Origin of the sequence: Shinella yambaruensis (assembly GCF_022899355.1) — a bacterium.
In the GTDB taxonomy this organism is placed as follows: Bacteria; Pseudomonadota; Alphaproteobacteria; order Rhizobiales; family Rhizobiaceae; genus Shinella; species Shinella yambaruensis.
The window spans coordinates 220,468-275,195 of the sequence record NZ_JALJCK010000005.1 but is presented as its reverse complement, the minus strand read 5'-3'; the positions used below and the strand labels follow the sequence as shown (position 1 = coordinate 275,195).

Annotated in this window: 58 protein-coding genes and 1 riboswitch (2 of these 59 only partly in view); of the genes, 34 read left to right on the top strand and 24 right to left on the bottom strand. The window is 66.6% G+C overall.

Going from position 1 to position 54,728, the window contains the following annotated elements:
- Together MUU56_RS13965 and MUU56_RS13960 are read left to right on the top strand one after the other, a co-directional pair.
- Positions 1-736 carry the 3' portion of a putative bifunctional diguanylate cyclase/phosphodiesterase gene (locus tag MUU56_RS13965; protein WP_244767889.1) on the top strand. It extends 620 nt beyond the left edge of the window, so the window shows 736 of its 1,356 coding nt (coding positions 621-1,356); its start codon lies beyond the left edge, outside the window; the stop codon is at positions 734-736.
- Between the two features lie 114 nt (positions 737-850).
- The gene (locus tag MUU56_RS13960; RefSeq protein WP_244767888.1) at positions 851-1,186 is read left to right on the top strand and encodes a PilZ domain-containing protein; all 336 of its coding nucleotides are present in this window, start codon (positions 851-853) and stop codon (positions 1,184-1,186) included.
- Between the two features lie 3 nt (positions 1,187-1,189).
- On the opposite strand, the gene MUU56_RS13955 is transcribed toward MUU56_RS13960, so the two are convergent.
- Positions 1,190-2,116, bottom strand: a complete 927-nt coding sequence (locus MUU56_RS13955) for a LysR substrate-binding domain-containing protein (protein WP_244767887.1) — start codon at positions 2,114-2,116, stop codon at positions 1,190-1,192.
- A gap of 88 nt (positions 2,117-2,204) precedes the next feature.
- On the opposite strand from MUU56_RS13955, the gene MUU56_RS13950 reads away from it, so the two are divergent.
- Positions 2,205-3,752, top strand: coding sequence for a trimethylamine methyltransferase family protein (locus MUU56_RS13950; RefSeq protein WP_244767886.1), 1,548 nt, complete (start codon positions 2,205-2,207; stop codon positions 3,750-3,752).
- Positions 3,753-3,902: 150 nt separating this feature from the next.
- Here MUU56_RS13950 and MUU56_RS13945 read toward each other — a convergent pair whose 3' ends face one another.
- The 5 genes from MUU56_RS13945 to MUU56_RS13925 all read right to left on the bottom strand — a co-directional run bounded on the left by MUU56_RS13945 (position 3,903) and on the right by MUU56_RS13925 (position 8,074).
- Entirely contained in the window at positions 3,903-4,616 is a 714-nt protein-coding gene (locus MUU56_RS13945) for a PRC-barrel domain-containing protein (protein ID WP_244767885.1), read from the bottom strand.
- A 196-nt stretch (positions 4,617-4,812) separates the two neighbouring features.
- A complete protein-coding gene (locus MUU56_RS13940; protein ID WP_244767884.1) occupies positions 4,813-5,697 on the bottom strand; it encodes an SMP-30/gluconolactonase/LRE family protein in 885 nt (294 codons plus the stop codon).
- Positions 5,694-6,332: a 2-dehydro-3-deoxy-6-phosphogalactonate aldolase gene (locus MUU56_RS13935; RefSeq protein WP_244767883.1), complete on the bottom strand. Its 639-nt coding sequence runs from the start codon at positions 6,330-6,332 to the stop codon at positions 5,694-5,696. Before MUU56_RS13935 ends, MUU56_RS13940 begins: the two co-directional genes overlap by 4 nt.
- 57 nt (positions 6,333-6,389) lie before the next feature.
- Positions 6,390-7,313 (bottom strand): 2-dehydro-3-deoxygalactonokinase, encoded by a 924-nt coding sequence (locus MUU56_RS13930; protein WP_244767882.1) that lies wholly within the window; start codon positions 7,311-7,313, stop codon positions 6,390-6,392.
- Positions 7,313-8,074, bottom strand: coding sequence for an SDR family NAD(P)-dependent oxidoreductase (locus MUU56_RS13925; protein WP_244767881.1), 762 nt, complete (start codon positions 8,072-8,074; stop codon positions 7,313-7,315). The genes MUU56_RS13930 and MUU56_RS13925 overlap by 1 nt, the downstream gene beginning before the upstream one ends.
- Before the next feature lie 99 nt (positions 8,075-8,173).
- Here MUU56_RS13925 and MUU56_RS13920 point away from each other — a divergent pair, with 99 nt between their 5' ends.
- From MUU56_RS13920 to MUU56_RS13865, 12 genes are all read left to right on the top strand, one after another.
- On the top strand, positions 8,174-8,962 hold the full coding sequence (locus MUU56_RS13920; protein WP_244768113.1) for an IclR family transcriptional regulator: 789 nt from the start codon (positions 8,174-8,176) through the stop codon (positions 8,960-8,962).
- 262 nt (positions 8,963-9,224) lie between these two features.
- Positions 9,225-9,962 carry a helix-turn-helix transcriptional regulator gene (locus tag MUU56_RS13915; protein WP_244767880.1) on the top strand — a complete coding sequence of 246 codons (738 nt, stop codon included), beginning with the start codon at positions 9,225-9,227 and terminating at the stop codon, positions 9,960-9,962.
- An 84-nt stretch (positions 9,963-10,046) separates the two neighbouring features.
- Positions 10,047-10,790 carry a helix-turn-helix transcriptional regulator gene (locus MUU56_RS13910; RefSeq protein ID WP_244767879.1) on the top strand — a complete coding sequence of 248 codons (744 nt, stop codon included), beginning with the start codon at positions 10,047-10,049 and terminating at the stop codon, positions 10,788-10,790.
- 115 nt (positions 10,791-10,905) lie between these two features.
- A complete protein-coding gene (locus MUU56_RS13905) occupies positions 10,906-12,087 on the top strand; it encodes an Mrp/NBP35 family ATP-binding protein (protein ID WP_244767878.1) in 1,182 nt (393 codons plus the stop codon).
- Between the two features lie 139 nt (positions 12,088-12,226).
- The gene (locus MUU56_RS13900; protein WP_284220291.1) at positions 12,227-13,210 is read left to right on the top strand and encodes a magnesium transporter CorA family protein; all 984 of its coding nucleotides are present in this window, start codon (positions 12,227-12,229) and stop codon (positions 13,208-13,210) included.
- 13 nt (positions 13,211-13,223) lie between these two features.
- The gene (locus MUU56_RS13895; protein WP_244767877.1) at positions 13,224-15,125 is read left to right on the top strand and encodes a potassium transporter Kup; all 1,902 of its coding nucleotides are present in this window, start codon (positions 13,224-13,226) and stop codon (positions 15,123-15,125) included.
- A gap of 223 nt (positions 15,126-15,348) precedes the next feature.
- Positions 15,349-16,524 carry a cell wall hydrolase gene (locus MUU56_RS13890; protein WP_244768111.1) on the top strand — a complete coding sequence of 392 codons (1,176 nt, stop codon included), beginning with the start codon at positions 15,349-15,351 and terminating at the stop codon, positions 16,522-16,524.
- 270 nt (positions 16,525-16,794) lie between these two features.
- Positions 16,795-17,190 (top strand): AtpZ/AtpI family protein, encoded by a 396-nt coding sequence (locus MUU56_RS13885; protein ID WP_244767876.1) that lies wholly within the window; start codon positions 16,795-16,797, stop codon positions 17,188-17,190.
- 61 nt (positions 17,191-17,251) lie between these two features.
- Positions 17,252-18,004 carry a F0F1 ATP synthase subunit A gene (locus MUU56_RS13880; RefSeq protein WP_244767875.1) on the top strand — a complete coding sequence of 251 codons (753 nt, stop codon included), beginning with the start codon at positions 17,252-17,254 and terminating at the stop codon, positions 18,002-18,004.
- 66 nt (positions 18,005-18,070) lie between these two features.
- Complete coding sequence (locus MUU56_RS13875; RefSeq protein WP_024270186.1) at positions 18,071-18,298, top strand: F0F1 ATP synthase subunit C; 228 nt, start codon at positions 18,071-18,073, stop codon at positions 18,296-18,298.
- Between the two features lie 87 nt (positions 18,299-18,385).
- A complete protein-coding gene (locus tag MUU56_RS13870) occupies positions 18,386-19,033 on the top strand; it encodes a F0F1 ATP synthase subunit B (protein ID WP_244767874.1) in 648 nt (215 codons plus the stop codon).
- A gap of 10 nt (positions 19,034-19,043) precedes the next feature.
- Positions 19,044-19,529 (top strand): F0F1 ATP synthase subunit B, encoded by a 486-nt coding sequence (locus MUU56_RS13865; protein WP_244767873.1) that lies wholly within the window; start codon positions 19,044-19,046, stop codon positions 19,527-19,529.
- A gap of 79 nt (positions 19,530-19,608) precedes the next feature.
- Here MUU56_RS13865 and MUU56_RS13860 read toward each other — a convergent pair whose 3' ends face one another.
- The 5 genes from MUU56_RS13860 to MUU56_RS13840 all read right to left on the bottom strand — a co-directional run bounded on the left by MUU56_RS13860 (position 19,609) and on the right by MUU56_RS13840 (position 23,101).
- Entirely contained in the window at positions 19,609-20,232 is a 624-nt protein-coding gene (locus MUU56_RS13860) for an ATP-dependent Clp protease proteolytic subunit (protein ID WP_244767872.1), read from the bottom strand.
- Between the two features lie 47 nt (positions 20,233-20,279).
- Positions 20,280-20,639, bottom strand: coding sequence for an SRPBCC family protein (locus MUU56_RS13855; RefSeq protein WP_244767871.1), 360 nt, complete (start codon positions 20,637-20,639; stop codon positions 20,280-20,282).
- On the bottom strand, positions 20,636-20,950 hold the full coding sequence (locus tag MUU56_RS13850) for an ArsR/SmtB family transcription factor (protein ID WP_244768110.1): 315 nt from the start codon (positions 20,948-20,950) through the stop codon (positions 20,636-20,638). Before MUU56_RS13850 ends, MUU56_RS13855 begins: the two co-directional genes overlap by 4 nt.
- A gap of 77 nt (positions 20,951-21,027) precedes the next feature.
- Entirely contained in the window at positions 21,028-21,696 is a 669-nt protein-coding gene (locus MUU56_RS13845; RefSeq protein ID WP_244767870.1) for a ribonuclease HII, read from the bottom strand.
- Positions 21,697-21,943: 247 nt separating this feature from the next.
- A complete protein-coding gene (locus tag MUU56_RS13840; RefSeq protein ID WP_064329237.1) occupies positions 21,944-23,101 on the bottom strand; it encodes a PA0069 family radical SAM protein in 1,158 nt (385 codons plus the stop codon).
- Between the two features lie 171 nt (positions 23,102-23,272).
- Between MUU56_RS13840 and MUU56_RS13835 the strand changes: the two genes are divergently transcribed.
- Positions 23,273-23,803 (top strand): glycosyltransferase family protein, encoded by a 531-nt coding sequence (locus MUU56_RS13835; RefSeq protein ID WP_244767869.1) that lies wholly within the window; start codon positions 23,273-23,275, stop codon positions 23,801-23,803.
- Between the two features lie 105 nt (positions 23,804-23,908).
- Here the strand turns inward: MUU56_RS13835 and moaB are convergent, their stop codons facing one another.
- From moaB to MUU56_RS13815, 4 genes are all read right to left on the bottom strand, one after another.
- On the bottom strand, positions 23,909-24,457 hold the full coding sequence (gene moaB, locus MUU56_RS13830; protein WP_244767868.1) for a molybdenum cofactor biosynthesis protein B: 549 nt from the start codon (positions 24,455-24,457) through the stop codon (positions 23,909-23,911).
- Positions 24,444-25,355: a 4-(cytidine 5'-diphospho)-2-C-methyl-D-erythritol kinase gene (locus MUU56_RS13825; protein ID WP_244767867.1), complete on the bottom strand. Its 912-nt coding sequence runs from the start codon at positions 25,353-25,355 to the stop codon at positions 24,444-24,446. The genes moaB and MUU56_RS13825 overlap by 14 nt, the downstream gene beginning before the upstream one ends.
- Positions 25,356-25,361: 6 nt before the next feature.
- Complete coding sequence (locus MUU56_RS13820; RefSeq protein ID WP_244767866.1) at positions 25,362-27,215, bottom strand: tetratricopeptide repeat protein; 1,854 nt, start codon at positions 27,213-27,215, stop codon at positions 25,362-25,364.
- Positions 27,216-27,376: 161 nt separating this feature from the next.
- Positions 27,377-28,393 (bottom strand): polyprenyl synthetase family protein, encoded by a 1,017-nt coding sequence (locus tag MUU56_RS13815; RefSeq protein ID WP_244767865.1) that lies wholly within the window; start codon positions 28,391-28,393, stop codon positions 27,377-27,379.
- A gap of 108 nt (positions 28,394-28,501) precedes the next feature.
- On the opposite strand from MUU56_RS13815, the gene MUU56_RS13810 reads away from it, so the two are divergent.
- From MUU56_RS13810 to MUU56_RS13780, 7 genes are all read left to right on the top strand, one after another.
- Positions 28,502-28,723 carry a putative signal transducing protein gene (locus tag MUU56_RS13810; RefSeq protein ID WP_064329242.1) on the top strand — a complete coding sequence of 74 codons (222 nt, stop codon included), beginning with the start codon at positions 28,502-28,504 and terminating at the stop codon, positions 28,721-28,723.
- Between the two features lie 196 nt (positions 28,724-28,919).
- Positions 28,920-29,699 (top strand): tRNA1(Val) (adenine(37)-N6)-methyltransferase, encoded by a 780-nt coding sequence (locus tag MUU56_RS13805; protein WP_244767864.1) that lies wholly within the window; start codon positions 28,920-28,922, stop codon positions 29,697-29,699.
- Positions 29,700-29,777: 78 nt separating this feature from the next.
- Positions 29,778-30,653 carry a S49 family peptidase gene (locus MUU56_RS13800; RefSeq protein WP_244767863.1) on the top strand — a complete coding sequence of 292 codons (876 nt, stop codon included), beginning with the start codon at positions 29,778-29,780 and terminating at the stop codon, positions 30,651-30,653.
- A gap of 27 nt (positions 30,654-30,680) precedes the next feature.
- Positions 30,681-30,872, top strand: coding sequence for a hypothetical protein (locus MUU56_RS13795; RefSeq protein ID WP_064329246.1), 192 nt, complete (start codon positions 30,681-30,683; stop codon positions 30,870-30,872).
- Positions 30,873-31,170: 298 nt separating this feature from the next.
- A complete protein-coding gene (locus MUU56_RS13790) occupies positions 31,171-32,241 on the top strand; it encodes a dTDP-glucose 4,6-dehydratase (RefSeq protein ID WP_244767862.1) in 1,071 nt (356 codons plus the stop codon).
- Between the two features lie 91 nt (positions 32,242-32,332).
- The gene (locus MUU56_RS13785) at positions 32,333-33,295 is read left to right on the top strand and encodes a glycine--tRNA ligase subunit alpha (RefSeq protein WP_244767861.1); all 963 of its coding nucleotides are present in this window, start codon (positions 32,333-32,335) and stop codon (positions 33,293-33,295) included.
- A 28-nt stretch (positions 33,296-33,323) separates the two neighbouring features.
- Complete coding sequence (locus tag MUU56_RS13780) at positions 33,324-34,028, top strand: SDR family oxidoreductase (protein ID WP_244767860.1); 705 nt, start codon at positions 33,324-33,326, stop codon at positions 34,026-34,028.
- Positions 34,029-34,413: 385 nt separating this feature from the next.
- Here MUU56_RS13780 and MUU56_RS13775 read toward each other — a convergent pair whose 3' ends face one another.
- On the bottom strand, positions 34,414-34,611 hold the full coding sequence (locus MUU56_RS13775; protein ID WP_023515130.1) for a hypothetical protein: 198 nt from the start codon (positions 34,609-34,611) through the stop codon (positions 34,414-34,416).
- Positions 34,612-34,811: 200 nt separating this feature from the next.
- Between MUU56_RS13775 and MUU56_RS13770 the strand changes: the two genes are divergently transcribed.
- From MUU56_RS13770 to MUU56_RS13745, 6 genes are all read left to right on the top strand, one after another.
- Positions 34,812-35,360, top strand: a complete 549-nt coding sequence (locus MUU56_RS13770; RefSeq protein ID WP_244767859.1) for a LemA family protein — start codon at positions 34,812-34,814, stop codon at positions 35,358-35,360.
- A 79-nt stretch (positions 35,361-35,439) separates the two neighbouring features.
- Positions 35,440-37,383, top strand: a complete 1,944-nt coding sequence (locus MUU56_RS13765) for a DUF2207 domain-containing protein (protein ID WP_244767858.1) — start codon at positions 35,440-35,442, stop codon at positions 37,381-37,383.
- 145 nt (positions 37,384-37,528) lie between these two features.
- Positions 37,529-37,864: an ArsR/SmtB family transcription factor gene (locus MUU56_RS13760; RefSeq protein ID WP_244767857.1), complete on the top strand. Its 336-nt coding sequence runs from the start codon at positions 37,529-37,531 to the stop codon at positions 37,862-37,864.
- On the top strand, positions 37,861-38,340 hold the full coding sequence (locus MUU56_RS13755) for an SRPBCC domain-containing protein (protein ID WP_244767856.1): 480 nt from the start codon (positions 37,861-37,863) through the stop codon (positions 38,338-38,340). Before MUU56_RS13760 ends, MUU56_RS13755 begins: the two co-directional genes overlap by 4 nt.
- Before the next feature lie 182 nt (positions 38,341-38,522).
- A complete protein-coding gene (glyS, locus tag MUU56_RS13750) occupies positions 38,523-40,637 on the top strand; it encodes a glycine--tRNA ligase subunit beta (protein WP_244767855.1) in 2,115 nt (704 codons plus the stop codon).
- Between the two features lie 13 nt (positions 40,638-40,650).
- Complete coding sequence (locus tag MUU56_RS13745; RefSeq protein WP_244767854.1) at positions 40,651-41,145, top strand: 2-thiouracil desulfurase family protein; 495 nt, start codon at positions 40,651-40,653, stop codon at positions 41,143-41,145.
- Positions 41,146-41,247: 102 nt separating this feature from the next.
- Here the strand turns inward: MUU56_RS13745 and MUU56_RS13740 are convergent, their stop codons facing one another.
- The 3 genes from MUU56_RS13740 to MUU56_RS13730 form a co-directional block, all read right to left on the bottom strand.
- Positions 41,248-41,724, bottom strand: a complete 477-nt coding sequence (locus MUU56_RS13740; RefSeq protein WP_244767853.1) for a plant virulence effector HPE1-like domain-containing protein — start codon at positions 41,722-41,724, stop codon at positions 41,248-41,250.
- A gap of 105 nt (positions 41,725-41,829) precedes the next feature.
- A complete protein-coding gene (gene purD / locus MUU56_RS13735) occupies positions 41,830-43,101 on the bottom strand; it encodes a phosphoribosylamine--glycine ligase (protein WP_244767852.1) in 1,272 nt (423 codons plus the stop codon).
- Positions 43,102-43,412: 311 nt separating this feature from the next.
- Positions 43,413-43,652 carry a hypothetical protein gene (locus MUU56_RS13730; protein ID WP_064329254.1) on the bottom strand — a complete coding sequence of 80 codons (240 nt, stop codon included), beginning with the start codon at positions 43,650-43,652 and terminating at the stop codon, positions 43,413-43,415.
- A gap of 167 nt (positions 43,653-43,819) precedes the next feature.
- Between MUU56_RS13730 and MUU56_RS13725 the strand changes: the two genes are divergently transcribed.
- On the top strand, positions 43,820-44,629 hold the full coding sequence (locus MUU56_RS13725) for a MipA/OmpV family protein (RefSeq protein WP_244767851.1): 810 nt from the start codon (positions 43,820-43,822) through the stop codon (positions 44,627-44,629).
- A 77-nt stretch (positions 44,630-44,706) separates the two neighbouring features.
- Positions 44,707-45,660: a 4-hydroxybenzoate octaprenyltransferase gene (ubiA, locus tag MUU56_RS13720; protein WP_244767850.1), complete on the top strand. Its 954-nt coding sequence runs from the start codon at positions 44,707-44,709 to the stop codon at positions 45,658-45,660.
- Here ubiA and MUU56_RS13715 read toward each other — a convergent pair whose 3' ends face one another.
- Positions 45,661-45,831 (bottom strand): hypothetical protein, encoded by a 171-nt coding sequence (locus MUU56_RS13715; RefSeq protein WP_244767849.1) that lies wholly within the window; start codon positions 45,829-45,831, stop codon positions 45,661-45,663.
- Positions 45,832-45,996: 165 nt separating this feature from the next.
- Positions 45,997-46,560, bottom strand: coding sequence for a DUF6101 family protein (locus tag MUU56_RS13710; protein WP_244767848.1), 564 nt, complete (start codon positions 46,558-46,560; stop codon positions 45,997-45,999).
- Positions 46,561-46,822: 262 nt separating this feature from the next.
- Between MUU56_RS13710 and MUU56_RS13705 the strand changes: the two genes are divergently transcribed.
- The gene (locus MUU56_RS13705) at positions 46,823-49,144 is read left to right on the top strand and encodes a DUF1217 domain-containing protein (RefSeq protein WP_244767847.1); all 2,322 of its coding nucleotides are present in this window, start codon (positions 46,823-46,825) and stop codon (positions 49,142-49,144) included.
- Between the two features lie 105 nt (positions 49,145-49,249).
- On the opposite strand, the gene MUU56_RS13700 is transcribed toward MUU56_RS13705, so the two are convergent.
- The 3 genes from MUU56_RS13700 to MUU56_RS13690 form a co-directional block, all read right to left on the bottom strand.
- Positions 49,250-50,680 (bottom strand): FAD-binding oxidoreductase, encoded by a 1,431-nt coding sequence (locus tag MUU56_RS13700; protein WP_244767846.1) that lies wholly within the window; start codon positions 50,678-50,680, stop codon positions 49,250-49,252.
- Positions 50,681-50,889: 209 nt separating this feature from the next.
- Positions 50,890-51,864 (bottom strand): L-threonylcarbamoyladenylate synthase, encoded by a 975-nt coding sequence (locus tag MUU56_RS13695; protein ID WP_244767845.1) that lies wholly within the window; start codon positions 51,862-51,864, stop codon positions 50,890-50,892.
- 155 nt (positions 51,865-52,019) lie between these two features.
- Complete coding sequence (locus tag MUU56_RS13690; protein WP_244767844.1) at positions 52,020-52,625, bottom strand: DUF6656 family protein; 606 nt, start codon at positions 52,623-52,625, stop codon at positions 52,020-52,022.
- 292 nt (positions 52,626-52,917) lie between these two features.
- Positions 52,918-53,110: riboswitch (cobalamin riboswitch) on the top strand.
- Between the two features lie 105 nt (positions 53,111-53,215).
- Between MUU56_RS13690 and MUU56_RS13685 the strand changes: the two genes are divergently transcribed.
- Both MUU56_RS13685 and MUU56_RS13680 read left to right on the top strand, forming a co-directional pair.
- Positions 53,216-54,460: an aromatic ring-hydroxylating oxygenase subunit alpha gene (locus MUU56_RS13685; RefSeq protein WP_244767843.1), complete on the top strand. Its 1,245-nt coding sequence runs from the start codon at positions 53,216-53,218 to the stop codon at positions 54,458-54,460.
- Position 54,461: 1 nt separating this feature from the next.
- Positions 54,462-54,728 carry the 5' end (the start) of an FAD-binding oxidoreductase gene (locus MUU56_RS13680; protein WP_244767842.1) on the top strand. 837 nt of this gene lie beyond the right edge of the window, so the window shows 267 of its 1,104 coding nt (coding positions 1-267); its start codon is at positions 54,462-54,464; the stop codon falls past the right edge of the window.

Sequence of the window (54,728 nt, the reverse complement as noted above, 5' to 3'; positions counted from 1 at the left end):
GGTGGACGTGCATTTCCAGCCGATCGTCAGCCTGCGCGACGACACGGTCGTCGGTTTCGAGGCCCTGGCGCGCTGGTGCGATGCCGATCTCGGCTATGTCTCGCCCGCCACCTTCGTGCCGCTTGCCGAGGAGCGCGGCTTCATCGATGCGCTGTCCGACACGCTGCTGCGCAAGGCGGCCGAGACGGCACTGTCCTGGCCGAAGGAGCTCTTCCTCTCCTTCAACCTCTCCTCCGCCCAGCTGATGGATCCGAAGACGGCCTTCAACACGCTGGCGATCCTCAACCGCGCCGGGCTCGATCCGCGCCGGCTGGAGCTGGAGATCACCGAGACCGCCGTAATGACGGATGCCGACACGGCGCAGAAGATCGTCGGGGAGCTGCGCGCGGCGGGCGTGCGCATCTCGCTCGACGATTTCGGTACCGGCCAGTCGAGCCTCGGGCGCCTACGCGACTTCACCTTCGACAAGGTGAAGATCGACCGCGCCTTCGTCTCGCGCATTTCCAACGACAAGGCCTCCGAGCACATCATCAAGGCGATCGTCGCCATGTGCGAGGGCCTCGATCTTGCCGTCGTCGCCGAAGGCATCGAGGATTTCTCCGAGGCGCTGAAGCTAAAGGCGCTCGGCTGCGGCATGGGGCAGGGCTATTTCTACGGCAAGCCGCAGGATGCCGTCGCCACCATGCGCTTCCTCTCCGATCGTTATGTCAGCGTCGAGGGCCGGGCGGTCTGCTGAGGCGCCGTCCCCGAATAGACCACTTCCGTAAAATTGCAGGCATTTGTTTAGCCGGGCGGCAAGCAGCCTCTATTATGGTGGCTCCACTGTGAATGTTCGTGAGGGGAGCCACGGATGACGACCATCAAGGATATGCCCGTCAGGGCGAGCGACCGTTCCAAGGTGCGTATTTTCGCGACGGTGCGGGTGATGCATCAAACGACGCGGGCGCGCGTCATCGACCTCTCTCCGACGGGCATGGCCTTCGACGTGGAGAAGCCCATCCAGGCCATGGCCGGCCAGCTGGTGACGGTCGAGAGCGAGGAACTGGGCCGCCTCAGCGGCACGGTGTGCTGGTATTCCAACGGCCGCCTCGGCATCCAGTACAAGCTGTCGACCAACGCGCTCGCGCAGATCACCTCCTATTTCCGCTTCTTCCACGAAGAGGTGCGGCCGGTCCTGCGCCGCTGACGCTCAGGCCTCGCCGCTCCGGGCCAGCCGGCCTTCCTCCAGCAGCCAGTCCCGCACCCGCCGGGCCGGGCCGTTGAGTTCGCGCGAGCGCGGCCAGACGACATGGAAGGCGTCGTCCGTCCTCAGCACATGGCCGCCGACGGTGACGAGCGCGCCCGAGCGCACCTGCCCGTCGATGAGGTGCCGCCAGCCGAGCGCGACGCCTTCCCCTGCCAGCACGGCCTGGATCACCAGCACATAATCGTTGATGGCGAGCCGGCGGGCCTGCGCCGGGTAGCGCACGCCCGCGCTTGCGAACCATTCCGGCCAGTCGCAGGCCGCCCGCACCGGCTCCTCCAGGTGGATGAGGGGCAGTTTCAGCAGTTCTTCCGGCGTCGTCGGGTGCCCGCGGCTTTCCACGAAGGCCGGGCTCGCGACGGCCGCGATCACTTCCGGCGCCAGCAGCGCCGCATGATAGCGCGGCCATTTCGCCGGGTCGCCGCCGCGAATGCCCAGCGGGATCGGCTCCTCGTCGAGGTCGAGGTCGCGCACGCTGGTCTGGATGCGCAGGTCGATATCGGGAAGGTCGGCACGCAGCTTGGCAAGCCGCGGCAGCATCCACATCGAGGCGAAGGCGGTGGAGGCGGCAAGCGTCACATTCGCCTCGCGCCCCTTGGCGCGGATATCCTCCGCCGATTTCTGGATGCGCGACAGGCCGAGCGTCACGTCCGCATGGAAGCGCTCGCCGGCATCGGTCAGCTCCACGGCGCGGTGGATGCGGTGGAAGAGCGCCACGCCCAGCTGCTCCTCGAGATTGCGCACCGCATAGGAGACGGCCGCCTGCGTCATGCCGAGCTCGGCGGCGGCGCGGGTGAAGTTCTGGTGCCGCCCGGCGGCCTCGAAGATGATGAGGCTGGAGGCGGAGGGGAGCAGGCGGCGCAGGGTTTCCATAAATACAGCTTATAGTCTTCGTAAGTTTTTTCCAGCGTCACAAGGCGCTCAATCACGCCTAGCCTCGTTCTGGATTATGGAGGCGACAATGGCAGACGCAGCGACGATCGAAGCACCGGCACGCAGAGTGAGGGGACGTCCGGCCCGGCGGGAGGGTGGCGCCAAGGCGCTCGGCGTGCCCTATATCGTGCGAGGCATCCCGACCTACGACGTGCTGTCGGAAGAGAACCTGCAGAAGATCGAGCGGGCGGCGGACCGCATCCTGGCCGAGGTCGGCATCGAGTTCCGCGACGATCCCGCCGCCATCGACCATTGGAAGCGCGCCGGTGCGAAGGTGGAGGGCCTGCTCGTGCGCTTCGAGCCCGGCATGCTGCGCGAGATCGTCTCCTCCGCGCCCGCCGAGTTCACCCAGCACGCCCGCAACCCCGCCAACAATGTCGAGATCGGCGGCAACAAGGTGGTCTTCTCGCCGGCCTATGGCTCGCCCTTCGTCATGGATCTCGACAAGGGCCGGCGCTACGGCACGCTGGAGGACTTCCGCAACTTCATCAAGCTCGCCCAGTCGAGCCCCTGGCTGCATCATTCCGGCGGCACGATCTGCGAGCCGGTCGACATTCCCGTCAACAAGCGCCATCTCGACATGGTCTACAGCCACATCAAATATTCCGACCGCGCCTTCATGGGCTCGATCACCGCGGAGGAGCGCGCGGAGGATTCCATCGACATGGCGCGCATCCTGTTCGGCGCCGATTTCGTCGACAAGAACTGCGTCATCCTCGGCAATGTCAACGTCAATTCGCCGCTCGTCTGGGACGGCACGATGACGAAATCCCTGCGCGCCTATGCCCGCGCCAACCAGGCCGCCGTCATCGTGCCCTTCATTCTCGGCGGCGCCATGGGACCGGTGACGAATGCCGGCGCCATCGCCCAGTCCTTCGCCGAAACGCTGGCCGGCTGCGCGCTGACCCAGCTTGAAAGAAAGGGTGCGCCGGTCATCTTCGGCAATTTCCTCTCCTCCATGTCGCTGCGCTCCGGCTCGCCCACCTTCGGCACGCCGGAGCCGGCCATCGGCTCCATGGTCGTCGGCCAGCTCGCCCGGCGCCTGAAGCTGCCGCTGCGCTGCGCCGGCAATTTCTCGAACTCCAAGCTGCCGGACGGCCAGGCCATGCAGGAAGGCCTGATGTCCATGCTGTCGGCGGTGCATTGCGGCGCCAACTTCATCCTGCATTCCGCCGGCTTCCTCGATGGCCTGCTCTCCATGTCCTACGAGAAGTTCGTGATGGATGCCGACCTCTGCGGCGCGCTGCATTCCTATCTCGCCGGCGTCACGGTCGACGACAACACGCTGGCCATGGACGCCTTCCTCCAGGTCGGCCCCGGCAGCCATTTCCTCGGCTGCGACCATACGATGCGCAACTACCAGACCGCCTTCTGGGATTCGGCCCTCTCCGACAACGAGCCCTTCGAGAAATGGAGCGAGGAGGGCGGCTCGACGGACATGGCGACCCGCGCCAACCGCCAGTGGAAGAAGACGCTCGCCGAATACCAGGCGCCCCTGCTCGATGCCGCCATCGACGAGGCGCTTTGCGACTACATGGACCGCAAGAAGGCCGCGATGGCCGACGCCTGGTATTGAAGGAGTTTCAAGCGCGCATTTGCGGCTGCTCCCCCTCTGCCCGGCAGGGCAGAGGGGGTAAACGCGCACGCCAAAAAAGAATAGTGCAAAAGAAAAACCCGGTGGCGCAGGGATGGCCACCGGGCTGGAGATCAGAATGAACCTGCCGGATTATTCGACCGGCTGGGTGGCCGGAGCCGTGCCCGTGTCGGTCGTCGACGAGGTCGTCGAGGTATCGACCGGGGTCGTGGCCTGGCGTTCGGCGACCTGCTGCGCCGTGGTCTTGAATTCCGGCGCGGCCTGCAGGCTCTCGGCGGTTTCGGTCGTCGTCAGCTTGACATCGTCCGAATCCGGGATCTGCGTGATCGAGATCTTCTCGAACGGAACGGCGACCCACTTTTCGCCGATGCCCAGGAAGCCGCCGACACCAACAACGGCCGCGGTGATGCCGCCGTCCTTCTCCATGATCAGGTCGGAGATCTTGCCGATGCTTTCATCGGCGCTGTTGTAGACGGCCTGGCCGAGATAGGTGTTGGCGCTGATCTGTTCCGGCGACTGGGCCGTCAGATAGTCACCGCCGGCCGCCGGCGCCTGTGCCGTGTCCTCGGTCGGGGTCGTTGCCGGGGTCTGAGCCGTGTCTTCGGTGGCCGTGCCGGTTTCCGGCGTCTGGGCCGTATCCTCGCTCGTCGGCGTGGTCGGGGTTGCTGCGGTGTCGCCGGGCGTGGTGCCCGTGGCGTCGTCACCGGTCATGCCCGGCTGCTGCTCCAGGGTCTGGGTTTCGCCGGCGGCCGGCTGGTTGGTGTCCTGCGCAAAGGCTGCCGGGGCCAGGGCCGCGCCGAGGAAGAGTGCACCAGCGGCAACGGAAGTGAGAAGTTTATTGGTCATCTTGAACCTGCCTTTCGTCTCGTTGGCATCAAGGCGCGGCGGTCTTTAGAGGGGCCGTCCGCACCGGCTGATGGACAAGGAACGGCGACATCCGTTTTTGGTTCCGATGAAAATTGCCTTCTTTTTGATTGCCGCCATGCATTTTTGACGCGGGAAGCGGGCGCAGGGCCGCGGCCCACTCCAGCCGGATGTATCTTCAGAGCGCGAATGCCGGCTCGAAACGCCCCTTCACCGCAAGGCCGAGTTCGAAGGTCTGGCCGGCATGCGGATCGGCAAGGCGTGCGGCCGCGTCCATGCCCTGCCAGGCGGATGTCACCAGCAGCCGGTCGGCCTCGTCGCCGATGAAGGCCGGGCAGCTCGCCTGCACGGCCGGCACCAGATGGCGGGCGATCTTCGTGCCGTCGGGCTTGTAGACATCGACCGCATTTGCGCCCCAGCGTGCGTTCCAGATCAGCCCGTCCGCATCGCAGACCGAACCGTCGACGCCGCCCGGCGTGCCGGTCTCGTCGCTGAGGACATCGGGCGCGCCGGCGGGCAGGCCGGTCTTCGGATCGAGCGCGACGCGCATCAGATGGTTGACGTCCGTATCTGTGAAATAGCCGATGCGGCCATCCGGCGAGAAGCAGATGCCGTTCGGGATGGTGATGTCGGAAAAGAGCTTCGTCACCGTCCCGCCGGCAATGTGATAGATCGCGCCGGCATGCTTTTCCGCCTTGCGGCCCATCGTGCTCGCCCAGAGCGCCCCGGACGGATGCACGCGCCCGTCATTGGAGCGATTCTGCGCCTTGTCCTCCAGCGTGACGAAGGGACTGAGCGCTCCATCGGCGACCCTGCGCAGGAAAAGCCCCTGGTCGGAGACGATGAGCTGGCGCTCCGGATCGACGACGGCGAGCACGCTGCCGAGGAAGGGCAGGGCATGCGTCGCCTTGGTCATCGTCGCAAGGTGCAGTTCATGCAGCGTGCGGCCCATGATGTCGAACCAGTAGGCCTTGCCCGTCGCCGGATCGTAGGTCGGGCCTTCGCCGAGTTCGCAGGCCGTCTCGCACAGGATGCGGCCGGTGAAGGAATGGGTCTCGCTCATTTTCCGCCTCCATACGCCGCATTATAGGCCTCGATCGTCGCGCGGGCGCGGGCGCGCACTTCGTCGGCGCCCATGCCCGCCTTGTAGAGGCTGGAGCCGAGGCCGAAGCTGCGGATGCCGATGGCGGCGTAGTCGGCGAAGTTCTTCTCCGAGACGCCGCCGACGGCCGCGATCTCCAGGTCGGCCGGCAGCACGGCGCGGATCGCCTGGATGCCGGCAGGACCGAGCACGCTGGCGGGAAAGAACTTGAGCCCGGTCGCCCCGGCGCGCGCGGCGGCGAGCGCTTCGGTCGGCGTGAAGACGCCCGGCATCGTCACCATGCCCTTGGCGGCGGCGGCGGCGATGACGTCGGGCTCGACATTCGGGCTCACCATCAGCCGCCCGCCGACATCGGCGAGCCGGTTGACATCCGCGACGGTCAGCACCGTGCCGGCACCGATCAGGCAGCCCTCGGGCGCCATCTTCGCGGCGGTCTCGATCGAGGCGAAGGGATCGGGCGAGTTCAGCGGGATCTCGATCGCGGTGAAACCCGTCTCGATCAGGGCGCCGACGACAGTCTCGGTCTCGCCTGGCTTCAGGCCGCGCAGGATGGCGATCAGCGGGTATTTCATCGGGGGGAAGGGGATGCGGTTCATCGGTTCAGCTTTCTCGGGAGCAGGTCCGGGGTGAGCGGAATGGGTTGCAGTTCATGTTCAAAGGGACCAGAGGGCCTTCGCGCCCGCGGCAAGGCCGTCGCGCACGGCGGTATCGGCGTCGATGACGGTGGGGGAGATGCCGGCGGCGGCAAGGGCGTCCTTGTAGAGTGCGCCGAGCCCGCCGGACACGACGAGCGTGACGGGTGTGCCCTCGGCGACGAGCGAGAGGGCCCCGGCGATCTCCAGCCCGATCAGCGTGCCGGAAAGGCGCGCCTTGGCGTCCACCGGCGAAAGCCCCGCGATCAGCGAGCCGACGCGCACGGAGAAGATCTGGCTCGTTGCAAGCGCCGGATTGGCCACCATGCGCACCACCGCGGCGCGGAAGGCGGCGTTGTCGCCGGCAATCGCCCCGGCCTCGGCGATGGCGTGGCTGAGGATCGTGTTCCTGGCGATCGCCTCGAACAGCTCACCGGTCATGAAGGTGGAGAACCCCGCGACCTTTCCGCCGGAAAGGCGCACCCACTTGCTGTGCGTGCCGGGCATGCAGACGAGGTGGTCGCCTTCGCCGAGCGCGGCGGCGGCGCCGAGAAGCTGGGTCTCCTCGCCGCGCATGACATCGGGCGCGGCCGCGTCGCGCTGGGCAAGGCCGGGCAGGATGCGGATGTCAGCGGAAGCGCCGGGAATGCGCACGGCGGCGGCGGGAATGTCGGCAAGCGCGGCGGGCGTATCGAGATAGCCGGCCTCTATCCAGCCCTGTTTGGCCCCGGCCATGCCGCAGATCAGCACCGGCAGGCCGGCAGGCGCCGAGACGGCGGCAAGGTGGCTTTGCAGCACCTCGGCAAAGCCGGTGCGGGCGGCGGTCGTCATGCCTTCGCCGCTGCGGCGTTCGGCGAGCACGTCGCCGTCCTTGCCGATGAGCCAGAGGCGGAAGCTGGAGGTCCCCCAGTCGACCGCGACATAAGCGGGTTCGGGTGTGGTCATCAGAGCATGCCTCCGTCGACGATGAGCGTTTGTGCGGTTATGGCGGCGGAGGCGTCCGACGCCAGGAAAAGGCAGGGGCCGACCATGTCGTCGGCGATGAGCGAGCGTTTCAGGCACTGGCGGGCGATGCCGCCGGCCACCGCCGCCTCGTCGATCCACAGGCGCTTCTGCCGTTCGGTCAGCACCATGCCGGGCAGGATGGCGTTGACGCGGATATTGTCCGGCCCGAGCCGGCCGGCGAGCGACTTGGTGAGGCCGACAATACCGGCCTTGGCGGTGGAATAGCCGGGAAACTCGCCCATGTTGAGCAGGAAGGCGATGGAGGAGAAATTGACGATCGCCCCGCCGCCGGCTGCCCGCATATGCGGTGCGGCGGCCTGGGCGGCGAAGAAGTGGTGGCGCAGGTTCACCGCCTGGTTCTCGTCCCAATAGTCGGGCTCCACGGTCTCCAGATCGTGCCGGTCGTCGCGCGCCGCATTGTTGACGAGCACGCTGAGGCCACCGAGCACAGCGGCCGCTTCATCGACCGCCCGGCGCAGCGCATCGATGTCACGCAGGTCCGTCCGTATATAATGGGGCAGGTGCCCGACCGCGCCTTCGAGTTCCGAGACCAGGTTGCGGCTCTCCACCTCGGCAATGTCGAGAAAGGCGACGCGGGCGCCGGCAGCGGCAAACCCCCTGACCAGCGCCGCGCCGATGCCCGAGCCGCCGCCGGTGACGAGCACGCCCTGTCCTGCAAGGTCCGGATAACGGCCCGTCATGGATGGTCTCCAAAAATTCCATTATTTGGAACTGAGTTTGATTATTCGGAATTATTTCGTTACCATGGCAGCCTGTCAAGGGACGAGCGGGGTGTGGCAATGGCGAGCGAGCGGGACGAGGAGGGGGGCACCGGCACGCTCGGCAAGGCGATGTCCGTCCTGGAGGCCGTGGCGCTCGCCGAACGCCCGATGCGTTTCACCGACGTGCTCGCCGTCAGCGGCCAGCCGCGCGGCACGCTGCACCGCCAGCTCTCCCATCTGGTGCAGGAGGGGTTGCTGGAGCTGCGTCCCGACCATGCCTATGTGCCGGGCCTGCGCCTTTTGAAGCTCGCCTCCGCCAGCTGGGCGCGCAACGAGTTCCGCGCCGTTGCCGCGCCCTTCCTCGAGGCGCTGCATCGGCAGACCGGCGAGACCGTGCATCTCGGCGTCCTGCGCGGGCGGGAGATCATCTATCTCGACAAGGTGGAGAGCCGGCAGGCCGTGCGCATGAACTCGCAGATCGGCAATGCCTCGCCGGCCTATTGCACCGGCGTCGGCAAGGCGGCGCTCGCCGCGCTGGATGCCGAGGCGCTCGACGCCCTCCTGTCCGGCCTGGAGTTCCGCCGGTTCACGCCGCAGACGATCACCAGCCGGGCGGCGCTGCTCGACGAGCTGGCGCGGATCCGTTTGAGCGGCATCGCCTTCGACCGGGAGGAGCACGAACCGGGCATCCGCTGCGTCGCCGCCCCGGTCTTCGACGCCGGCCGCGCGCTCGTTGCCGGCGTTTCCGTGACGGGGCCGGCCTATCGCGTCGGTGAGGTGCAGCTCGACGACTGGGCGCCGCGCGTGCGGCACGCGGCCGGCGCCATCATGGCGGAATTGTCGGCCCGCCTCGGTCCGCAACGGTAAGTCGAGAGGCAAGGCCCGTAAATGATGGCATGGTTGTCTTATGGCGCCATTTTACGGTAAATTAGAAAATCGCGCTGGACGTGGAGTTGGGGCATCATTAGCTTCCCTCACGACCAGCTCACGAGTTGCGTCGCTCGCCGCGGACTTGAGGCGCGGTTCATCGAACATACTTGCATTGGGATACGGGGGTTCCTGGAGCAAGCAGTGCATTGTGACGGCATTTTTGCCGCACGGGGCGCGTGCGTGCTGAAGGAAGATGGATATGGCGGATCGATTTCATACGGCGTCTGCGCGGTTCCGGCATCGGCGGGACCCGGATCCGGCGACGCTGGGCTCGCAGGAAGACGTCGCCGAGACGCTGGACAGCCTTGCCAAGCACTACGGCCTTCGCGGCTACCTCCTGATCAACGTCCCGTCGGAAACCTCGACCGACTTCTCCTCCAACGTGCTGCTGACGTCCTGGCCGGACGAGATGCTCAAGACATACGACCATGCCGGCCTGATCTTCGGCAGCCCCGTCATCGAGCGCCTGCGCCAGAGCACCAACCCCTTCACCTATGATGCGGACCGCACGAACCGGCGCAGGGCCGATGGCAAGGCGGCGATCGCGGCGAGCCTCTTCGAACGGCACGGCCTGTCGCGCGGGGCCTATTTCCCGGCCCACAATTCGGTGGGCCTGCGCGGCGCGCTGGCCTTCGGCGGCACGCGCGACGTGCTCAATCCGCGTGAGATGGCCGAACTCAACGCGGTCGCGAACCTCATCTTCACCGAAGTCGTCGAGCTGCGCGCCGGCCGCCGGCAGAACGTTTCGCTCTCGCGCCGCGAGATCGAGTGCCTGTCCTGGGCCTCGGCCGGCAAGACGAGCGTGGAAATGTCTGAAATCCTCGGCCTTTCGGAATATACGGTCAATCATTATCTCAACCGGGCGACGCGCAAGCTCGATGCCGTCAACCGGGTCCAGGCGGTCGCCAAGGCGATTCGCGCTGGGCTTTTGAACTGATGCATAAAAAAACCTTGCGACTTTCTGGAATGCGTGCGGTTCCGCTCCAAATGCCCAAGGCTAAGAACAAAATTGCGGGGGACCATGACGGCTGACGAAACGAGCAGCACCGACAACCAGCTACGGGACGAAGGCAGCGAGATCGCCGCTCTCGAAACGCAGTTCGACATCGTGCGCTATATGCGGCGCAAGTGCGAGGAATACGGGCTCAAATTTTTCATCGTTTTCAACCTGCCGGGCTTCGAGGCGGAGAAGCTGTCGGCCTATTCCATCGTCAGCAACTGGCCGCAGGAAATCCTCGGAAAATACGATGCGCTGCGCATGGTTCGCCACAGCGCCGGTATCCGTAAGCTACGACTTACCACCGTGCCGTTCTCCTATGACATGCGGGAATGGATCGGCGAATCCTCCGAGCAGCTGGATTTCACCGAGCTGGTCGGCGCCATGACCAGCCACGGCATGCTGGCCGGCCACTTTTTCCCCGTGCACGATGCGCTCGGCAATCGCGGCGCCGTCGTCTGGGGCGGCGAGAGCCCGACACTCGGCCGCGACGAGCGGCTGATGCTGCAGATGATCTCCGTCCACCTCTTCAACCGGCTCGCGGAGATCGGCGCGGCCTGGAAATCCGGCCAGGTCGTGCTCACCGAGCGCGAGATCCAGTGCCTCAGCTGGACCGCGGCGGGCAAGACCAGCCTTGAGATCGCCGAAATCCTCGGCCTGTCCGAGCATACTGTGAACCACTACCTCAACCAGGTCACGCGCAAGCTGGAGGCGGTTAACCGCACCCAGGCGGTGGTCAAGGCCATCCGCCGCGGGCTGATCGCCTGAGCGGGAGCCGGGGCTTTCGGTCGCGGGCGAAAACGTTTGGCGAGCGCCTTTCCGTGCACTATCTACGGAAAAAAGGGCCGCGGCCTGATGCCGCGACGGGTCGATCGAGGGTTTCATGACGGATGTAAGCAAGGAACAGGTGCTGGAACGGCTGCGCACGGTGCGCGGCCCGGACATGGATGGCAACATCGTCGACCTCGGCCTCGTCTCGGATGTCTTCATCTCCGACGGCAAAGCCTATTTCTCGATCACCGTGCCGGCCGAGCGCGCCCGCGAGCTCGACCCGATGCGCGCCGCCGCCGAGCGCGTCGTCAAGGAAATCCCCGGCATCAAGGCCGCCATGGTGGCGCTGACAGCGGACAAGCGCGCCGCTTCCGGCCCGGCCGCCGCCCGCGCGCCGACCCCGCCGCCGCCCGGCCGCGGCGATGCGCACGGCCATGCCGGCCATGCCCATGCTGCGCCCGGCCAGCCGCCGCAGCGCGCGAAGTCCGGCATTCCCGGCGTCGGCGCCATCATCGCCGTCGCGTCGGGCAAGGGAGGCGTCGGAAAATCCACCACCTCCGTCAACCTCGCCCTGGCGCTGAAGGCGAACGGCCTTCGCGTCGGCATCCTCGACGCCGATATCTACGGCCCGTCCATGCCGCGGCTCCTGAAGATCTCCGGCCGGCCGCAGCAGCTCGAAGGCCGCACGATCAAGCCGATGGAGAACTACGGCATCAAGGTCATGTCCATGGGCTTCCTCGTCGACGAGGAGGTGGCGATGATCTGGCGCGGGCCGATGATCCAGTCGGCGCTGATGCAGATGCTGCGCGAGGTCGCCTGGGGTGAGCTCGACGTGCTCGTCGTCGACATGCCTCCGGGCACGGGCGATGCGCAGCTCACCATGGCCCAGCAGGTACCGCTTGCCGGCGCCGTCATCGTCTCCACCCCGCAGGACCTTGCCCTCATCGATGCGCGCAAGGGCCTCAACATGTTCTCGAAGGTCGAGGTGCCGGTGCTCGGCATCGTCGAGAACATGAGCTATTTCATCGCGCCCGATACCGGCAACCGCTATGACATCTTCGGCCATGGCGGCGCGCGCAAGGAGGCCGAGCGCATCGGCGTGCCGTTCCTCGGCGAGGTGCCGCTGACCATGGATATCCGCGAGACCTCCGATGCCGGCACGCCCGTCGTCGTTTCCAATCCGGATGGCGCGGCGGCGAAGACCTATCGCGCGATCGCCACCCGCGTCTGGCAGGAACTCCAGGCGATCGAGGGCAAGGGCGCGCGCGGCGCGCCGGCGATCGTCTTCGAATAGCCGAACCTTTCGCGCCCCGGCGCGTTGCCCGCCATGGCCTTGCTTTTTATGTTGCGCCGCGCAATATGCGCGGCCGACCGCTGAAGCGTGGCGTCCAGTCAGGAGTGTGAGCGATGGTCCTCCCCGGAGCCATTCGCCGGTGATCACGGTTTTCCGCCCCAACGGCGAGGCGCGCGCCCTGCCGGCAGAAACCGATTCTGCGGCCGCCGAGGCCCTTGCCGGCGCCGTCTGGGTCGATCTGCTCGAACCCACCCGCAACGACGAGGCCGTGATCGAGCGGGTCCTGTCGATCGACGTGCCGACGCGCGACGAACTGAAGGACATCGAGCCGTCGAGCCGGCTCTATACGGACGGCAACGCGGCCTACATGACGGCTTCGCTGATGGTGAAGGCGGAAAGCGACCTGCCGCACCTGACCGACGTCGCCTTCATCCTCACGCCAGACCGGCTGCTGACGGTGCGTTATGCCGAACCGCGTTCGTTCTCCCTGTTCAAGAGCGCGATGCACCGCATTCCGGGCGGCTGCGGCACGCCTATCGTGATGATCACGCGGCTTCTGGAAACCATTGCCGACCGCACCGCCGAAATCCTCGAGATCGCGGTTTCACGCGCCGACAAGCTTTCGCTCGAAGTGTTCGGCGACAAGCGGCATCTGAGCCGCCGCCCGCCGCGCTATCTGGAGGACCGCGTCGTGCAGGTCTCCGCGCTCCACCGCCTTGTCGCCAAGACGCGCGACAGCCTGATGTCGCTCTCGCGTGTCCTGACCTTCCTGCATGGCCTGCCGGCGCTGCAGTCCGATCGCGAGAGCCTGGAGCTCTGCCGCACGGTGACGCGGGACGTACAGTCGCTCTCCGAGCACGCCAATTTCGTCGCCGGCAACATCACCTTCCTGCTCGATGCCTCGCTCGGCCTCATCAACCTCGAGCAGAACGCCATCATCAAGATCTTCTCGATCGCCTCCGTCGTGCTGCTGCCGCCGACGCTGATCGCATCGACTTACGGCATGAACTTCGAGTTCATGCCGGAACTGCACATCCCCGCGGCCTATCCGCTGACGCTGGCCGCCATGGTGCTGTCGGCGATCCTCCCCTTTTTCTTCTTCCGCTGGAAAGGCTGGCTCTAGGCCTGATCGTCCCATGCAAGCACATGCCGCCGGCGCTCCGCATTCCCGCAGCAGGGCGCGCACGCTGTTCCTTCTCGCGCTCGGCTCCGTCGGCGTCGTCTATGGCGACATCGGCACGAGCCCGCTCTATGCCCTGCGCGAGGCGCTGCGCCCGGTCGCCGGCGACGGACTCGTGCGCGAGGAGGTCGTCGGCCTCATCTCGCTGATGATCTGGACGCTGACGGTCATCGTCACGCTGAAATACGTGCTCTTCCTGCTGCGCGCCGACAACCACGGCGAGGGCGGCACGCTCTCCCTGCTGGCGCTTCTCACGAAGACCGCGGGCCGGCATGCCACCGTGCTCTTCTTCATGGGGGCGGCCGGCGCGGCGCTCTTCATCGGCGATGCGATGATCACGCCGGCGCTGTCCGTCCTTTCCGCCGTCGAGGGCCTGAAGCTCGTGACGCCGACGCTCGACGACTATATCGTGCCGATCTCCGTCGTCATCCTCGTCATGCTGTTTGCCGTGCAGTCCTGGGGCACGGCCGCCGTGTCGAAGTTCTTCGGCCCGATCACCGCCCTCTGGTTCATCGTCATGGGCATCGGCGGCATCAGCCATATCAGCGACGACCTCGGCATCCTGGCCGCCTTCAACCCGTATTATGCCGTGCTGTTCATGTATAACGAAGGCTATGTCGGCCTCGTCGTGCTGGGGGCGGTCTTCCTGACGGTGACGGGGGCGGAGGCGCTCTATGCGGACCTCGGCCATTTCGGCCGGCGGCCGATCCAGTGGGCCTGGTTCTGCCTGGTCTTCCCGGCGCTGACGCTGAACTATCTCGGCCAGGGCGCGCTGGTGCTTTCCCATCCCGAGACGATCGCCAATCCGTTCTTCCTGATGTTCCCGAAATGGGCGCTGCTGCCGGTCGTCATCCTTGCGACCTTCGCGACGATCATCGCCAGCCAGGCGGTCATCACCGGCGCCTTCTCGCTGACGCGCCAGGCGATCCATCTCGGTTTCCTGCCGCGCATGGAGATCTTCCACACGTCCGAGACCCAGACCGGCCAGATCTATCTGCCGGGCGTCAACACGGTGCTGCTCTTCGGCGTCATGCTGCTCGTCTTCATTTTCGGTTCCTCGGAAGCGCTGGCGACCGCCTACGGCATTTCCGTCACCGGGGCGATGGTGGTGACGACCGTGCTTGCCTTCGAGTTCCTGCGCAGGCGCTGGCGCTGGACGCCGCTTGCCGCCGCCGCGGCGCTGCTGCCGCTCTTCCTGCTCGAGCTCACCTTCCTCGGCGCGAACCTGCTCAAGGTGGTCGACGGCGGTTATGTGCCGGTCATGATCGCGGGCGCCGTCGTCGTCCTGATGTGGACCTGGACCCGCGGCACGAGGATCCTGCGCGAAAAGACCCGGCGCATCGAGGTGCCGCTGCCCGCCTTCGTCAAGTCCGTGGAAAGGCCCGGCGCGCATGCCCCGGTGCAGGTCACCGGCACGGCGATCTTCCTCACCAGCGATCCGGACTTCGCCCCCGCCGCGCTGCTGCACAACATCAAGCACAACCACGTCCTGCACGAACGCAACTTCATCCTGACGATCAAGACCGCCAACACGCCGCGCGTCGCTCCGGCCCAGCGGTTCTCGGTCGAGAAGATCTCCGAGCGGTTCTCGCGCATCGAGATGCATTTCGGCTTCATGGAGACGCAGAACGTTTCCCAGGCGCTCGGCCTGATGCGCAAAGCGGGGCACAGGTTCGACATCATGTCGACCTCGTTCTATCTCGGCCGCCGCAAGCTGGTGCCCGACGCCGAATCGGGCATGCCCATGTGGCAGGACCGGCTTTTCATCGCGCTCGCCAACATCGCCACCGACCCGTCCGACTATTTCCGCCTGCCGACCAACCGCGTGGTCGAGCTCGGCTCGCATGTCGTGATCTGACGAAAACGTGAAGGGGAGGTGAACGCCTCCCCGAAAGCCGTTTATCAGCATTAACCAACCATCAAGGTTAATGCTTCATTTTACCCTGACAACGAGCCGCTTCGGGCCCGTGCTTCGGCGCGGAAGGGCTCCCATACAGTCAGTTTCGGGCAGGAGGACACGCCATCGACAATGGCGGCGCGCCTGCGCATGCGTGCGGAGTAAGAAGTTGCGTGAGCGTAGCATTCGTCATGCGGCGGCCGGCCGCTTCCTCGCCTATCTGAAGCGGGAGTGGAAAATCCCCCTGGCCGTCGGCCTCGGTCTCGTCGCCACCTTTCCGACGCCGGCCGCCCATACGGACCTTGCCACCTATCTCGCCGGCCTCAACCGCAAGGGCGGCAACCAGACCATGGTGCTGACCCGCTCGCCCGCCGGCTCGATCCACGAGGTCGAGATCGCCTTCGCCGACGCCATGACGACCGGAGGCATCGAAAGCGGCGCGGGTGTGGAGCTGCCGGGCGGCGTCACGGCGGCGCTGCGCAGCGAGCACAAGGGCAAGGGCGGCATTCCCGACGAGGACCGCGTCAACCGCCGCGACAAGAAGGGCCGCATCGTCGCCGTCCTGCCGGTGACGCCGCCGAAGGGCTTTGCCGCCGGCTCGATCCTCGATCGCACCAGCTTCCTGCTCTCGCCCGCCTTCGACACCGGCCAGCGCATGGCCTTCGCCAAGCCGCAGATCAAGGGCAAGGAAATCGAGATCGCCACCGCCTTCTACAAGAAGGAGCCGGTGCGCAGGAATCCCGGCGTCTCGCCCGTCATCGCAAGCCTCGTCACCAATGACAATGCCGACGTGCTGGCGACCGCCTATGCCCGCGTCGAGCCGGATTATGCCCGGGAATCGCCCTTCGATTCGATCCTCAAGCCGAAGACGGAACTCGGCCGCTTCGTGCCCGACATCTCGCCGGACGATCATGCCTGGGCGGCCACGCCGCTGCCGGCGGAGGTCTTCACCGCCAAGGAGCAGAAGTGCCTTGCCGAAGGCATCTATTTCGAGGCGCGCGGCGAGGAGCTGAAGGGCCAGGCCGCCGTCGCGCAGGTCATTCTCAACCGCGTGCGCAACCCCGCCTATCCGAAGACCATCTGCGGCGTCGTCTACCAGAACGAAAACTGGCGCAACCGCTGCCAGTTCTCCTTCGCCTGCGACCGCATTCCCGACCTGATCCTCTCGCCCTGGCACTGGAAGACCGCCAAGGAGATCGCCATGGCGGTCACCGCCGGAAAGATCTGGTTCGACGACGTCGGCTCGTCCACCCACTACCACGCGACCTATGTGAACCCGCCCTGGGGCCGCACGATGAAGCGGGTGGCCAAGATCGGCAAGCACATCTTCTACCGCACCTATGGCGGCGGCTGGAGCTGAGGAGCGCTGAGGGGCGGGGTGGGGTGAGTCCGCGCCACAGCCTTCGCGATTCCCGGGACGATCGGTCGCGCCTGATGCGTGATTCCGGCTAATCTATTGATTTATTTCATAATATTTGCTGCTGCGCAAAGCTTCGCCATGCCTTGACTATGCCGGCACCTAAAACTATGTTGCGCCCGACTTCGAAAGGGGTCGGATATGGCTTGAATCCTAGCCTTCAATATGTCCGCAATGGGGCGAAAGCGCCGCGGAACGAAACGGGAGAACGCCATGGCCGACGAACAGAAGAAAAGTCTGGAAGACCGGCTGAAGCGCCTGGATGCGGAACTCGCGGAACGGCGCAAGGACGACGGGGCGGATAGAGCCGCCGAGGCACGGGCATCGGAGAGCCGCAAGGGCTACGCGGTGGCCATGAAGCTCTCGAGCGAGTTCGTCGCTGCTGTCATCGTCGGGGCGCTTCTGGGCTATCTTTTGGACCATTTTGCAGGTACAGGGCCGTGGGGGATGATCGTTCTTCTGCTCCTCGGCTTCGGTGCCGGCGTTCTGAACGTCATGCGCGCGGCTGGCATGGTGGCATCGCCCCATCCGGTCGACAGGCTGGCGGGGCGAGAGCCCGGCAAGGCCGGCAGCGGGCGGGACGAGACCAAACCGAAGGACGGCGCCTGACGGCGTTGTCCCATTCATGGGTGACTTCCGCCGCAAGGCGGGCAAGCGAGAGAGATAGACGGTGGCAAACGATCCGACCCATCAGTTCCTGGTCAACAAGATTGTTCCGATCGAAATCGGCGGCATCGATTTCTCGTTCACCAACGCCTCGCTCTTCATGGTCGCCACCGTCGCGGCCGCCGCGGGCTTCCTCTACTTCACGACCGGCCAGCGCGGCCTCGTTCCGAGCCGCATGCAGTCGGTCTCGGAAATGTCCTACGAGTTCATCGCCTCGATGCTCCGGGAAGGGGCGGGCAGCCACGGGATGAAGTTCTTCCCGCTGGTCTTCTCGCTCTTCATGTTCGTGCTGACGGCGAACCTGCTCGGCATGGTGCCCTATTTCTTCACGGTCACCAGCCAGATCATCGTCACCTTCGCCCTGGCCATCCTCGTCATCGGCACGGTGGTCGTCTACGGTTTCTACAAGCACGGCTTCGGCTTCCTGAAGCTCTTCGTGCCGTCCGGCGTTCCCGGCGCGCTGCTGCCGCTGGTCGTCTCGATCGAGGTCATCTCGTTCCTCTCGCGTCCGATCAGCCTGTCGATCCGTCTCTTCGCCAACATGCTGGCGGGTCACATCACGCTGAAGGTCTTCGCCGGCTTCGTCACCTCGCTCGGCGCGCTCGGCGCCGTCGGTGTCGCCGGTGCGATCCTGCCCCTTCTCATGACCGTCGCCCTGACCGGTCTCGAATTCCTCGTGTCGTTCCTGCAGGCCTACGTCTTCGCAGTTCTGACATGCATGTACCTCAACGATGCCGTGCATCCGGGTGGTCACTAAGGAAACAGTCGTCGGCGCCCTCGGGCGCCGCTCATAAGCCGCAACAACCCATTCAAGGAGTTCAACATGGAAGCGGAAGCAGCAAAGTTCATCGGCGCAGGTCTTGCCACGTTCGGTCTCGCCGGCACGGCTCTCGGCCTCGGCAACATCTTCGGCAACTACCTGGCCGGCGCTCTGCGCAACCCGTCTGCTGCTGACAGCCAGTTCGGCCGTCTCGTATTCGGCTTCGCCGTTACGGAAGCTCTGGGCATCTTCTCGCTGCTCATCGCTCTCCTCCTCCTCTTCGCCGTCTGATATCGGCCGAGGACTGGACCATGGCCTCCGGGCCGTGGTCCATCGTACGTTCCGTACAAGATCTGAGAGTGCCCCCTGGAGGTGAGCATGTCCGTGACCCCGGCATCGGCCGAGTCCACCCCTTTCGAAATCGCCCAGGCGGAAACCCCTGCGACGTCGCATGAGACGGATACGCATGCGGCCCAGCCGGCAGGCGAAGTGCACACCGAAACGGGTGTGGCCCATGGCGACGAGCACGCCACCGGCGTTTTCCCGCCCTTCGACCAGACCACGTTCGCATCGCAGCTCCTGTGGCTGGCGATCACCTTCGGTCTGTTCTACCTTCTCATGTCGAAGGTCGTCATTCCGCGCATCGGCGGCATCCTCGAGACGCGCCATGACCGTATCGCGCAGGACCTCGACGAAGCCTCCCGCCTGAAGGCGGAAGCCGACGCCGCGATTGCGTCCTACGAGCAGGACCTTGCCAGCGCCCGCGCCAAGGGCAACGCGATCGCCTCGACCGCCCGCGACGAAGCCAAGGCCAAGGCCGACGCCGAGCGCGCCAAGATCGAAGCCTCGCTGCAGGACAAGATCGCCGGTGCCGAGACCCGCATCGCCGAGATCAAGGCCAAGGCCCTTGCCGATGTCGGCTCGATCGCCGAGGAAACCACGGCAGCCCTCGTCGAGCAGCTCATCGGCGCCAAGGCCACCAAGGCCGAGATCGCTTCCGCCGTGAAGACGGCCGCAGGCGAATAAGGAGGACACCATGGCATTCGACGCAACATTCTATGCCTTTGTCGGCCTTCTCCTGTTCCTCGCCCTCATCGCCTACCTCAAGGTTCCGGGCATGATGGCAAAGGGTCTCGACGCCCGCGCGGAGAAGATCCAGAACGAGCTGGCGGAAGCCAAGCGTCTTCGCGAGGAGGCCCAGCACCTGCTCGCCGAATACCAGCGCAAGCGCAAGGATGCCGAGGCGGAAGCCGCCAGCATCGTCGCCGCCGCTGAACGCGAGGCGAGCGCCCTGACGGCCGAGGCCAAGCAGAAGACCGAGGAATACGTCACCCGCCGCACGGCGCTCTCCGAGCAGAAGATCCGCCAGGCCGAGGCCGACGCGATCAACGCCGTGCGCGCCGCCGCCGTCGACCTTGCCGTCGCCGCCGCCGAGAAGGTCATCGCCACCAAGGCCGATGCCGCCACCGGCAAGGCGCTGTTCGACAACGCCATCGGCGAAGTGAAGGCCCGCCTCAACTGAGGCAGCCCGCACGATCGATCTGAAAAAGGCCGGAGCGATCCGGCCTTTTTTCGTTGTGCCTATGCCATGACAAGGCGTGTCATGTGCTGGCCCGATACGCCTCGCCGATCTCGCGCTCGGTGAGAATGCGGTCGATCAGGCCCCATTCCAGCGCTTCCTCGGCCGTCATGAAGCGGTCGCGGTCCATGGCCTGTTCGAACTCCTCGTAGCTGCGCCCGCAATGGCGGGCATAGAGCCGCGTCATGCGCTGCTTGGTCTTCAGAATCTCCTCGGCGTGGATGAGCATGTCCGACGCCTGGCCCTGGAAGCCGCCGGAGGGCTGGTGGACGAGGATGCTGGCATTGGGCAGGGCGGCCCGCATGCCGGGCGCGCCGGCCATCAGCAGGAACGAGCCCATCGAGCGGGCGGTGCCCATGCAGAGCGTGTGAACGGGCGCGCGGATGTAGCGCATCGTGTCGTACATGGCAAAGCCGCTGGTGACCATGCCGCCGGGCGAGTTGATGTAGAGCTGGATCGGCTTCTGCGGGCTCTCGGCCTCCAGGAACAGCAGCTGTGCGCAGACGAGCGCGGAGATGGTGTCGTTCACCTCGCCGTTGAGGAAGATGATCCTCTCGCGCAGCAGGCGGGAATAGATGTCGAAGGAGCGTTCGCCCCGGCTGGATTGCTCGACGACCATAGGGACGAGTTGCATCGTTTCGCGCATGGGCGAACTCCTGTCTTCCGGATTGTTTCGGGGAGGGGTGTATTAGGTTAGGCGGCGCGCATCAGCGTGCGCCCGTTGCCGTTGCCATTGTCGTTGATGGGCCGCGGCACGACGCGCGCATCCGCAAGGCCATGGACGATCCGGAGCGTGGTGCCGCCCTGCCCGTTGGGACGGAGCTGGAACGCCACGAGGCTTTCGAGATGGGGCGGTTCATCGTCCCGCAGCCTGTAGCGGATTTCCTTGCCGGGCGCGGTCAGGACCGGCTCGGCGTCGGCGAGCGCGCCGCCCGGCAGCCATCTTTCGCGAAAGGCGGGAATGCTGATCGCCCGCCAGACCTTTTCGGTCGGTGCGTCGAGCTCGTATTCGAGCACGAGATCCGTCGCCTGCTCGGCCTGCCTGTCGCTCATTGGTCCATGTCCTTCAGCAAATCCTTCAGGGCGTCGATCCGCGCCGGCCAGTAGGTCCGATATTTCGCGAGCCATCCGGCAATGCGCGCCAGCCCGTCCGGGTCGACCTCGTAATTGATGAACCGTCCCTGCCGCTCCTCGCGCACCAGCCGCGCCTGGCGCAGCACCGCCAGATGCTGGGACATGGCGGGCTGGCTGATCTCCATGCCCTCGCGCAGCGCGCTGGCATTCATCGCGCCGTCCGCCAGCTTCTCGAAGATCGCGCGGCGCGTGGGATCGGCAAGCGCCTTGAATATCTCGTTCTCGATCATGGAAATGAGATAAGCATACACTTATCTGATTTGCAAGGACCCGGTCATGCAGGCAGGCGGGAGCCGTCCCCCCGGGCTCAGTCCTGCCGGAGCGGGCGGAAGCTCATGCGGTGCAGCCGGCAGGGGCCGATATCCGTGATGGCCCTGCGGTGCACTTCGGTGGCGTAGCCGGCATGGATGGCGAAGCCGTAGCCGGGATAGGTGTCCTCGGCGCGGGTCATCATGCGGTCGCGCATCACCTTGGCGACGATGGAGGCGGCGGCGATGGAGAGCGAGCGGGCATCGCCCTTGACGACGGCGCGGCCCTCGCAGGCAAGGCCGGGCGGCACGTCGCGGCCATCGGCCAGCACGAGTTTCGGCGCGATCTCCAGGCCCGCGACGGCGCGGCGCATGGCATCGAGGCTCGCCTTGCGGATGTCAATGGCATCGATGCGGCGCGACGAGCTGGAGGCGACGGAGACGAAGGCCGACTGCAGGATCAGGGTGAACAGCGCCTCGCGCCTGGCGGCATTGAGCTGCTTGGAATCGTTGAGGCCGCCGGGGATGTTGTCCGGGTCGAGCACCACGGCGGCGGCGACGACCGGACCTGCCAGGGGGCCGCGCCCGGCCTCGTCCGTGCCGGCCACCGGCCAGATGCCGCGCTTCAGGGCCGCGGCTTCCATCTGGAAATCCGGCCCCTCGGGCAGGTCGAAAAGAAGGCGGGAATCGGAGGATGCGGTACGGGACATGCGGCGAACCTCGCACATCCATCCGATTCCCTGCAAGCCCTCCGGCAGGAGGCGGACGCCGGAGGAGCGCCGGTATGCCCCGGGGAAAGGCAGACCGGAAGAAGAGGCCGGGCGCGGGCGCCCGGCGGGGTTTCGTTTTCGCAGCCCATCCGGTTCGGGCCGAACCGGATGGGCTGGATTTCCCGGTGCCGTCAGTCTCTTCGGGAAAGCCGGATCCGCTTTCCCCTGACAAATCGGCCGGGCGAGGCGCGAGGCCCCTCCCGCCTTACAGCAGCGAAAGCTGCACGCCGCTGCCCGAGGGCGGCACGAATTGGTCGCAGGCGAGGCTGCGGCGGGTGCGGGTCAGCTCCAGCCGCTTGGCCGTCATCTCGAAGCGGCGGGCGATCTGCCAGGCATAGGGACCGGCGCCCTTCATGCGCTTGCCGAATTCGGCGTCGTAATCCTTGCCGCCGCGCATGGAGCGCACCAGCGACATGACATGGCGGTAGCGGTCCGGGTAGTGGCGCAGCAGCCAGTCGCGGAAGAGCGGGCTCACCTCCAGCGGCAGGCGGAGCAGCACATAGCTCGCCTCCAGCGCGCCGGCGGCCTTGCCCGAATCGAGCACGCGCTCGATCTCGTGGTCGTTGAGGCCGGGAATGATCGGCGCCATCATGATGGCGACGGGAATGCCGGCCTGCGAGAGCGTGCGGATGGCCTCCAGCCGGCGCGGCGGGGTCGCGGCGCGCGGCTCCATGGTACGGGCGAGCTTGCGGTCGAGCGTGGTGACGGAAAGCCCGACCCAGGCCAGGCCCCGCGCCGCCATGCGCGCGAGGATGTCGATGTCGCGCAGCACGAGCGCCGACTTGGTGACGATCGAGACCGGATGGTTGGCCGCGTCCAGCACCTCGAGGATCTGCCGCATGATGCGCCATTCCTTCTCGATCGGCTGATACGGATCGGTATTGGTGCCGATCGCGATGACGCGCGGCTTGTAACCGGGCTTGGAGAGCTCGCGTTCCAGCAGCTTCGGCGCGTCCGGCTTGGCAAACAGCCGTGCCTCGAAATCGAGGCCGGCGGACAGGCCCATGAAGGCATGGGTCGGCCGGGCGAAGCAGTAGATGCAGCCATGCTCGCAGCCGCGATAGGGATTGATCGAGCGGTCGAAGGGAATGTCGGGCGATTCGTTGCGCGTGATGATGGTGCGCGGCTTTTCCACCTGCACCTCGGTTCTGAAGGGCGGCAGTTCCTCCAGCGTCTGCCAGCCGTCGTCGACCGTCTCGCGCGTCACCGGCTCGAAGCGGCCGGTGAAGTTGAGGCCCGCGCCCCGGCCGCGCCGGCGCTCGCTGTCGACGCGCATGCCCGTCTCGGCCATCAGCGCTTCGGCAATGTCTTTCGCGTGGCCGGGCGCAAGCGCGCCCTGCCTCAGGCTGGCCAGATCGTTCATGAGTGTCTCCGCCGGGGGCAGGCCCCGATTCAATGATTATATTCCTATCGCGCAAACGAGAACAATGCAAGAACAAATTTCGGGGCGCCGCTAACCATGCCGCCTAACCATGCGGGAAACTTCGCGGGTTCCCGCGGTGGAAATCGATGCTGCAATGCGGTATGGGAGGACATGCTGACCATCATCATGGAATGCCGGGACAATGAGGCCGAGCTTGCGCAGACATTGTCGGCGCTGGTTTCCGGCGCCGTCGAGGGCATCGTGCGCGACGTGATCGTGCTCGACCACGGCTCGCGCGACGGCTCCTCCAAGGTGGCGGACGCCGCCGGCTGCCGCTTCCTGACGAGCTGGGACATGAAGGATGTGGTGCGTTCGGCCCGCGGCGACTGGCTTTTGCTGCTGGAGCCGGGCGCCCGGCCGCTGTCGGGCTGGGTGGATGCCGTCGTCGACCATGTGTCGGTCAACCGCAATCCCGCGCGGTTCCTCGGCTCGCGCAGCCATCGCCGGCCGTTCTTCCAGCGCCTTGCGCGCCGTCGCGCGCCGCTGGAGCAAGGCTACCTCGTCAGCAAGCGCCAGGCCTCGGCCGCGGTGCGCACCGGCATGACGCTCGCCGACATCGCGACGGGTGCCGGCGTGCGCCGGCTGGCCGTGGAACTGGTGCCCGCCTGGGCCGTGAAGGCCATGCGGGCGGGGACCGATTGAGCCAGGACAGGACATCGTTGCGGAACACGCCGTCGGTGACGGATAGCTCGATTGCGAAATCGGCGTCGGCATCGATGTCGCGCCACGCCCCCGGAGGGGAGCGGGTCAGCCGGCGGTGCGCTTCAGGTGCTCGTCGAGCCGCGGCATGATTTCCACGAAGTTGCAGGGCATGTGGCGATAGTCGAGCTGCGCCTTCAGGATGCCGTCCCAGGCATCCTTGCAGGCGCCGGGCGAACCCGGCAGCGCGAAGATGAAGGTGGCGTTGAGAACGCCGCCGGTCGCGCGCGACTGGATCGTCGAGGTGCCGATCTTGTCGTAGGAGATGCGGTGGAAGACCTCGGAAAAGCCGTCCATGCGCTTTTCGAACAGCGGTTCCAGCGCCTCCGGCGTCACGTCGCGGCCGGTAAAGCCCGTGCCGCCCGTTGTGATGACCACGTCCACCGCATCGTCGCGCGTCCAGGCTTCCACCCTGGCGCGGATCGCGGCCACGTCGTCCGTCACGATGGCGCGGTCGGCAAGGCGGTGTCCGGCCTCCCTGATGCGCGCGACCAGCGTATCGCCGGAACGGTCGGTGTCGAGGGTGCGCGTGTCGGAGACGGTGAGCACGGCGATGCCGACCGGGATGAAAGGCCTCGTCTCGTCAATATGCGCCATCGTCGGCTCCTTTGCCTTGCGCTTCCAGCGTGCGCGTGGCGGTGAAAAACCAGTGCGGATGCCGGCGGGAGAGCGCCGCCGCCGCGGTCTCGGCAGCCGCGTCCGTATCGTATAGCGCAAAGCAGGTCGCGCCGGAACCGGACATGCGCACGAGGCCGGCGCCGGTGGCCGCAAGGCTTTCGGAGATCGCGGCGATCTCGGGGCAGAGCCGGCGGGCAGGGGGCTCCAGGTCGTTGCGCAGGCGCGCGAGCGCTTCCGCCCAGCCGGCGGCGCCCGCAAGGGCGAGCGGCGGGTTGTGCCGGGAGGCAAGCGCCTGGAAGACGGCCGGCGTCGAAACGCCGACGAGCGGATTGGCCAGCACGATGGGAAGGGCCGGCAGGGCGACGGGGGTGATCGCCTCGCCGACGCCGCGCGCGCGCAGCGGGCGGCTGGCAAGGCACATCGGCACGTCGGCGCCGAGGCCGATGGCAAGCGCATCCAGCCCGTCGGCGGGCAGCTCCGCTTTCCACAGCGAGATGAGGCCGCGCAGCGTCGCGGCGGCATCCGCCGAGCCGCCGCCGATGCCGGAGGCGATGGGCAGGTTCTTTTCGAGATGGATGTGCACGGGCGGGACCGGCTGCCCGGTCGGGGCGAGCGCCGCACGCAGCCGGTCGCGCGCGCGGGTGACGAGGTTGTCAGCCTCGGCCGAAAGCACTCCGCAGAAGCGGCCGGTGAGGGTGAAGCGGTCCTCGGCCGCCGGCGCAAGGCCGATGCGGTCGCCGAAGGCGGTGAAGGTCACGAGGCTGTCGAGGAGGTGGTAGCCATCCTCGCGCCGGCTGGTGACGGCGAGCGCGAGGTTGATCTTGGCCGGGGCCGGCTCGACGACCGCGAACCCCGACAGGGCGTCGGCGTCAGCCATGCGGCGTCAGGACTTGCGGTCGGCCGCCGTGCCCTCGGGCGAGGGGTTCTGCACCGGCTTTTCGTCCTTGGCTTCCGCGGAGGCCGGCTCGGTCTTCTCCAGCTCCGGCAGGCCGTTTTCGATCTTCAGCTTGATCTTCGGGATTTCCGCCTCTTCCGGCTTCAGGCCGAGCGCACGGTTCCACTGGAAGGTGGCTTCCAGCTTGCGGCCGACGCGCCAGTAGGCATCGCCGAGATGGTCGTTGATCGTCGGGTCGCCCGCCTTCAGCTCCGCCGCCCGCTCCAGCTCCGCCACGGCGTCGGAGAAGCGGTTGAGGCGATAGTAGGCCCAGCCGAGCGAATCGACGATATAGCCGTCGTCCGGCTTGATGCTGACGGCCCGGCGGATCATGTCCAGGCCCTCGTCGAGGTTCATGTTCATGTCCACCCAGGAATAGCCGAGGTAGTTCAGTACCTGCGGCTGTTCCGGGTTCAGCTCCAGCGCCTTGCGGAAGTTCGGCTCGGCCTTCTCCCATTCCTTCAGTCGCTCATAGGCGATGGCGCGCTGGAAGAAGATGCTCCAGTGGTTGCGTGTCGGGACCGGGCCGATGGCGGCGACCGCACGGTCGTAGAGACTGGCCATCTCCTTGTAGTCCTTGGCGTCCGACAGCACGCTGCCGAGCGCAAGATAGGAGCGCAGGTCCGCCGGATCGGCCTCGATCAGTTCCTGCAGGTGCTTCTTCGCCTCGGGAACCTTGCCCGTATCGGCAAGGTTGAGGCCGAGCTGCAGCTCGGAAATGCGCCGCATCGGCGACTTTTCCGGCACGGCGCGGTAATATTCGATCGCCCGCTCCGGCTTCTTCTGGTTCTCCGCCAGCCCGCCGAGCAGCACCAGCATGTCGTCGCTGTCCGGGTCGAGCGCGCGGGCGGCCTGCAGGTAGAGCGAGACGATGTCCTCCGCGCCGTCGCGGTTGAGCGCGCCGCCGATCGAGAAGAGCACGGCGGCGGCGCCCTGCGCGGCGTTGCGCACCTGCTGCTCCTGCTTCTCGCCGGCCTCGATGCTCTGGCGCAACGCTTTGAGCGGCGCATAGCTGGTGATGAAGTTGTCGCCGACCGAGATGGCGTCGAGCGCCTTCTGCTTGTTGCCCTCATGGGCCTCGAGGCGGGCGAGCGCCATCACGGCGCGGATGAAGGTGTCCGGAGCGGCGCTCGCGCCGTTGCGGTCGAGGATGGCGTCGTTGAGGCGCGCGCGCGCTGTCGCCTTGTCGCCGGCCGCCGCGGCCAGCGCCCCGGCATGGTAGTTCTTGAAGATGGCGAGCCAGTCCGGCCCCTCCATGCCGCCGATCAGCTTCAGCGCTTCCTTCGACTTGCCGTCGCCGAACTTGGCCCAGGCGAGCAGGAGGTCGTTCATCATGCGGTCGAGATCGTTCGGCCCTCTATAGACGAGGATCTTCTCGGCGCTCTTGTATTCGCGCTTGCGGATCGCCTCCATGCCGCGCACCACGGCGGTGATGCGCTCGACGGCGGGGTCGTTGCGCAGCGCATCGGCAAGCTTCACGCCCTCCTCGAAATCGCCGTTCATCAGCTGCGTCACCATCAGGCGCTGCTTGACGTCCTTGTTGGTGGGGTCGAACTGCAGGGCGATCTTGTAGAGCGCGACGGCGGTCTCGTATTCCTTGTCGAAATCGGCCGTGCGGGCGGCGAGGAAGGCGCCGGAGAAGGTGTTGACGCTCAACGGATCGAACGGCCTTTCCTCTGCGGCCGCGGCTGCCGGCTTTTCCTCCGCATATGCCGCCAGAGGGCCGGCCAGGGTACCGGCAAGCGCGATGCTGGCCGCGATCGCCACGCCGGAGAGAAGCCGAAGGAGAAGGGAATGCCGCATCAAAATGCCTTTCGCCAGAAGCTGTGCCGTAGCCCTATGGGGATTGCCGTGACAAATTCAGCCACGATCACGCCCAAATCAATCACGGACTCATGACGGCAGAGAATGGCTTTTTTGGCGCGGTGCGGCAAGAAAATCCTGCCGGACCGCGTATTCGCCGATCAGCTGACGCGGGCGATGGAGAAGTCGATGACTTCGAGCAGCGCGTTCTTCCAGGGCGAGGCCGGCAGGGGCGCGAGTGCGTCGCGGGCGATCATGCCGTAGTGCTGGGCGCGGGCGATCGTGTCCGTCAGCCCGCCATAGCGGGTGATGAGGCCGAAGGCGCGTTCGAGGTTCGCGTCGTCGCTTTTTCCGCCCTCGATCGCCTCGCGCCAGAAGGCGCGGTCTTCCGCCGTGCCGCGGCGCCAGGCGAGGATGACGGGCAGGGTGATCTTGCCCTCGCGGAAATCGTCGCCGGTGTTCTTGCCGAGATCGGCCGCCTTGCCGCCATAATCGAGCGCGTCGTCGACGAGCTGGAAGGCAAGGCCGAGATTCATGCCGTAGGATTTCAGCGCGTTGCGCTCGGCCCGGCCGGTATTGGCGATGATCGGCCCCACTTCCGAGGCCGCGGCGAAGAGCGCCGCCGTCTTGGCGCGGATGACCTGGAGATAGTCGTCCTCGGTCGTCTCCATGTTCTTGGCGACGGAGAGCTGCAGCACCTCGCCTTCGGCGATCACGGTGGCGGCGGTGGAGAGCACGTCGAGGGCCTCCAGCGAGCCGACCTCGACCATCATCTTGAAGGCCTGGCCGAGCAGGAAGTCGCCGACGAGCACGCTCGCCTGGTTGCCCCAGATCATGCGGGCGGTGGATTTGCCGCGGCGCATGTCGCTCTCGTCGACCACGTCGTCATGCAGGAGCGTCGCCGTGTGCATGAACTCGACGCTGGTGGCGAGCTTGATGTGCTGGTCGCCGTCATAGCCGAACATCGCGGCGGAGGCGAGCGTCAGCATGGGGCGCAGGCGCTTGCCGCCGGAGGAGATCAGGTGGTTGGCGACCTCCGGGATCATCGCGACGTCGGAGCCGGCTTTCGACAGGATGAGCTGGTTCACCCGCTCCATGTCGGCCTTCGTGAGATCGACGAGCGGCTTCACAGACGCCTGTTTGTTTTTGCCTTCTTCAAGCGGTATCACGACGCCCAAATGCCCGGACTCCTGTTCATTTTTGTTGAAAGACAATAGAAAGCGGGGCTTCCTGCGGCAAGAGGCGAATTGTCCCGCCTCGGGAATTATGGCTGGAAAACGACCGGAATGATCGAATTGATCCGCACCAACGACGCCGTCCTGCTCTCCTTCGCGGAAAGCCTGATGAAGGAGGCGGGAATCCATTGCCTGATCGCCGATCAGGCGATGAGCATCCTCGAAGGCTCGCTCGGCATGCTGCCCCGCCGCTTCCTGGTGGAGAGCGACCGGGCGGACGAGGCCCGGCGGATCCTCAAGGATGCGGGGCTCGAAGCGGAGCTGCGGGCGTGAGGGCCGTGGTTTTCACGGTGAAGGCTGCATTCGGAGCGCGCCCCTCTGCCCTGCCGGGCATCTCCCCCTCGATGGGGGAGATCGACTTGGGGCAAGGCAGTGCCACGATCCAATCTCCCCCCTTGTGGGGGAGATGCCCGGCTGGGCAGAGGGGGGATGGCCAAGGCCGGCCCCGCGCGCAGGGGACGACCTGCCCATGACCGTCACCGAAACCGTCGACGCCTTCCACTACGGCCGCTTCCACGTCGTCCAGCCGAAGGGCATCGGCCATCGTTCGGGCATGGACGCCATGCTGCTCGCCGCGCTGGTGACGGGGAAGGGACCGATGCGCGTCGCCGATCTCGGCGCCGGGGCGGGCGCTGCCGGCCTTGCCGTCGCCGCATGCAACGAAAGGGCCGAGGTGCTGCTCGTCGAGCGCTCGCCCCTGATGGCGGGTTTTGCCCGCAAGTCGGTGGCGCTTCCGGAAAACGCCGTCTTCTCCGCCCGCGTCGGCGTGCTGGAGGCCGATGTCGGGCTCGCGGGCACGGCCCGCGTCGCGGCGGGCCTCGCCGACGAGGTCTTCGACCACGTTATCATGAACCCGCCCTTCAACGACCGCATCGGCAGCCGCACGCCGGACGCGCTGAAGGCCGAGGCCCATGCCATGGAGCATGACCTCTTCGAACGCTGGATCCGGACGGCGGGCGCGATCCTGAAGCCGGGCGGCCAGCTCTCCCTCATCGCCCGGCCGGAATCGATTGCCGAGATCGTCGCCGCCTGCGGCCGCCGCTTCGGCGGCATCGAGATCACCGCCCTCCATCCCCGCCCCGGCGAACCGGCCCTGCGCATCCTCGTCACCGCCATCAAGGGCTCGCGCGCCAGGCTCGCGCTGCGCATGCCGCTCGTCATGCACGAACCCGGCCGGCATGCCTTCACCCCCTTCGTCGACGACCTCAACAACGGCCGGGCAAGCTATCCGCGCCTGTCGAAGACCTGAATATTCCGTGATTGTCTTGCGTTTTCGCCCGTCGTGCATACATCAGCCGGGCAAACGAACAGGAGGCAGGATCGCGCGATGGCCGGATTTTTGAAGACGCTGGTGCCGAAGAGGTTCCGCAAGGAAGGGGTCGCGATCCCGGTCGTCCGGCTGCACGGGGCGATCATGGCCTCCGGCAGCCAGTTCCGGCCGCCGCTCAATCTGGCCACCGCCGCGCCCGCGCTCGAAAAGGCCTTCGGCTACAAGCAGGCGCCGGCCGTGGCGATCTCCATCAATTCGCCCGGCGGCTCGCCGGTGCAGTCGCGGCTGATCTTCCAGCGCATCCGCGCGCTCGCGGCGGAAAAGAACAAGCGCGTGCTCGTCTTCGTCGAGGACGTGGCGGCCTCCGGCGGCTACATGATCGCGCTTGCCGGCGACGAGATCTATGCCGACCCGACCTCGATCGTCGGCTCGATCGGCGTCGTCTCGGGCGGCTTCGGCTTTCCGGAAATGCTGAAGAAGATCGGCGTCGAGCGGCGCGTCTACACGGCCGGCAGCAACAAGGCGATCCTCGATCCGTTCCAGCCCGAGCGCGAAAACGAGATCGAATATCTCAAATCCCTGCAGCTCGAGATCCACCAGGTCTTCATCGACATGGTGAAGGAACGCCGCGGCGCAAAGCTCACGGACGATCCCGACCTCTTTTCCGGCCTGTTCTGGACCGGCGGCCGGGGCCTGGCGCTCGGCCTTGTCGATGGCCTTGCCGACATGCGCTCGGAGCTGAAGAAGCGCTATGGCGAGAAGACGCGGCTGGAGCTGGTCTTGGCGCCCAAGGGGCTGTTCGGCCGCAAGGCGCCGGGCGTCGGGGGGCCTTCCGGCGACATGGCGGAGCGTATAGGCTCTGCAGGCGTGGCCGCCGTGGCGGGCCTTGCGGAAGAAAAGGCGCTGTGGGGCCGCTTCGGCCTTTCCGGATAAGGCGCGCGTGAAACAAGGGGAGGGGCGATGGCCCAGATCATCTTTCTGCTGCTGGTCGTCGGCCTTGCCTGGTTCGGCTATCGCAAGTTCGTGGCCGACGCCGAACGCCTGAGCAAGCTGCGCAAGCGGTCCGAGGAGGAACGCCGCACCGGTGCCACCGGCACGCTCGTCAAGGATCCGGAAACCGGCGAATACCGCCTGCGCCGCGACGACGAGTAGAGGGGCCCGGCAAGCGCGGGATGCGGTTCGGCGCCCGGCGTGAAAACAGCGATATGGACACTTTTCGCGATTTGGGAACACGATGGAAGGATCTGTCGCCGCGGCACGGCTGTGTGCCGGCGCGGGACTGGAAACGAGGCCCTGTCGTGCGGTCCCGGGACATTAACCACGCTCCGTAAGGTTAACGCGGGATTTAAGCTTTTGCAGCCGCCTGCCGGCGTTGCCCCCGCGCGTAAGAAGGCCGATCTAGCGGTCAGGGCTGCCATGAGGGCGTCCCGGCAGTGAACGGAGAAGATCCATGGCCTCGCTTGACCTCGACTGGATTCGCACCATCGTCGTGACGGGTGGCGCCGGATTCATCGGCTCGCATATCGTCGACGACCTCCTCGCCCATTGCCCGAAGGCGCGCATCCGCGTGCTCGACGCCTTCACCTATGCCGCCGACATGTCCTATCTCGATGCCGCCTTCCGCACCGGCCGCGTGACGCTGCAGGAGGGCGATGTCGGCAATCTCGACCTCGTCACCGAAATGCTGAAGGATGCGGACCTCGTCGTGCATGCGGCGGGCGAAAGCCATGTCGAGCGCGCCTTCTCGGTGCCGGAGCGCTTCACGCTCGCCAATGCGCTCGGCACGCAGGTGCTGGTCGAGGCGATGGGCCGCCGCCGCGTGCCGCTGATGATCCATGTCAGCTCCGCCGAGGTCTACGGCGCCGGCAACGGCCAGCCGGTCGGCGAGCTCGCGCCGCTGCTGCCCGACAATCCGCTCGCCGCCTCCAAGGCTGCCGCCGAAATGCTGATTGCCGGCCTGCGCCGCTCCTTCGACCTCGATATCCGCGTGCTGCGCCCCGTCAACATCGTCGGCACGCGCCAGAACACCGAAAAGCTCCTGCCGCGCTTCCTCGAGCTTGCCGCCGTCGGCCGGCCGCTGCCGGTGCATGGCGACGGCCGGCAGACGCGCGGCTTCGTCACCATGGCGGATTTCTGTTCGGCGTTGCGCGCGGTGGTGGCGCGCGGGGCGGAGAACGCCACCTACAACGTGGCCGGCGACGATTTCCTCGACATCCTCTCCGTCGCGCGCCTGGTGCTGGAGACTGTGCAGGAGCCCGTTTCCGGCGTCAGCTTTGCCGCCGGCCGGCCGGGCAATGCCAGCCGCCCGCCGCTCGACACGCGGGCCTTGAAGGCGCTCGGTTGGCAGGCGAAGGGCACGCTGCGCCGCGAGCTTCCGATGCTGGCCGCCTGGTACGGCGCGCGCATGCCGGCGGGCCTGCGCCGCCAGGTGCGGCAGGTGCCGGATCTCGCCCCGCAGCGCGTGCAGGCCGTTACCCAGGCCGCCGGCTCCGGGCTCTTCCGCTCGCTCGAACGGCACTGACCCGTTTCGGGCGCCGGCCCGAAACCCTTGACCCTTCCGGCGCATCGTGGCACCAGTCCGGCACCTTTCCAAGAATGCCCGGACGAAACCGATGACCTCTGCCGCCCTGCCTGACCACATGAACCCGACGCGCTCTTTCCAGGGGCTGATCCTGACGCTGCACAATTACTGGGCGGACAAGGGCTGCGCGGTGCTGCAGCCCTACGACATGGAAGTGGGCGCCGGCACGTTCCACCCGGCCACGACGCTGCGTGCGCTCGGCCCCCGCCCGTGGCGCGCCGCCTATGTGCAGCCCTCGCGCCGCCCGTCCGACGGCCGGTACGGCGAGAACCCGAACCGCCTGCAGCACTATTACCAGTATCAGGTCATCCTGAAGCCGAACCCGTCGAACCTGCAGGATCTCTATCTCGGCTCGCTCGCCGCCATCGGCCTCGATCCGCTGCTGCATGACGTGCGCTTCGTCGAGGACGACTGGGAAAGCCCGACGCTCGGCGCCTGGGGTCTCGGCTGGGAATGCTGGTGCGACGGCATGGAGGTCTCGCAGTTCACCTATTTCCAGCAGGTCTGCGGCATCGAATGCGCGCCCGTCGCCGGCGAGTTGACCTACGGCCTCGAACGCCTCGCCATGTATGTGCAGGGCGTCGACAATGTCTACGACCTCAATTTCAACGGCCGCGAGGGCGATGAGAAGATCACCTATGGCGACGTCTTCCTGCAGGCCGAGCAGGAATACTCCCGCCACAATTTCGAATTCGCCGACACCGCCATGCTGCACCGCCACTTCATCGATGCGGAGAAGGAGTGCCAGGCGCTGCTTTCCGCCGGCGCGCCGGGCGATGCGGAAAACCAGCGCCTGCACAAGTGCGTGCTGCCGGCCTACGACCAGTGCATCAAGGCCTCGCACGTCTTCAACCTGCTCGACGCACGCGGCGTGATCTCCGTCACCGAGCGCCAGAGCTACATTCTGCGTGTGCGCACGCTGGCGAAAGCCTGCGGCGAGGCCTTCCTCCTGACGGATGCCGGCGGCGTGAACTGGACGAAGGACGCGGCCTGAGCCGCAACCGTTTCCAAGGGAGAGGAACATGGCGACAGAAAAAGTGGCGATCATCACGGCCGGCGGCAGCGGCATGGGCGCGGCGGCGGCAAGACGGCTGGCGGCGGACGGCTTCAGGATCGCCGTGCTCTCCTCCTCCGGCAAGGGCGAGGCGCTGGCGGCCGAAAGCGGCGGTTTCGGCGTCACCGGCTCGAACCAGTCGAACGACGACCTGAAGCGCCTCGTCGATGGCGCGCTGGAGCGCTGGGGCCGCGTGGACGTCCTCGTCAACAGCGCCGGCCACGGCCCCCGCAAGCCGATCCTCGACCTGACGGACGAGGACTGGCACGCGGGCATCGACGTCTATTTCCTCAATGCCGTGCGCCCGACGCGCCTCGTCACCCCGATCATGCAGAAGCAGAAGTCCGGCGTGATCATCAACATCTCGACCGCCTGGGCCTTCGAGCCGAGCTCCATGTTCCCGACCTCGGCCGTCGCCCGCGCGGGCCTCGCCTCGTTCACGAAGATCTTCGCGGACACCTATGCGGCCGACAACATCCGCATGAACAACGTGCTGCCCGGCTGGATCGACAGCCTGCCGGCGACCGAGGAACGGCGCGACGGCGTGCCGATGAAGCGCTACGGCACGAGCGAGGAGATCGCCGCGACGGTGGCCTTCCTCGCTTCCGACGGTGCCGCCTACATCACCGGCCAGAACATCCGCGTCGACGGCGGCATCACGCGCTCGATCTGAGACGGGTCCGGTATCCTAACCCTCTCCCCGCCTGCGGCAGGACAATCGCATGTGGCGCTCGACGTTGCCGCGCATCCCCTTCTCCCCCACGGGGAGAAGGTGGCCCGAAGGGCCGGATGAGGGGGTTATGCAGGTGGAATCCTTTGCTTTTCTTGCCGGCGGGCTCCCCCTCATCCGCCTGCCGGCACCTTCTCCCCGTGGGGGAGAAGGGGATATGGTAAGGGGTTTCCTCCATATCCTATTGCCATGCCGCAAGCCGGGGGGCTGCCCCGTGAACCGGCGATATCAGAGGAAAACGGCACAGCATCTCCCCTTCGCCCCGCTTGCGGGGAGAAGGGGACCGGCAGGCGGATGAGGGGCCGACGTCCCGAAGAGCCTTTTTCGTTCAGGCGAGGGTCGAAACCTTCACGCCGAGTTCCCAGACGGGCTTCAGCGTCGGCATCGCGCCGGTGGGAAGCTGGCCGGCATAGGTCTGGAGCGCCCGGCGCACACCCTTCGGACGGTCGACCGCAGCGCCCATCGTGTAGGCGAGGAAGAGGGCGGTGAAACCGAGAACGTTGATGGTGAGGACGAGGGCTTTCATGACGGTTGCTTCAAGGTTCGTGTTGTTGGTGAAGCGACTATCGGCCAAGGCACGCCGCCGCGCGGTTCCCGGGGTGACAGGACCGGCGGGCGATCGTTCTCTTTGATGAAAAGCAGGCGGCCTCGGAGCCCGCGGGGGCTTTCCTGCGGCGATGCGAATGCTAAGGTCAGGCCCGGGACAAAGAAGGAGCGGAGACTTTCATGATCGGTCTGGCAATCGCGGCGGTGGTCGTCCTCTACGCCATCATTCTCTACAATGGCCTCGTCAAAGCCCGTCAGGTGAAGGAGGAGGCCTGGTCCGGCATCGACGTGCAGCTGAAGCGCCGTGCCGACCTCATCCCCAACCTCATCGAGACCGTGAAAGGCTACGCCGCGCACGAGAAGGACACGCTGGAAAAGGTGGTGGAGCTGCGCAACCGGGCGCAGGCCGTGCCGGCGGGTGACGTCGCGGGCAGGGCGCAGGCCGAAGGCCTGCTCAGCCAGGCGCTCGGCCGCATCTTCGCGCTCGCCGAGGCCTATCCCGACCTCAAGGCCAACCAGAACTTCGCCGAGCTGCAGGAAACGCTGGAAACGCTGGAAAGCGAGATCCAGATGTCGCGCCGCTACTACAACGGCGCCGCCCGCGATCTCAACGTCAAGGTCGAGAGTTTCCCCTCGAACCTCGTCGCCGGCCTCTTCAAATTCCTCAAAGCGCCCTATTTCGAGATCGAGAACCCGGCCGACCGGGCCGTGCCGACCGTAAAGTTCTAGAGCATTTTGTTTTGTCGCATTTCCGAACGGAAAACCGGTATCCACTTTTCCTGGAAATGCCCTAATCCCGGAGTCCTTCATGATGCGGATTGCCGCTCTCCTGACGCTGTGGCTCTGCCTTCTGGTCGGGGGCGCGGCCCGGGCGGAGGAGTATTTCGACCGCTACCATTCCGACATCGCCATTTCGAAGAACGGCACCCTGACCGTGACGGAGACGATCCGCGTCCATGCCGAGGGCAACCGGATCCGCCGCGGCATCTATCGCGATTTCCCGCTCACCTTCGTCGATGCCGGCGGACGGGAGCGCGAGGTGGGCTTCAAGATCCTTCGCGTCGAGCGCGACGGGCGGCCGGAGCCCTACCGCACGGAAACCATCCGCCGCGGCATCCGCATCTATTTCGGCTCGGCCGACGTGCTCATCGATCCGGGCTTCCACGAATATCGCCTGACCTACGAGACGACGCGGCAGATCCGCTTCTTCGACACGCATGACGAACTCTTCTGGAACGTCACCGGCACCGAATGGGCCTTCCCGATCGAGAGGGCGACGGCGACGGTGACGCTGCCGCAGGGCGTGCGGGCGGAGGAGCTGACCGTCTTCACCGGCCCGCTCGGCGCCACGGGCAAGGATGCGCGCGGCGAAAACCAGGGCAACCGGGCGAGCTTCGAGACGACGCGCGCGCTCGGGCCGAACGAGGGCCTGACGATCGGCGTGAAGATGCCGGCCGGCAGCATCGACCGGCCGACGGCGGCGGAAGAGCGCGCGCTGTTCCTCAAGGACAACCGCAACCTCTTCCTCGCCTTCGGCGGCCTGGTGCTGGTCGTCGGCTATTATCTCTGGGCCTGGCTCTCCGTCGGCCGCGACCCGCCGCGCGGCGTCATCGTGCCGCGCTGGGATGCGCCGGAGGGCATATCGCCGGCGCTCGTCAACTATATCGACGAGAAGGGGTTCGGCGGGCGGGGCTGGACGGCAATCTCCGCCGCCTTCCTCAACCTTGCGGTCAAGGGCCTTGTCGAGCTGAAGGACCTGAAGACCTCCATCACCGTCACCCGGACGCAAAAGCCGGTCGAGGGGACCCTGCCGACCGGCGAGGCGACCCTCCTGAAGACCATGGGGTCGGGAGGAAGCACCTTCGTCATCGACAAGTCGAACGGCAAGCGCGTGCAGACGCTGGGCCATGATTTCAGCCAGGCGATGGAGAAGGAGCACCGTTACAAATATTACCTCGCCAACTGGCCGCAGGTGATCTGCGGCATCCTCCTGTCGCTCGCCTGCCTTGCGGCCCTGCTGATCTTCGGCACGCTGCCGGAGGAGGGCATCGTGCTCGTCATCCTGCCCGTCTTCGCCTCGGTCTTCGTGTCGATCTTCGCGCTGGCGCTCGGGCAGAACTTCCGGCGGGCGAAAACGCTCGGCGCGCGTATCCTCGCCGTCGTGATGATCGCCTTCGTCGGCTTCGTTCTCCTGACGGTCTTCGGCGGCGTTCTCGTCACGCTGTTCGTCACCAGCGCGGCCGCCGGCCAGATGCCGCTCTTTGCCGCCGTTGGCGGCATCGTCGTCACCAATCTCGTCTTCTTCTTCCTGATGGGCGCGCCGACGCCGCTCGGCCGCAGGATGATGGACGGCATCGAGGGCCTGCGCCAATACCTGACGCTCGCCGAGAAGGACCGCATGAACATGGCCGGCGCGCCGGAAATGTCGCCGCGCCACTACGAGACCCTCTTGCCCTATGCCGTGGCGCTCGGCGTCGAAAAACCCTGGTCGGAAACCTTCGACCGCTGGCTCGCCGCCGCCGCGGCGGCCGGTGCTGCCGCTGCCGCCTACCAGCCCGCCTGGTATCACGGCGACGGCTTTTCCTCCGGCCGCTTCTCCGACCGCATGGGCGGCTTTGCCGGCTCCATGGCGAGCACCATGACCGCCTCCCTGCCGGACCCGCCGAAAAGCTCGTCCTCCGGTTTCTCCTCGGGCGGCGGTGGCGGCTCGTCCGGGGGCGGGGGTGGCGGCGGCGGCGGTGGCGGCTGGTAACCGGCCGCTCTTGCGCAAAGACGATCCCCCGGATCCGGACCTCTCCCGATCGGCGGCGCATGCCGGTGGCACGGGCGGCCTGAACACTTAAGTCACGGCTGAAGTTTTTCATTGACGGATTGGCCGCTTTCGAATACTTAAGTGCATGCCTAAATATTCAGACCCGATAGACATCCTGCTCAACGCCCTGTCGGAGCCCGTCCGACGCCGCATCGTCGAACGCCTGGCCAGGGGGCCGTGCTCCGTCAGCGGCCTCACCGAGGTCGCGCCGATTTCGCTGCCCGCGGTGATGCAGCATCTCGGCGTGCTCGAGGAGGCGAAACTGATCGTTTCGGAAAAGGTCGGCCGCGTGCGGACCGTATCGCTGAAGCCGGGTGCCTTGAAGGATCTGGAGCGCTGGGCTGCCGCCCAAAGCCGGCCATGGGAGCGCAAGCTCGACCATCTCGATGCCTATCTGAAGGAAACCAAGGAAGAGGAATGAACATGACCGATCCGAAGATCGTCCACGGCAGCTTCACGCTCGACCGCCTCTATGACGCTCCCCTTGCAAAGGTCTTTGCCGCCTATGTTGAAGCCGAGGCGCGCTATCGCTGGCTCATCAGCTCCGATGGCTGGACGGTGCACGAATATCGTCCTGCCGGACGCGCTGTCGCCGGTGCGCAGGAATTCAGCAGGTTCAGCCCGCCCGGTGCGGAGGTCGTGCTCACCAACGAAACCACCTTCCTGGAAGTGCGCGAGGGGGAATGCGTCATCCTCGCCTATGCGATGACGCTGGACGGCACGCCGCTCTCCGCCTCGCTGCTGACGGCCGAGTTCCAGGCGGAGGACGGCCGGACGCGCCTTCTCCTCACCGAGCAGGGCGCCTATCGCGACGGCAACATCGAAGGCCGCAAGGAAGGGACGCGGGGGCTGCTCGAACAGTTGGCAAAGGAAGTCGCGGCCAGCGCCGCCGCCTGAACGGGAAGCGCAGGCCGGAGAGAAAGCCGTCCGGCCGCGTATTCGCCGCGATTGGGCGGCGCGGCTCACATTTGCCGTTGAACAGCACCGCCGAACTTTGCTAGCAGAGGCGCACGATTTTGACCCCACTCCGGCCGCTGCGCCGACCCTCTCCGGCGAAGGGGAGGGTGAGGAAAGTTGACATGCCCGATCTTCTGCTTGAACTCCGCTCCGAGGAAATCCCCGCCCGCATGCAGCGGAAGGCCGCGGGCGACCTGAAGAAGCTCGTCACGGACGCGCTGGTGGATGCGGGCCTGACCTATGAGGGCGCGCGCGAATATTGGACGCCGCGCCGCCTGACGCTCGACATCCGCGGCCTCAACGCCCGCTCGAGCGACGTGCGCGAGGATATCAAGGGCCCGACGACCTCGGCGCCCGAACAGGCGATCCAGGGCTTCCTGCGCAAGGCGGGCCTTGCCTCTGTTTCCGAAGCCCATGTGCATTCGGACCCGAAGAAAGGCGATTTCTACGTCGCCCATATCGTCAAGCCGGGCCGCCCGGCCGACGAGATCATCGCCGAGGTGATGCCCGGCATCATCCGCAACTTCCCCTGGCCTAAGTCGATGCGTTCCGGCGCCGCCTCCGCCAGGCCCGGCGCGCTGCGCTGGGTGCGCCCGCTGCAGTCGATCGTCTGCACCTTCGGCTCGGAGACCGAGGAGACCCGCGTCGTGCCCTTCGAGGTCGACGGGCTCGTCGCCGGCAACGTCACCTACGGCCACCGCTTCCATGCGCCCGAGGCGATCACCGTGCGCCGCTTCGAGGACTATGTCGCCAATCTGGAGAAGGCCAGGGTCGTGCTCGACGCCGAGCGCCGCAAGCAGATCATCGCGACGGATGCGAACAACATCGCCTTTGCGAACGGCCTGGAGCTGGTCGAGGACGAGGGCCTGCTGGAGGAGGTCTCAGGCCTCGTCGAATGGCCGCAGGTGCTGATGGGCACCTTCGAGGAAGAGTTCCTGGCGATCCCCTCGGAAATCATCCGCCTCACCATCAAGACGAACCAGAAATGCTTCGTCACCCGCAAGCCGGGCGCCGAAACGCTCTCCAACCACTTCGTCCTCGTCTCGAACATCGAGGCGAAGGACGGCGGCAAGGAGATCGTGCACGGCAATGGCAAGGTCGTGCGCGCCCGCCTGTCGGATGCCAAGCACTTCTGGCTGCGCGACCAGGGCGACCTGCCGGACCTCGACACGCTGAAGGCCTCCGCCGAAAAGTTCGGCCTCGACCTGAAGAAGCCGCTCGACCAACGCATGGCCAAGCTCGATGCGCTGAACGTCACCTTCCATGCCAAGCTGGGCACCCAGGGCGCCCGCGTCGAGCGCATCCGCAAGCTTGCAGACGAACTCGCCCCCGTCATCGGCGCCGATGCGACGCTCGTCGACCGGGCCGTGGTGCTCGCCAAGGCGGACCTGCGCACCGAGGCCGTCGGCGAATTCCCGGAACTGCAGGGCATCATGGGCCGCAAATACGCCGCGCTCCAGGGCGAGGACGCCGCGGTGGCCGAGGCGATCGAGGATCACTACAAGCCGCAGGGGCCCTCCGACCGCGTGCCCGCGGGCAAGGTGGGCCTCACCGTCGCGCTCGCCGACAAGCTGGACACGCTGATCGGATTCTGGGCCATCGACGAGAAGCCGACCGGCTCGAAGGACCCCTATGCGCTGCGCCGCGCCGCCCTCGGCGTCATCCGCATGCTGCTCGAAAAGAACATCCGCCTGCCGCTCGCCTCGGTCGCGAAGGATCCGGACCTCGTCGCCTTCTTCCACGATCGCCTCAAGGTCTATCTGCGCGACATGGGCGCGCGCCACGACCTGATCGACGCCGTGCTGACGCCCGAGGCCGACGATCTCCTGATGGTCGCCCGCCGCGTCGAGGCGCTGACGGCCTTCATCACCTCGGAGGAGGGCCAGAACCTGCTCGCCGGCACCAAGCGCGCCACGCAGCTTCTCGCCGCCGAGGAGAAGAAGGGCACCGTCGTCGATGGCGCCGTCTCGGCCGATCTTCTCCTGCTCGACGCCGAAAAGGCCCTCCATGCCGCCGTCGAGATCGCGACGAAGGATGCTGCGGCTGCCGTTGCCAAGGAAGACTTCCGCTCCGCCATGGAAGCCCTCTCGGCGCTGCGCGCCCCGGTCGACCAGTTCTTCAACGACGTGCTGGTCAACGACGAGGACCCCGCCATCCGCGCCAACCGCCTCGCCCTGCTCTCCGCCATCCGCGCCGCCACCGGCACGGTCGCGGATTTCTCCAAGATCGCGGGGTAAGGGAAGGGCGGTAATGGCCGCAAGGATCCTCATCAGCGCCTGTCTTGCCGGCCTGCCGGTGCGCTATAACGGTTCGGCCAAGCCGCTTGTCCATGGGGCGGTCGAGCGGTGGCGGGCGGAGGGGCGGCTGGTCACGCTCTGTCCGGAGCTTTCCGGCGGCTTCCAGGTGCCGCGGCCGCCGGCGGAGATCGAGAACGGGCTTGACGGCGAGGACGTGCTCGACGGGCGGGCGCGGGTGCTGGAAGTGTCCGGCGGGGATGTTTCGGCGGCCTATATAGCGGGCGCGCGCATCGCGCTCGACGTGGCGCGGGAAAACGGCTGCCGGCATGCGCTGCTCATCGACGGCAGCCCGTCCTGCGGCTCCGGCTTCGTCTATGACGGCACGTTTTCAGGTGTCCGGCATGCGGGGCAGGGAGTGACGGCGGCGCTCTTGCGGCGCGGCGGCATCGCGATCTATTCCGACAGGGAGGTCGATCGGCTGGTCGGCGATCTCGGGGAGGGCGGCTGATACGCTTGCGCCCCCGCTTGAGGTCAGGGGCGCAAAACGTCCGCTTTCGCGGATTCCTGTCAGCCTGGAGGGACTGAGAGGCAGGGCGCGTTCAATATGGGGTCAGTTGACCCGAAGTTCAAACCCTGCCGGATCAAACTCCCGTGAAGGGACCATGCCGGCCGTTGCCGTCCTGCTGGCCGCTGTCTCGTCGAGGGCGCCGGTGCGGGCGCCCGCATCGACGGTTTCCACGGCGGTGGCATCCGCGTCCGCCGGCTTTTCGGCCTCGGCGGCCTGCTGGACCTCCACGGGCGCCTTGCTGACGAAGAGCACCGGCGAGCCGCCCATCCAGGCTTCCGTGCGGAAGATCTTGCGCTCGCCGTTTTCCTCGCGGATCTCCACCTTCTGCGTGCCGGGCTCGATGGCGTCGACATGGTAGGCGGCGGATTTCGACTTCGGCTTCAGCGCCGGGCAGTCGTCGCAGCGGATCGCCGAAATGCTCGAGCCCTCGGACGACGCACTGGCAACGGGCTCGATCGAACCCGCAAGGGCGGGGGCGGCAAGAAACAGGAAGGCAAAGGTCGGCAGCAGGGTACGCATCAACGGTTCTCCCTTATGGTTGTAGGGAGAATAGCGCCCGCCGGTTACGGTCCCGTCAGGGGAATTGGTAAAATTTGAGCGATCCCGCGTTTTTCGCGCCGGGGCTCACGCCTTTTCGCGGGCGATGGCGCGCCAGCCGATGTCGCGGCGGCAGAAGCCGTTGTCCCATTCGACCCGGTCGAGCGCCTGGTAGGCCGCCTTTTGCGCCTCCGCGACGGTCGGGGCGACCGCCGTGACGTTGAGCACGCGCCCGCCGGTCGCCACCAGCTGGCCGTCCTTCAGGGCTGTGCCGGCATGAAACACCTTGCTGACCGCATCGTCGGCCGGCAGCGCGCGGATCGGCGTGTTCTTCTCGTAGGCGCCGGGATAGCCCTTCGAGGCCATGACGACGGTGAGTGCCGCGGCGTCGCGCCAGCTGGCGGAAACCGTGTCGAGCCTGCCGGTCGCGGCCGCATGCAGGATCGGCAGCAGGTCGCTTTCGAGCCGCATCATCAGCACCTGGCATTCCGGATCGCCGAACCGCACATTGTATTCGATGAGCTCGGGGCCTTTGGCGGTGATCATCAGCCCGGCGAAGAGCACGCCCTGGAAGGCGTGACCGTCGGCCGCCATGCCGCGGATCGTCGGCTCGATGATCTCCTTCATGGTGCGCGCGACCATGTCGGGCGTCATGACGGGGGCGGGCGAATAGGCGCCCATGCCGCCGGTATTGGGGCCGGTATCGCCGTCGCCGACGCGCTTGTGGTCCTGGGCGGAGGCGAGCGGCAGGGCGTTCGCGCCGTCGCACAGGCAGAAGAAGCTCGCCTCCTCGCCGTCGAGGAAGGCCTCCACCACGACTTCCGCCCCCGCCGCGCCGAAGGCGCCGTCGAAGCAGTCGTCCACGGCGGCCAGCGCCTCGCCGAGCGTCATGGCCACCGTCACGCCCTTGCCGGCGGCAAGCCCGTCCGCCTTGATGACGATCGGCGCGCCTTCGCGCTCGACATAGGCCTTCGCGGCGGCGGCATCGGTGAAGCGCTGGTAGGCGCCGGTGGGGATGTCGTATTTCGCGCAGAGGTCCTTGGTGAAGCCCTTGGAGCCCTCGAGCTGCGCGGCGGCGGCCGAGGGGCCGAAGACGTCGATGTCGGCAGCGCGCAGCTCATCGGCCATGCCCGCGACCAAGGGGGCTTCCGGTCCGACCACCACGAAGGTGACGCCGTTCGCCTTGCAGAAGGCGGCGACGGCCGCATGGTCGTCGATATCGAGAGAGATCAGCGTCGCGCATTCGGCGATGCCCGGATTGCCTGGGGCGGCATAGAGCGTTTCGAGGAGAGGGGACTGTGCCAGCTTCCAGGCAAGGGCGTGCTCGCGTCCGCCCGATCCGATCAACAGAACCTTCATGCCCATACCCTCGATCCGTCCTTCGTTGCTGGCGGGTTAAGGGGACGGGGCTGAAAGGTCAAGGGCTGCGGGTCGCGGGAGCGCGCAAGGACAGCATAATGCCGGGCTGGCGGGCTGCACCCCTGCCGCGACGGTCTTCCCGCAAGCGGAGGGAAGGCAAGTGAGGAGAAGGAAGAGGAGGCCCATATTCCCCGATCCCTGCGGTTCGATGGGTCGGGAAACCGGTTCCATCCTCCCCTTCGCCCCGCTTGCGGGGAGAAGGTCGCGGCAGCGGGATGAGGGGCGAGCGCGAATGGGTAGGGGCACTGCCCCTACAGCGTCGCCGCGCCCTTTTCCTCGACGGTACGGCCGAGGGTTTCCAGCTCCGTATCGATCAGGTGCACGTCCTCATACCAGCCGTCATCCTCCACCATGGCGCTCTCGGTGGCCGCGCGCTGGAGGGCGCGTGCTTCGGTGCGCAGCTTTTCCAGCTTGGCGATCTTCTCCTTTCGGGAAAGGCCGGTGTCGTTGCGGATTGCCTGCAGCTTCAATTCCATCGTGCTGACGGTCATCGGGAAACTCCTTGTTCGTTCCCCGAAAAACGCCGGCCCGGCCGATTCGTTCCGCGTGCCGTCCTACCGGATGGTTAGCAAAGCGGTAATGAAACGCGGCTAATGTTCACGCAATCAAAGGTTTCGGCAGCCCGCAGCGGGCCTGCCGGTGAAGCGAGGATTGTGTTTTGCGTATCCGTGTCTCGACCGCAATGACTGCGGCCGCCCTTATTCTTGCGCCCGTTTCCGCCCGTGCCGGCGAGGGCGGCTATTTCTGGTCCGGCGACTGGTATCTGAAGGTCGGCGCCGCCGGCTTCGCCGCGCCGCGCTACGAGGGGGCGAAAAAGTACCTGCTGCAGGTCACGCCGATGATCTCGCTCGGCAAGGCGGGCAGCACCGTCCGCTTCTCCTCGCGCAACGACAACCCGTCCTTCGCGCTGATCGACAATGGCGGCTTTCGAGCCGGCGCGACGGGAAAACTCGTCATGCCGCGCGACAAGGACGATTCGAAGGACCTGCGCGGCCTGACGCCCGTGAAGTTCGGCGGCGAGCTCGGCGCCTTCGCCGAAGCCTATCCGACGGACTGGCTGCGCGTGCGCGGCGAGGTGCGCCACGGCATCCGCAGCCATGACGGCATCGTCGCCGATATCGCGGCGGATGCCTTCGTCGACGTGCGCCCGGACGTGCGCGTGTCGGCCGGCCCGCGCGTGACGCTCGCCTCGAACGACTACATGGACACCTATTACGGCGTGAAGCCGAACCAGGTCGCCAAGTCCGGCCTTTCCGCCTATGATCCCGATGGCGGCATCCACTCGGTGGGCGCGGGCGCGGCCATCACCTGGCAGGTCAACGAGAAGATCGAGACGAGCGCCTTTGCCGAATACAAGCGCCTCGTCGGCGACGCGGCCAAGTCCAGCCTCGTCAAGGAGCGGGGCAGCCGCGACCAGGTGCTGATCGGCCTTTCCGCCACCTACAGGTTCGATTTCACGCTGCCGTAAATCCTTTCGGCCCGCGCGGGCGCTCCTGCGGCGCGGTGCCGGCTTGACCGGCGCCGGGCGGCTTGCGATCTAGGGGCATGATCAGCTCTCCCTCCGATTCCGGCCGCGTCGCCGACGCGCCGTCGCGAAACTGGGTCTACCGCGTGCTGCCGCGCGCGGCCTGGCCCTATGCGCAGCTCGCCCGCTGGGACCGGCCGATCGGCTGGCAGCTGCTCCTCCTGCCCTGCCTCTGGTCGACGGCACTTGCGGCCAATGTCTCGGCGGCGATCGGCACCTTCGATCTTGCGCGCTTCGTCACGCAGCTCTTCCTCTTCTTCGTCGGGGCCGTCGCGATGCGCGGCGCCGGCTGCACCTATAACGATCTCGTCGATCACGAGATCGACCAGGCGGTTGCCCGCACCCGATCGCGCCCGCTGCCGTCGGGCCGCGTCACGCGCCGGCAGGCGAAGGTCTTCATGGCGCTGCAGGCGCTCGTCGGCCTCGTCGTGCTGTTGCAGTTCAATCTCTTCACCATCGTGCTCGGCATCGCCTCGCTGGCGATCGTCGCGATCTATCCCTTCGCGAAGCGCTTCACCGACTGGCCGCAATTCTTCCTCGGCATGGCCTTCTCCTGGGGCGCGCTGATGGGCTGGGCGGCGGAGTTTTCCGCGGTGTCGGCCGCCTCGCTGGCGCTCTACATCGCCGCCATCGCCTGGACCATCGGCTACGACACGATCTACGCCCATCAGGACAAGGAGGACGATGCGCTGATCGGCGTGCGCTCCACCGCGCGCCTCTTCGGCGAGAAGACCGCCGGGTGGCTCATCGGCCTCTACAGCCTGACGGTCGTGCTGATCGCGCTCTCCTTCTGGCTCGCCGGCATCGGCATCGTCGCCTGGCTCGGCCTCGGCGTGGCGGCCGCCATGCTCGCCTGGCAGATCGCCACGCTCGACATCGACGACCCGGAGCAGTGCCTGGCGCTCTTCAAGTTCAACGGCATCGTCGGCCTCTGCCTCTTCCTCGCGCTCACCATCGCCATCCCGTTCGCCTGATCAGCGGTGCCGCGGCCCGCGCGAGCCGGTCTGCGGGCGGTCCTGGCTGCGCCGGAGCGTCGTCGGGTGAAGGGCGATCTCGAAGCCGCGGCGCGGCGGGCGGGCACGCTCGACGATCGCGCTGTCGACGGTGCGGATGCGGCCGAGGAGGGTGGTGAAGAACTTTGCCATTGTGATCTGTCCCTTGCTTCGCGTTCCCAGGTAACGAACCCGGTGTGTTGAACGCTGTTTCCCATGCCGGGCGCGGGAAAAGTGTTCCCGGGGGAACAAGCGGGGGGACATGGAAAAGCCGGCCGCAGGGAACGGCCGGCTTTGCGCAGGTCATGGCGTCAAGGCTCAGCGCCGGGCGATGATCTCCCGGCCGTCGATCTTCATCTGCACGCCGAGCTTGCCCGTGGTGCGGCGCACCAGGAAACGCGGGCGGCGGTCGGCGAAATAGGAGTGGCGGCGGCGGGGCTTGGCGGGGCGGCTGCCGACCGCCAGGTTGTCGTCGAGCGGCCGGGCGACGCCGTCGGCCTCGACCATCAGCATGGGGATGCGGTAGGCCTCGGCCCAGCTGCGCCAGTCGGCGGCAATGTCGCACAGGTCGTGCGCCACGAGCAGGGGGATGCACAGGCCCGGATCGTCATGGTGCAATTCGAGGGTGACGGTCACGTCGCCGTTGCCATGGTCGATGGCGCGGGCCGCGACGCCCTTGAAGGCGCGGGCCGGCAGCGCGATCGAGAGCGGCAGGCCGCTTGCGGGCAGGACCTTGCGCAGCACGGCGCCGCGTTCGTCGAGCGTGATGGTGGCGTCGGTTCCCTCGGTGCGCAGCTCGAATGTCACCTGCTGCGGAAAGCGCTTGGGATCCAGCCGGAGCGTGGTGCCGGCCCAGGCCGGCTTGGAAACGGTATTCAGCATGTCTTTCGCCCTTGTTTTCCTTGAGAGCCGGTGCCCGGTCTTCTCATCGGGACTTTTCGTCCTCTGAGGGCGAGAATAGGCGCGCCCCCTTCCGAGCCGCTTAAAAATCGCGGTTAAGAAAACTTTGCAGTTCCTGATGGTTAGCAAAACCGCACGGGCTAGGGTTTAGGAGAGGTGAACGCCGGCGACAGGCCGGGACAAGCCTCGCGCGCGAGAGTGGCTCCCGATAAGCCTGCCCGCTTTGTCGAAAGAGACCTCTCCGATGCTGTCCACCTATACGAGCTACAACCTCATCGCGCGCGACATGCTGATGTCGCTGGACCGCACGGCGAGCGAGACGGTCACGGCCCGCGAAGCTGCGTACTACAAGGAAAACATCGGCAAGGTGAGCACCGTCGACGAGTTCCTCGACGACTACCGGCTCTATTCCTATGCCATGAAGGCCTATGGCCTTGAGGACATGACCTATGCCACGGCCTTCATGCGCAAGGTGCTGGAGAGCGATCCGTCGGATACGGGCAGCTTCGTCAACCTCCTGACGGATTCGCGCTACCGCGAGTTCGCCACCGCCTTCAGCTTCGAGGCGTCCACCGCCACGGCACAGACCGAGGCGCAGCTCGACGCGGTCATCGGCCTTTATTCGGCGACCGCCGCCAATGCCGGCGCGGCGATCAAGGAGGAGACGCGGTACTACAATGCCGTCATCGACACGGTGACGAGCGTCGATCAGCTTCTGAACAACGACCGGCTGCGCAGCTACGTCTTCACGGCCTTCGGCATCGATCCGTCGACCTGGTCGCGCCAGACGATCCGCGGCGTGCTGGCGAGCGACCTCGACGACCCGGACAGCTATTTCAACACGCAGTTCGGCGCCAGGGCCGCGGCCGCCCAGAACGCCATCCAGGCCGCCAATGCCGAGCTGGCGACGCTTGAATCCAACGCGGCCAACGCGGCCCGCATCGCCGAGCTCAAGGCCGTGATCGCCCGCCAGAACGCCACCATCGCCAGCGCCGAGAAATACGCCACGCTCGCCAGCGCCTTCAATTTCGCCGCCGATGGTACGGCGGTGGCCGGCACGGTGCAGAATGCCGGCCAGAAGACCAGCACGACCGAGCTCTACACGCTCTCCAATCCGCGCACGACGTCGACCGCCGCGCTGATCCACAGGGACTATTACGAAAGCCGGATCGCCAGTATCACGACGGCGAGCGAGCTGGCCGCCGATCCGCGCCTCGTCAGCTATGTCAAGGTGGCCTTCGGCCTCGACAAGCTGTCGATCGTCAGCTCCACCATCGCCAATATCGTGACCAGCGATCCCGACCCGGACAACGCCGACAGCTACATCAACAAGTTCGGCGGGGCGGACAAGGAGGCCTATTTCGCCCTGCGCGCCGCGTTCAACTTCCAGGAGGACGGCACGCTGGCGCCCGGCGACGCGCCGCAGACCGCCGCCCAGACCGCGGCGGTCACCAGGGACTACATGAACCGCTACAACGACAAGGACGACGAGGCGGACGAACTGGCCATCAAGCGCTTCAAGAGCCAGATCGCCGCGGTGCAGACCGTGAGCGACTTCGTCGGCGAGGCGAGCGTCTACGACTTCGCGTTGAAGGCCTACGGCCTCGATCCGGCCAAGGTTTCGGCCCTGACGATCAAGAACGTGCTGAAGAGCGACCTCAACGACCCGAAGAGCTATGTGTACCGGCTGAAGGACGAACGCTTCGTGGAGTTCGCCAAGGCGTTCAATTTCGGGGCGGACGGCAACATCACCGCGCCGAAGCTGGCACAGTCGGAATCCGAGATCCTCGTCATGTCGCGCGCCTATGTGACGGCGAAATCCCGTTTCGGAACGGAAGATGATAAGACCTTGGCGGAGGAGGAGGCGAAATATTACTCCGCCCAGATGCAGAAGATCGACAGCGTCGAGGAATTCCTCTCCGACGCGCGCCTCGTCGCCTTCGTGCTGGTGGCGAACGGCATCGACACGGAAAGCGTCGACGCCGAATTCATGGCGAAGATCTTCACCTCCGATCTCGACGACCCCGACAGCTTCGCCAACCAGCAGCCCGACCGCGCCTTCCGCAGGATCGTCGCCTCGTTCAACTTCAATGCCGAGGGCCTGGTCATGCGGCCGGACGATGCCGAGATCCAGTCGCGCCGCGGCATCTACCAGACGGTCGACAGCTATGTGCGCCAGAAGCTGGAGGAGGATGCCGGCAACGACAATGCCGGCGTGCGCCTGGCGCTTTATTTCGAGCGCAAGGCGGAAACGGTTTCGAGCCCCTACGACCTGCTGGCCGACGACGCGCTCTTCGAGGTCTTCAAGGTGCTCTACCAGCTGCCGGACGAGATCGCCAGCGCGGACGTCGATGCCCAGGCCGACATGATCGAGCGCTATCTCGAACTGAAGGACCTGCAGGATCCGGAGAAGGTCTCCAAGATGATCGTGAAGTTCTCCGTGCTCTACGACCTTGAAAACCAGAACACGACGGACCCGGCGCTGTCGGTGCTCACCAATTCCGGCTCGGCCGGCATCAGCGCCGATCTCATGATGTCGCTGGCACAGCTGCGCACCGGCGGCTGACCGCTTGGAGCAATTCCAGCAAAAGCGCGGCGCGGTTTTGCGTCCGCAATTGCGTTAAACAAACAGACAGAGCGTTTTCGCGATTCGAAGAAAAGCGGAACTACTCTAGTTCCTGACGACCTTGCCGGGATTCATGATGCCGGCGGGGTCGAAGGCCCGCTTGACCCTTGCCATCAGGTCCATCTCGATCGGCGCGCGTATCGCCGCGAGCTCGTCGCGCTTCAACTGGCCGATGCCGTGCTCGGCGGAGATCGATCCGCCATGTTTCAGCACGATGCCGTGCACGAGGTCGTTGATCTCGCGCCAGCGGCCGAGGAAGGCCGCCGTGTCGGCGCCGACGGGCTGGGAGATGTTGTAGTGGATGTTGCCGTCGCCCATATGGCCGAAGGAGCAGATGCGCGCGCCGTCGATTGCCGCCATGACCGCCGCATCCGCCTCCGCCATGAAGGCCGGGACGGCCGAGACAGGCACGGAGACGTCGTGCTTGATCGAGCCGCCCTCCGGCTTCTGCGCCGGCGACATGCTCTCGCGCATGTGCCAGAGCGCCCGGCGCTGCTCTTCGCTGGCGGCGATCACCGCATCCTCGACGAGCCCCGCCTCGATGCCCTCGGCCAGCAGCGCCTCCATCATGCGCGCCGCCGTCTCCGGCGCGTCCGACGTCGAGATGTCGACCAGCACGTACCAGTCGTGCCGGCTGGCGAGCGGGTCGCGCACGCCCGGAATGTGCCGCGTGGTGAAGTCGACGCCGAGCCGCGGCATCAGCTCGAAGCCGGTCAGCGCGGTGCCGCAGCGGCTGGAGGCGCGCTCGAAGAGGGTGAGCGCGTCCGCGACGGATTTCAGCCCGGCGAAGGCCACCTCGTGGCCGAGCGGCCGGGGGAAGAGTTTCAGCACCGCGCCGGTGATGACGCCGAGCGTGCCTTCCGCGCCGATGAAGAGGTCGCGCAGGTCGTAGCCCGTATTGTCCTTCTTCAGCCGGCGCAAGCCGTTCCAGACCTCGCCGGTCGGCAGCACGACTTCGAGGCCGAGGCAGAGCTGGCGCATGTTGCCATAGGCGAGCACCGCCGTGCCGCCGGCATTGGTGGAAAGGTTGCCGCCGATCTGGCAGGAGCCTTCCGAGCCGAGCGACAGCGGGAACAGCCGGTCCACCGCCTCCGCCGCCTCCTGGATCGTTGCAAGCACGCAGCCGCCGTCTGCGACGACGACATTGCCGACCGGATCGACATCGCGGATGCGGTTGAGCCGGGTGAGTGACAGTACGACATCCATCGCCCCCTCGCGGGGCGCCGCGCCCCCGACATGGCCCGTATTGCCGCCCTGCGGCACGATGGCCGTGCGTGTCTCGGTGGCGAGCGCCAGGATCTTCGAGACCTCTTCCACCGAGCCTGGACGCAGCACGAGCGGCGAGGTGCCGTGATAGAGCCCCCGGCTTTCGACGAGGTAAGGGGCGATGTCGCGGTCCGCCGTCAGCGCATGGGCCGGGCCGGTGATGGCGGCGAAGCGATCGATGAGGTCGGGGGAAAGCGTCGCCTGGATCATGGCTCTGTCCTCGTTGGCGCCGTGCCGCAAGGGGCGGAACGGCCTGCATCGGAAACGGTGTGGAAACGCCTGAAGCATGGCGCGCAAGGTATGCAACGGTTTTGCGCCAACGGCATGCCGGAAATCAAGAGGGCAGGGTGCGCATGAAGCGGTCGCGATGCTGCCCGGGTGTTCTCCGGAACGGGAGAACGCACTTCGTTTCGGGGCGCTTAGCCGCGCGGGGCGGCGGCGCGCTGCAGGCGGTCGTTGATCGCCTCGCCGAGGCCGCGGGAGGGGATCGGTGCGAAGGCGATGGAGCGCGCGCCCGTCGCATCCGCCTGCTTCATGTAGCCGAAGAGGTTGGCGGCCGCCTCCGCGAGGTCGCCGGCGGGGCTGAGGTCCAGCACCAGCGCCGCATCGGCCTCGCCGGGCAGCGCCGTGCCGCCGAAGCGGATCAGCACCTCGCCGGGCGCCACGTCGCGCGCATCGAGCCGCACCGGCGCATCGGGCGCATAATGCGAGGCGAGCATGCCCGGCGCCTCGATCGCGGCGCCTGCCTTTTCGTTGCGCAGGACCGGCCGGCCGGTGACGCGCTCGACCTCGGCGGCATCCAGCCCGCCGGGCCTGAGCAGCCGGATCGTCTCGCCCTCGACCTTGAGGATGGTGGATTCCAGCCCCACGACCGCCGGTCCCGCATCCAGCACCAGCTCCAGCTTCGCGCCGAAATCCTCGGCGACGTGCCGCGCGGTGGTCGGGCTGATGCGGCCGGACGTGTTGGCGCTGGGGGCGGCGAGCGGCCGGCCGAAGGCCGAGAGCAGCCGGCTGGCGAAACCCTTGGGCACGCGGATGCCGATCGTGTCGAGCCCGGCGCGGGCAAGCGGATGGATGGCGCTTTCCGGCCGGATCGGCAGCACGAGCGTCAGCGGCCCCGGCCAGAAGGCCTCGGCGATCGCGCGCGACAGCGGATCGAAGACCGCATGCGCCTCGGCCATGGCAAGGTCGGCCATGTGGCAGATCAGCGGATTGAAGCACGGCCGGCCCTTCATCTCGTAGATGCGGGTGATGGCCAGCGGGTTGGTGGCGTCGGCGGCAAGGCCGTAGACCGTCTCGGTGGGAATGGCGACCGGCACGCCCCGGCCGAGCGCCTCGTAGGCCCGTGCCAGCGCCGTCTCCGCATCCGTCCGCGTATCCACGATGTCCGCCATGTCGCCCTTCCTTGTCCGGGCTTCCTTTACAGGGCTTTTCCGGCAAAAGCCAAGGGGCGCTGTCGCAAGGCCATCCTCACCCCAACCCTTCCCGGCCGGCAAGGAATGGATGATCTACCGGCCGTCCGGAAGGACCTGACGCGGCGGGGAAGGGGCTACAGCGCGCGGATGATCTTGCGCAGCGCCTCGTTGTGCGCGCCGAGCATCAGCACGTTCTTCATGGCGAGCTTGGGATCGTCGGTGCGGAAGAGCACGCCGTTGCCGCGCACCTTGCGGTCGATCTGCAGGCGGCCTTCCTCTTCGGCCGGCGTGATGGCGACGGCGAAGTACATGCGCTTCGCGGTCTTCGAGATATCGGCGAAGAACTGCTCCTCCTCGCCGATCTCGGCGAAGAAATTGGCCATGTAGAAGGCCCATTGCACGTTCTCGAATTCCGCGAAGCGGGAATTGGCGACGGTGATGTGGCAATAGCCGAGATGCGGCGTCTGGGCGAGCGTGCGGTGGAAGATCAGCTTGGGAAAGCGGATCGACTGGTGGAAGCCGTTGATGCGGTCATGCGTCACGTTGCCGGCATTTTCCAGCTTGCGGCCGGTGCGCTCGGCCACCTCCTGGTAGGTGAGGTAACGCTTCTCGCTCGGGCTCCAGGGGAGGTTCCGGTCGATGCGGCCGGTGCGCAGGAATTCGGTATGCACCGCCGGCTTCGGCTGGTTCGCACGCTTGTAGGCGACCGCGTCGTAATAACGGAACTTGGTTTGCTGCACGCGCCGGTACTCCATCCTCGCGCTTCCCTGCGGCAAGTTTATGGAAACCGCGTTAAGCATTCCTTGCCGGGGCGCTCCCGTTTCCTTTGGTGCGCCGGGTCGCAATATGGCAAATGTGGCAGCCCGGCGGCCGGCCTGCCTCCGATGCGGTCAGCATGCCCGCTTATTTTGCATAATCGATTGAAATATATGCAATATTGTAAAGAGCCGTTCAGGTTCTCGCTGTTTTCCTCCTGTCGTCAAATCGGAATGGCATGTCGCTTTCTGGCATGTCATTCGCCGATTCTTGCGCTTAGATAAGGACACTCGAGGTGCCGTCCGAAAAGGCGGAGAATTGGGAAGCCGGTTGAAATCCGGCGCTGCCCCCGCAACGGTGTTGGAGAAAACGCGGCAGGACGCCACTGGACAAGATGTCCGGGAAGGCGCCGCGACGGTCCGCAAGGACGCTCCTCAGCCCGGAAACCAGCCTTGGGCAACGATCGTGACTGGCTGCGGCGGGCGGCCGGGAAGCGTGCAGTCCGTGCGTCTTGCGCCCGGACGCCGTCTCCTTCCGTGCGCCGTATCCCCAATTTGCAATCCGAGGATCCGGCATGGACATTCGCAGCGACGTGCTCCGCAAGCTCAAGAACCGGCGCGAGGGCCACAGCCTCGAGCAGGCCTTCTACATCGACCCCGACCATTACAAGCTGGACCTGGAGACGATCTGGTACCGCGACTGGCTGTTCGTCGGCCATGACTGCGAGATCCCGAAGGCCGGCAACTACTTCACCGTGCAGATCGGCGACTATCCCGTGGTTATCACCCGCGACCGCACGGGCACCGTGCGCGCCCTGCACAATTCCTGCCGCCACCGCGGCTCGCGCGTCTGCACGCAGCACAGGGGCTCCTCGGCCAAGCTCGTCTGTCCCTACCACCAGTGGACCTACGAGCTGGACGGTTCGCTGCTCTTCGCCCGCCACATGGCGGAGGATTTCGACAAGAGCCAGCATGGCCTGAAACGGGTGCACTGCGAGACCGTCGGCGGCTACATCTTCCTCTGCCTGGCCGACGAAGCCCCCGATTTCGCGCCGTTCCGCGCCACGGTCGAGCCCTATCTCGCCCGCCATCGCCTCGGCGAGACGAAGGTCGCCTTCGAAAGCACGATCATTGAGAAGGGCAACTGGAAGCTCGTCTGGGAGAACAACCGCGAGTGCTACCATTGCGCGGCCAACCATCCCGAACTCTGCCGCACCTACCCCGAGGCGCCGACTGCGACGGGCGTACAGGGCGCCAAGGACGATCCGGTCATCGCCGCGCACTGGGAAAAGTGCGAGGCGGCGGGCCTGCCGAGCGAATTCAGGATGTCGCCGACCGGCCAGTTCCGCGCCGCGCGCATGCCGCTCATCCAGGATGCCGAAAGCTACACCATGTCCGGGGCCCGGGCCGTCCAGCGCCCCCTATCCAATGAGGTGCTGGAAAGCCACATCGGCACGCTGCTGCTCTTCCACTATCCGACGACATGGAACCATGTGCTCGCCGATCACGCCATCACCTTCCGCGTCCTGCCGCTCGGTCCCGAGCTGACGCAGGTCACGACGAAATGGCTCGTCAGCAAGGACGCCGTCGAGGGGGTCGACTACCGTCTGGACGAGCTCACCCATGTCTGGACCGAGACGAACGATCAGGACCGGCGGATCGTCGAGGAAAACGCCTTCGGCATCCGCTCGCCGGCCTACCAGCCCGGCCCCTATTCGCCGGAGGACGAGGGCGGCGTCATGCAGTTCGTCGAATGGTATGCGAATTTCATGATCGACCGGCTCGACGGCGGCAGGAAGCCGCTCTCGCGGGTGGCCTGACATGACGATCGCCAGCCATTTCCGCCACTTCGACGAGCTTCATCCGTGGAACGATCGCCAGCACATGCTGGAATGCATCGCCGCCACGGTGGAGACATCGGACGTGATGACCTTCACGTTCCGCTCCGATCGCGACAACTGGTTCCGCTACCTGCCGGGCCAGTTCGTCACGCTGGAACTGCCGGTGTCGGAAGACGAGCCCGTGATGCGGACCTACACGCTCTCCTCGACGCCCTCGCGCCCCTTCTCCGTTTCCGTGACGGTGAAG

Coding starts and splice junctions, on each gene's coding strand:
- MUU56_RS13960 (WP_244767888.1), top strand. CDS start 851: ATGACGACCATCAAGGATATGCCCGTCAGGGCGAGCGACCGTTCCAAG.
- MUU56_RS13955 (WP_244767887.1), bottom strand. CDS start 2,116: ATGGAAACCCTGCGCCGCCTGCTCCCCTCCGCCTCCAGCCTCATCATC.
- MUU56_RS13950 (WP_244767886.1), top strand. CDS start 2,205: ATGGCAGACGCAGCGACGATCGAAGCACCGGCACGCAGAGTGAGGGGA.
- MUU56_RS13945 (WP_244767885.1), bottom strand. CDS start 4,616: ATGACCAATAAACTTCTCACTTCCGTTGCCGCTGGTGCACTCTTCCTC.
- MUU56_RS13940 (WP_244767884.1), bottom strand. CDS start 5,697: ATGAGCGAGACCCATTCCTTCACCGGCCGCATCCTGTGCGAGACGGCC.
- MUU56_RS13935 (WP_244767883.1), bottom strand. CDS start 6,332: ATGAACCGCATCCCCTTCCCCCCGATGAAATACCCGCTGATCGCCATC.
- MUU56_RS13930 (WP_244767882.1), bottom strand. CDS start 7,313: ATGACCACACCCGAACCCGCTTATGTCGCGGTCGACTGGGGGACCTCC.
- MUU56_RS13925 (WP_244767881.1), bottom strand. CDS start 8,074: ATGACGGGCCGTTATCCGGACCTTGCAGGACAGGGCGTGCTCGTCACC.
- MUU56_RS13920 (WP_244768113.1), top strand. CDS start 8,174: ATGGCGAGCGAGCGGGACGAGGAGGGGGGCACCGGCACGCTCGGCAAG.
- MUU56_RS13915 (WP_244767880.1), top strand. CDS start 9,225: ATGGCGGATCGATTTCATACGGCGTCTGCGCGGTTCCGGCATCGGCGG.
- MUU56_RS13910 (WP_244767879.1), top strand. CDS start 10,047: ATGACGGCTGACGAAACGAGCAGCACCGACAACCAGCTACGGGACGAA.
- MUU56_RS13905 (WP_244767878.1), top strand. CDS start 10,906: ATGACGGATGTAAGCAAGGAACAGGTGCTGGAACGGCTGCGCACGGTG.
- MUU56_RS13895 (WP_244767877.1), top strand. CDS start 13,224: ATGCAAGCACATGCCGCCGGCGCTCCGCATTCCCGCAGCAGGGCGCGC.
- MUU56_RS13885 (WP_244767876.1), top strand. CDS start 16,795: ATGGCCGACGAACAGAAGAAAAGTCTGGAAGACCGGCTGAAGCGCCTG.
- MUU56_RS13875 (WP_024270186.1), top strand. CDS start 18,071: ATGGAAGCGGAAGCAGCAAAGTTCATCGGCGCAGGTCTTGCCACGTTC.
- MUU56_RS13870 (WP_244767874.1), top strand. CDS start 18,386: ATGTCCGTGACCCCGGCATCGGCCGAGTCCACCCCTTTCGAAATCGCC.
- MUU56_RS13865 (WP_244767873.1), top strand. CDS start 19,044: ATGGCATTCGACGCAACATTCTATGCCTTTGTCGGCCTTCTCCTGTTC.
- MUU56_RS13860 (WP_244767872.1), bottom strand. CDS start 20,232: ATGCGCGAAACGATGCAACTCGTCCCTATGGTCGTCGAGCAATCCAGC.
- MUU56_RS13855 (WP_244767871.1), bottom strand. CDS start 20,639: ATGAGCGACAGGCAGGCCGAGCAGGCGACGGATCTCGTGCTCGAATAC.
- MUU56_RS13850 (WP_244768110.1), bottom strand. CDS start 20,950: ATGATCGAGAACGAGATATTCAAGGCGCTTGCCGATCCCACGCGCCGC.
- MUU56_RS13845 (WP_244767870.1), bottom strand. CDS start 21,696: ATGTGCGAGGTTCGCCGCATGTCCCGTACCGCATCCTCCGATTCCCGC.
- MUU56_RS13840 (WP_064329237.1), bottom strand. CDS start 23,101: ATGAACGATCTGGCCAGCCTGAGGCAGGGCGCGCTTGCGCCCGGCCAC.
- MUU56_RS13835 (WP_244767869.1), top strand. CDS start 23,273: ATGCTGACCATCATCATGGAATGCCGGGACAATGAGGCCGAGCTTGCG.
- moaB (WP_244767868.1), bottom strand. CDS start 24,457: ATGGCGCATATTGACGAGACGAGGCCTTTCATCCCGGTCGGCATCGCC.
- MUU56_RS13825 (WP_244767867.1), bottom strand. CDS start 25,355: ATGGCTGACGCCGACGCCCTGTCGGGGTTCGCGGTCGTCGAGCCGGCC.
- MUU56_RS13820 (WP_244767866.1), bottom strand. CDS start 27,215: ATGCGGCATTCCCTTCTCCTTCGGCTTCTCTCCGGCGTGGCGATCGCG.
- MUU56_RS13810 (WP_064329242.1), top strand. CDS start 28,502: ATGATCGAATTGATCCGCACCAACGACGCCGTCCTGCTCTCCTTCGCG.
- MUU56_RS13805 (WP_244767864.1), top strand. CDS start 28,920: ATGACCGTCACCGAAACCGTCGACGCCTTCCACTACGGCCGCTTCCAC.
- MUU56_RS13800 (WP_244767863.1), top strand. CDS start 29,778: ATGGCCGGATTTTTGAAGACGCTGGTGCCGAAGAGGTTCCGCAAGGAA.
- MUU56_RS13795 (WP_064329246.1), top strand. CDS start 30,681: ATGGCCCAGATCATCTTTCTGCTGCTGGTCGTCGGCCTTGCCTGGTTC.
- MUU56_RS13790 (WP_244767862.1), top strand. CDS start 31,171: ATGGCCTCGCTTGACCTCGACTGGATTCGCACCATCGTCGTGACGGGT.
- MUU56_RS13785 (WP_244767861.1), top strand. CDS start 32,333: ATGACCTCTGCCGCCCTGCCTGACCACATGAACCCGACGCGCTCTTTC.
- MUU56_RS13780 (WP_244767860.1), top strand. CDS start 33,324: ATGGCGACAGAAAAAGTGGCGATCATCACGGCCGGCGGCAGCGGCATG.
- MUU56_RS13775 (WP_023515130.1), bottom strand. CDS start 34,611: ATGAAAGCCCTCGTCCTCACCATCAACGTTCTCGGTTTCACCGCCCTC.
- MUU56_RS13770 (WP_244767859.1), top strand. CDS start 34,812: ATGATCGGTCTGGCAATCGCGGCGGTGGTCGTCCTCTACGCCATCATT.
- MUU56_RS13765 (WP_244767858.1), top strand. CDS start 35,440: ATGATGCGGATTGCCGCTCTCCTGACGCTGTGGCTCTGCCTTCTGGTC.
- MUU56_RS13760 (WP_244767857.1), top strand. CDS start 37,529: ATGCCTAAATATTCAGACCCGATAGACATCCTGCTCAACGCCCTGTCG.
- MUU56_RS13755 (WP_244767856.1), top strand. CDS start 37,861: ATGAACATGACCGATCCGAAGATCGTCCACGGCAGCTTCACGCTCGAC.
- glyS (WP_244767855.1), top strand. CDS start 38,523: ATGCCCGATCTTCTGCTTGAACTCCGCTCCGAGGAAATCCCCGCCCGC.
- MUU56_RS13745 (WP_244767854.1), top strand. CDS start 40,651: ATGGCCGCAAGGATCCTCATCAGCGCCTGTCTTGCCGGCCTGCCGGTG.
- MUU56_RS13740 (WP_244767853.1), bottom strand. CDS start 41,724: ATGCGTACCCTGCTGCCGACCTTTGCCTTCCTGTTTCTTGCCGCCCCC.
- purD (WP_244767852.1), bottom strand. CDS start 43,101: ATGAAGGTTCTGTTGATCGGATCGGGCGGACGCGAGCACGCCCTTGCC.
- MUU56_RS13730 (WP_064329254.1), bottom strand. CDS start 43,652: ATGACCGTCAGCACGATGGAATTGAAGCTGCAGGCAATCCGCAACGAC.
- ubiA (WP_244767850.1), top strand. CDS start 44,707: ATGATCAGCTCTCCCTCCGATTCCGGCCGCGTCGCCGACGCGCCGTCG.
- MUU56_RS13715 (WP_244767849.1), bottom strand. CDS start 45,831: ATGGCAAAGTTCTTCACCACCCTCCTCGGCCGCATCCGCACCGTCGAC.
- MUU56_RS13710 (WP_244767848.1), bottom strand. CDS start 46,560: ATGCTGAATACCGTTTCCAAGCCGGCCTGGGCCGGCACCACGCTCCGG.
- MUU56_RS13705 (WP_244767847.1), top strand. CDS start 46,823: ATGCTGTCCACCTATACGAGCTACAACCTCATCGCGCGCGACATGCTG.
- MUU56_RS13700 (WP_244767846.1), bottom strand. CDS start 50,680: ATGATCCAGGCGACGCTTTCCCCCGACCTCATCGATCGCTTCGCCGCC.
- MUU56_RS13695 (WP_244767845.1), bottom strand. CDS start 51,864: ATGGCGGACATCGTGGATACGCGGACGGATGCGGAGACGGCGCTGGCA.
- MUU56_RS13685 (WP_244767843.1), top strand. CDS start 53,216: ATGGACATTCGCAGCGACGTGCTCCGCAAGCTCAAGAACCGGCGCGAG.